The 57671-nt window shown below is 51.4% G+C and carries 48 protein-coding genes (2 of these 48 only partly in view); 11 read left to right on the plus strand and 37 right to left on the minus strand.

The window, feature by feature from the left end; genetic code table 11:
* The 8 genes from EV294_RS11705 to EV294_RS11740 all read right to left on the minus strand — a co-directional run.
* Positions 1 to 1357, minus strand: partial view of a discoidin domain-containing protein gene (locus EV294_RS11705; protein ID WP_132306922.1) — the 5' portion only. The gene continues 629 nt to the left of window position 1, outside the view; only the first 1357 of its 1986 coding nucleotides appear in the window; its start codon is at positions 1355 to 1357; its stop codon lies beyond the left edge, outside the window.
* Positions 1358 to 1507: 150 nt separating this feature from the next.
* The gene (locus EV294_RS11710; protein WP_132306924.1) at positions 1508 to 2275 is read right to left on the minus strand and encodes a sugar phosphate isomerase/epimerase family protein; all 768 of its coding nucleotides are present in this window, start codon (positions 2273 to 2275) and stop codon (positions 1508 to 1510) included.
* Between the two features lie 35 nt (positions 2276 to 2310).
* Positions 2311 to 3966 carry an extracellular solute-binding protein gene (locus EV294_RS11715; RefSeq protein WP_132306926.1) on the minus strand — a complete coding sequence of 552 codons (1656 nt, stop codon included), beginning with the start codon at positions 3964 to 3966 and terminating at the stop codon, positions 2311 to 2313.
* A gap of 124 nt (positions 3967 to 4090) precedes the next feature.
* Positions 4091 to 4987 carry a carbohydrate ABC transporter permease gene (locus EV294_RS11720; protein ID WP_132306928.1) on the minus strand — a complete coding sequence of 299 codons (897 nt, stop codon included), beginning with the start codon at positions 4985 to 4987 and terminating at the stop codon, positions 4091 to 4093.
* 13 nt (positions 4988 to 5000) lie between these two features.
* Entirely contained in the window at positions 5001 to 5915 is a 915-nt protein-coding gene (locus EV294_RS11725) for an ABC transporter permease (RefSeq protein WP_132306930.1), read from the minus strand.
* A gap of 455 nt (positions 5916 to 6370) precedes the next feature.
* Positions 6371 to 7033 carry an SGNH/GDSL hydrolase family protein gene (locus EV294_RS11730; protein WP_132306932.1) on the minus strand — a complete coding sequence of 221 codons (663 nt, stop codon included), beginning with the start codon at positions 7031 to 7033 and terminating at the stop codon, positions 6371 to 6373.
* A 7-nt stretch (positions 7034 to 7040) separates the two neighbouring features.
* Positions 7041 to 10088 (minus strand): alpha-mannosidase, encoded by a 3048-nt coding sequence (locus EV294_RS11735; RefSeq protein WP_132306934.1) that lies wholly within the window; start codon positions 10086 to 10088, stop codon positions 7041 to 7043.
* Positions 10089 to 10203: 115 nt separating this feature from the next.
* The gene (locus tag EV294_RS11740; protein WP_132306936.1) at positions 10204 to 11121 is read right to left on the minus strand and encodes a glycoside hydrolase family 43 protein; all 918 of its coding nucleotides are present in this window, start codon (positions 11119 to 11121) and stop codon (positions 10204 to 10206) included.
* Positions 11122 to 11555: 434 nt separating this feature from the next.
* On the opposite strand from EV294_RS11740, the gene EV294_RS11745 reads away from it, so the two are divergent.
* Positions 11556 to 12632, plus strand: a complete 1077-nt coding sequence (locus EV294_RS11745; RefSeq protein WP_132306938.1) for a GntR family transcriptional regulator — start codon at positions 11556 to 11558, stop codon at positions 12630 to 12632.
* Positions 12633 to 12773: 141 nt separating this feature from the next.
* A complete protein-coding gene (locus EV294_RS11750; RefSeq protein WP_132306940.1) occupies positions 12774 to 13307 on the plus strand; it encodes a hypothetical protein in 534 nt (177 codons plus the stop codon).
* On the opposite strand, the gene EV294_RS11755 is transcribed toward EV294_RS11750, so the two are convergent.
* The 6 genes from EV294_RS11755 to EV294_RS11780 form a co-directional block, all read right to left on the minus strand.
* On the minus strand, positions 13294 to 14478 hold the full coding sequence (locus EV294_RS11755) for a Ger(x)C family spore germination protein (protein WP_132306942.1): 1185 nt from the start codon (positions 14476 to 14478) through the stop codon (positions 13294 to 13296). The genes EV294_RS11750 and EV294_RS11755 overlap by 14 nt on opposite strands.
* Positions 14465 to 15589, minus strand: a complete 1125-nt coding sequence (locus tag EV294_RS11760; RefSeq protein WP_132306945.1) for a GerAB/ArcD/ProY family transporter — start codon at positions 15587 to 15589, stop codon at positions 14465 to 14467. The genes EV294_RS11755 and EV294_RS11760 overlap by 14 nt, the downstream gene beginning before the upstream one ends.
* A gap of 15 nt (positions 15590 to 15604) precedes the next feature.
* Positions 15605 to 17221, minus strand: a complete 1617-nt coding sequence (locus EV294_RS11765; RefSeq protein ID WP_132306947.1) for a spore germination protein — start codon at positions 17219 to 17221, stop codon at positions 15605 to 15607.
* Positions 17222 to 17423: 202 nt separating this feature from the next.
* Positions 17424 to 18116, minus strand: a complete 693-nt coding sequence (araD, locus tag EV294_RS11770; RefSeq protein WP_132307175.1) for an L-ribulose-5-phosphate 4-epimerase — start codon at positions 18114 to 18116, stop codon at positions 17424 to 17426.
* A gap of 98 nt (positions 18117 to 18214) precedes the next feature.
* Positions 18215 to 19312, minus strand: a complete 1098-nt coding sequence (locus EV294_RS11775; RefSeq protein WP_132306949.1) for a GntR family transcriptional regulator — start codon at positions 19310 to 19312, stop codon at positions 18215 to 18217.
* Between the two features lie 128 nt (positions 19313 to 19440).
* Positions 19441 to 21039: a xylulokinase gene (locus EV294_RS11780; RefSeq protein ID WP_132306951.1), complete on the minus strand. Its 1599-nt coding sequence runs from the start codon at positions 21037 to 21039 to the stop codon at positions 19441 to 19443.
* Positions 21040 to 21272: 233 nt separating this feature from the next.
* Between EV294_RS11780 and EV294_RS11785 the strand changes: the two genes are divergently transcribed.
* Both EV294_RS11785 and EV294_RS11790 read left to right on the plus strand, forming a co-directional pair.
* Positions 21273 to 22205, plus strand: a complete 933-nt coding sequence (locus EV294_RS11785; protein ID WP_132306953.1) for a cation diffusion facilitator family transporter — start codon at positions 21273 to 21275, stop codon at positions 22203 to 22205.
* Positions 22206 to 22313: 108 nt separating this feature from the next.
* Complete coding sequence (locus tag EV294_RS11790) at positions 22314 to 23030, plus strand: DUF421 domain-containing protein (protein ID WP_132306955.1); 717 nt, start codon at positions 22314 to 22316, stop codon at positions 23028 to 23030.
* 66 nt (positions 23031 to 23096) lie between these two features.
* On the opposite strand, the gene EV294_RS11795 is transcribed toward EV294_RS11790, so the two are convergent.
* From EV294_RS11795 to EV294_RS11830, 8 genes are all read right to left on the minus strand, one after another.
* Positions 23097 to 23696 (minus strand): hypothetical protein, encoded by a 600-nt coding sequence (locus EV294_RS11795; RefSeq protein ID WP_132306957.1) that lies wholly within the window; start codon positions 23694 to 23696, stop codon positions 23097 to 23099.
* 152 nt (positions 23697 to 23848) lie between these two features.
* Positions 23849 to 24418: an SF0329 family protein gene (locus EV294_RS11800; RefSeq protein WP_132306959.1), complete on the minus strand. Its 570-nt coding sequence runs from the start codon at positions 24416 to 24418 to the stop codon at positions 23849 to 23851.
* A gap of 140 nt (positions 24419 to 24558) precedes the next feature.
* Positions 24559 to 25881 carry an ABC transporter substrate-binding protein gene (locus EV294_RS11805; RefSeq protein WP_132306961.1) on the minus strand — a complete coding sequence of 441 codons (1323 nt, stop codon included), beginning with the start codon at positions 25879 to 25881 and terminating at the stop codon, positions 24559 to 24561.
* Between the two features lie 48 nt (positions 25882 to 25929).
* Positions 25930 to 26763 carry a carbohydrate ABC transporter permease gene (locus EV294_RS11810; RefSeq protein WP_481856070.1) on the minus strand — a complete coding sequence of 278 codons (834 nt, stop codon included), beginning with the start codon at positions 26761 to 26763 and terminating at the stop codon, positions 25930 to 25932.
* Positions 26763 to 27719, minus strand: coding sequence for a carbohydrate ABC transporter permease (locus EV294_RS11815; protein WP_132306965.1), 957 nt, complete (start codon positions 27717 to 27719; stop codon positions 26763 to 26765). The genes EV294_RS11810 and EV294_RS11815 overlap by 1 nt, the downstream gene beginning before the upstream one ends.
* Positions 27720 to 27907: 188 nt before the next feature.
* Entirely contained in the window at positions 27908 to 28900 is a 993-nt protein-coding gene (locus EV294_RS11820) for a mannonate dehydratase (RefSeq protein WP_132306967.1), read from the minus strand.
* Positions 28901 to 28955: 55 nt separating this feature from the next.
* Complete coding sequence (locus tag EV294_RS11825) at positions 28956 to 30104, minus strand: helix-turn-helix domain-containing protein (protein WP_132306969.1); 1149 nt, start codon at positions 30102 to 30104, stop codon at positions 28956 to 28958.
* Positions 30105 to 30161: 57 nt separating this feature from the next.
* Positions 30162 to 30815: a GntR family transcriptional regulator gene (locus EV294_RS11830; protein WP_132306971.1), complete on the minus strand. Its 654-nt coding sequence runs from the start codon at positions 30813 to 30815 to the stop codon at positions 30162 to 30164.
* A 251-nt stretch (positions 30816 to 31066) separates the two neighbouring features.
* Between EV294_RS11830 and EV294_RS11835 the strand changes: the two genes are divergently transcribed.
* From EV294_RS11835 to EV294_RS11855, 5 genes are all read left to right on the plus strand, one after another.
* Positions 31067 to 31864, plus strand: a complete 798-nt coding sequence (locus EV294_RS11835; RefSeq protein WP_132306973.1) for an SDR family NAD(P)-dependent oxidoreductase — start codon at positions 31067 to 31069, stop codon at positions 31862 to 31864.
* Positions 31861 to 32604 carry an SDR family NAD(P)-dependent oxidoreductase gene (locus tag EV294_RS11840; protein ID WP_132306975.1) on the plus strand — a complete coding sequence of 248 codons (744 nt, stop codon included), beginning with the start codon at positions 31861 to 31863 and terminating at the stop codon, positions 32602 to 32604. Before EV294_RS11835 ends, EV294_RS11840 begins: the two co-directional genes overlap by 4 nt.
* Positions 32605 to 32644: 40 nt before the next feature.
* Positions 32645 to 34030, plus strand: a complete 1386-nt coding sequence (locus EV294_RS11845) for a mandelate racemase/muconate lactonizing enzyme family protein (RefSeq protein ID WP_207918129.1) — start codon at positions 32645 to 32647, stop codon at positions 34028 to 34030.
* Between the two features lie 38 nt (positions 34031 to 34068).
* Positions 34069 to 34974, plus strand: a complete 906-nt coding sequence (locus EV294_RS11850) for an RraA family protein (RefSeq protein WP_132306979.1) — start codon at positions 34069 to 34071, stop codon at positions 34972 to 34974.
* Positions 34975 to 35066: 92 nt separating this feature from the next.
* A complete protein-coding gene (locus EV294_RS11855; protein ID WP_132306981.1) occupies positions 35067 to 35975 on the plus strand; it encodes an aldo/keto reductase in 909 nt (302 codons plus the stop codon).
* Positions 35976 to 36033: 58 nt separating this feature from the next.
* Here the strand turns inward: EV294_RS11855 and EV294_RS11860 are convergent, their stop codons facing one another.
* The 3 genes from EV294_RS11860 to EV294_RS11870 form a co-directional block, all read right to left on the minus strand.
* On the minus strand, positions 36034 to 36852 hold the full coding sequence (locus tag EV294_RS11860) for a carbohydrate ABC transporter permease (protein WP_132306983.1): 819 nt from the start codon (positions 36850 to 36852) through the stop codon (positions 36034 to 36036).
* On the minus strand, positions 36853 to 37755 hold the full coding sequence (locus EV294_RS11865) for a carbohydrate ABC transporter permease (RefSeq protein ID WP_243711628.1): 903 nt from the start codon (positions 37753 to 37755) through the stop codon (positions 36853 to 36855).
* Between the two features lie 99 nt (positions 37756 to 37854).
* Positions 37855 to 39210 carry an ABC transporter substrate-binding protein gene (locus EV294_RS11870; RefSeq protein WP_132306987.1) on the minus strand — a complete coding sequence of 452 codons (1356 nt, stop codon included), beginning with the start codon at positions 39208 to 39210 and terminating at the stop codon, positions 37855 to 37857.
* Between the two features lie 172 nt (positions 39211 to 39382).
* Here EV294_RS11870 and EV294_RS11875 point away from each other — a divergent pair, with 172 nt between their 5' ends.
* Together EV294_RS11875 and EV294_RS11880 are read left to right on the plus strand one after the other, a co-directional pair.
* A complete protein-coding gene (locus EV294_RS11875) occupies positions 39383 to 40939 on the plus strand; it encodes a helix-turn-helix domain-containing protein (protein WP_165930656.1) in 1557 nt (518 codons plus the stop codon).
* Complete coding sequence (locus EV294_RS11880) at positions 40936 to 42693, plus strand: sensor histidine kinase (RefSeq protein ID WP_132306991.1); 1758 nt, start codon at positions 40936 to 40938, stop codon at positions 42691 to 42693. The genes EV294_RS11875 and EV294_RS11880 overlap by 4 nt, the downstream gene beginning before the upstream one ends.
* Positions 42694 to 42803: 110 nt before the next feature.
* Here the strand turns inward: EV294_RS11880 and EV294_RS11885 are convergent, their stop codons facing one another.
* From EV294_RS11885 to EV294_RS11940, 12 genes are all read right to left on the minus strand, one after another.
* The gene (locus tag EV294_RS11885) at positions 42804 to 43835 is read right to left on the minus strand and encodes a LacI family DNA-binding transcriptional regulator (RefSeq protein ID WP_132306993.1); all 1032 of its coding nucleotides are present in this window, start codon (positions 43833 to 43835) and stop codon (positions 42804 to 42806) included.
* Positions 43836 to 43853: 18 nt separating this feature from the next.
* The gene (locus tag EV294_RS11890; protein WP_132306995.1) at positions 43854 to 44429 is read right to left on the minus strand and encodes an HAD family hydrolase; all 576 of its coding nucleotides are present in this window, start codon (positions 44427 to 44429) and stop codon (positions 43854 to 43856) included.
* A complete protein-coding gene (locus tag EV294_RS11895) occupies positions 44426 to 45457 on the minus strand; it encodes an ABC transporter ATP-binding protein (protein WP_132306997.1) in 1032 nt (343 codons plus the stop codon). Before EV294_RS11895 ends, EV294_RS11890 begins: the two co-directional genes overlap by 4 nt.
* A 2-nt stretch (positions 45458 to 45459) precedes the next feature.
* Positions 45460 to 46503 carry an ABC transporter ATP-binding protein gene (locus EV294_RS11900; RefSeq protein ID WP_132306999.1) on the minus strand — a complete coding sequence of 348 codons (1044 nt, stop codon included), beginning with the start codon at positions 46501 to 46503 and terminating at the stop codon, positions 45460 to 45462.
* A 33-nt stretch (positions 46504 to 46536) separates the two neighbouring features.
* Complete coding sequence (locus tag EV294_RS11905) at positions 46537 to 47673, minus strand: ABC transporter permease (protein ID WP_132307001.1); 1137 nt, start codon at positions 47671 to 47673, stop codon at positions 46537 to 46539.
* A 3-nt stretch (positions 47674 to 47676) separates the two neighbouring features.
* Positions 47677 to 48675, minus strand: coding sequence for an ABC transporter permease (locus tag EV294_RS11910; RefSeq protein ID WP_132307003.1), 999 nt, complete (start codon positions 48673 to 48675; stop codon positions 47677 to 47679).
* Positions 48676 to 48788: 113 nt separating this feature from the next.
* Positions 48789 to 50786 (minus strand): ABC transporter substrate-binding protein, encoded by a 1998-nt coding sequence (locus EV294_RS11915; protein WP_132307005.1) that lies wholly within the window; start codon positions 50784 to 50786, stop codon positions 48789 to 48791.
* A 341-nt stretch (positions 50787 to 51127) separates the two neighbouring features.
* A complete protein-coding gene (locus EV294_RS11920; RefSeq protein ID WP_132307006.1) occupies positions 51128 to 52351 on the minus strand; it encodes an SGNH/GDSL hydrolase family protein in 1224 nt (407 codons plus the stop codon).
* Positions 52352 to 52426: 75 nt separating this feature from the next.
* Positions 52427 to 53695 carry an endo-1,4-beta-xylanase gene (locus tag EV294_RS11925; RefSeq protein ID WP_207918130.1) on the minus strand — a complete coding sequence of 423 codons (1269 nt, stop codon included), beginning with the start codon at positions 53693 to 53695 and terminating at the stop codon, positions 52427 to 52429.
* A 146-nt stretch (positions 53696 to 53841) separates the two neighbouring features.
* On the minus strand, positions 53842 to 54786 hold the full coding sequence (locus EV294_RS11930; RefSeq protein ID WP_132307008.1) for a carbohydrate ABC transporter permease: 945 nt from the start codon (positions 54784 to 54786) through the stop codon (positions 53842 to 53844).
* Between the two features lie 16 nt (positions 54787 to 54802).
* The gene (locus EV294_RS11935; protein ID WP_132307010.1) at positions 54803 to 55717 is read right to left on the minus strand and encodes a carbohydrate ABC transporter permease; all 915 of its coding nucleotides are present in this window, start codon (positions 55715 to 55717) and stop codon (positions 54803 to 54805) included.
* Positions 55714 to 57671: the 3' portion of a DUF5696 domain-containing protein gene (locus EV294_RS11940; protein WP_132307012.1), read on the minus strand. It continues 592 nt past the right edge of the window; the window shows 1958 of its 2550 coding nt (coding positions 593–2550); its start codon lies beyond the right edge, outside the window; the stop codon is at positions 55714 to 55716. The genes EV294_RS11935 and EV294_RS11940 overlap by 4 nt, the downstream gene beginning before the upstream one ends.

Here is a 57671-nt window from a genome sequence, read left to right on the forward strand (position 1 = left end):
GCGCCTCCGCATACCACATCTCGCCAAGCCCCGATGTTGTTCCGCCCATTTGCTGGCCAAACAGAACATACTTCTGGCGGTAATCATTCCATTCAACGGAGCTGCCGGCAATCGTGACGTCGGCGCCGGTATCCACATCCTTGAGCTGGTAATAACGGGTATCCGTATCTTTTATTACTCCGAGTTTAGTAAGTTCTTTCTCCTCATCCTGCTTCAGCGGCGGCGTATTTTGCTTCCATCCCCAGACAAGCTTGCCCGAAGCGTCCCGTTCTAGCTGCGTATTGGCACCGCTGTACGTTGTCCCCGGCTTCAGAGGCGTAAAAGCTTCGTATTTCGTGTAGTCCTGAATCGCTTCATAAGTCGCCGGTACGCGAAGATTCGGCATCCGGTGCTCGGTGAACACCCAATATCCTTTTCCGTTTTCTTTGTAGTAGCTTGCTTGACCTCCCGGATGGCGCCAATCATTCTTGTCCGGGAACTGGACCAGCTGTTCGAATTGCTGCGTCTGATCATTAAACTGAAGAATGCCAAAGGCCGATAAATCCGGATTATGCGTGCTGTAACCGGCCAGCAGCCGCTCGCGTCCGCTTGAATCCTTGGCGGTCATCAATCCGAATACCCACGCAATGTTGGCGCCGTCCGGAAGAGGCGGCACCAGGCTTTTTACGAAGCCGTCGTCCTGCTTGAAATAGGTCAGATCAACGCCTACATCCGGGTCGAGTCCACCTTGTCCCGGAAGCATCGAGGTTGCGCCCGTTACCCGGAAGTTGCCCAGCGGGTAACGGGCGCGGTCCGTGTCGCCCCAGAACCAGTACAATTTATTGTTGTATTTAATGGTCTGGACGGAATCCTGGCCCATTACCTTCCCGTTCAGCACCGGTTCATGAATCGGCAGCGTCTTGCCGAGCAATAAGCTGTCCCGGTAAATGCCCTCGCCCGTCAGACGGTACAGCCGCTCCGCAATATTCACTCTGTCCATCGTCAGCGTAACGCTTCCTCCGGGCGTTACTTCAACAGCCTGTCCGCGATACCCGAACATATCCGCAGGAATCGTGTAGCCGTCGCTGGATAAATGAAAGAATACGGTCTCGTTCATAAGCCCTGCTTCTTTAAAGGCGACATAACCGGCACTGTCCGTATAGAAGGTCATGTTGTTTGTCGTCCTTAGTTCAACGGCCGGAATCCCCCGTCCGGTCTTGGAGTCGACAACCCGGATGCCAAAAGGCTGCTGGCTTTGGATTGGACTGGTCCCGCTGTTGCTTGCGGCGTTATCCGCCAGCATCGTCCCCGGGAATAAAGCCAGACTAAGCAGGATAGAGACTGCTATTCCGGTCGTTCTACGCAGCTTTGCATGCATACATGATCATCCTCCGATTGATTTCATTTGTTTGCGCAGCATGTTGATTCCGACTGCAAACTACGTCATCGCATCACCTCCCGAAAATAAAAGGAGCAGCATGCTGACCGCAGACTGCTCCTATTCGTTCTAAGATGAAATGACGTAAGTTTAAAGGCCGTTCTTTCGGAAAAATTCAAGACTGATTCCCGCGCTCTCCAGCGAAGAGGAAGAGAATGCTTCCTGCTCCACGAAGATGTACCGGATCCCGGCTTCCTCGGCAATTGGCAATACGCTCTCCAGATCAACGGAGCCTTTGCCTACCTCGGTATCCGTATGCCCCTCCACGAAATCCTTGAAGTGAACGAGGGGCACGCGTCCGCTGTACCTCTGCACGTAATCAACGGGCTTGCAGCCTGCCACATGAACCCAGCCTAGATCAAATTCCGCTATGAGATACTGCGCCGGAACAAGCTCCAGCAAATGATCCATGACCGGTTTGCCATTGACTAATTGAAACTCGAAGGCATGATTATGGTAACCGAAAGTCATTCCCGCCCCGGTTACTTTTCTTCCCGCTTCTTCGAGAATGCCGGCCAGCTTCAGCACATCTTTCCATTCCGGCTGCTCGGGCAGAGGAGCCCATGGCGCAACCATGTATTGCAGGCCGATCTCTTGCGCGTATTCGATCTGCTTATCGAGCTCAGCCGACCGGATAGCGGCATCCTCGGAAAAATTCAACCCGATATGAGCCGATGGCGCCTCCAAATCAAGCTCGGCAAGAAGCGCTTTAACCTCTTTGGCCGGCGTGTTGAAAAATCCCGCAAACTCTACCGCTTTATAGCCTAGCTGCGCAGCTTTGCGGATGGTGCCAAGAAAATCCCCCTCCGTTAAATCGCGCAGGGTATATAATTGAAGCCCCACAATCGGTTTTGCCACACTCGATCACTCCCGTCATTGCTAAATGGCATTCCTTATTTCGTCGCGCGTTGTGCGGCATCGTTATAAATTTGCAGCACTTTATCGATATCGCCCATTTTCTTCAGTTTATCGATGAATTTGGACCAATCGTCAAAGCTGTTTTTCCCGGAAACAAATTTCGCTTGTTCTTCGGTAACAAAGGTTTTAACGGGGTTCATGATTTCGGAAATCTTTTGGCTTTCTTCTTGCGTGAATTGAATGCTAGGCTCGCTGTACCAGGATGGAACATAATCATTCTGCGGCATTGGCAGACTTCTTAAGTACGGCGATTTCTCAATCGGGACCTCTTCGTATTTGCCGTCGAAGTAGGTGTAATCTGTAGCCGCAAAGTCAACGAATGCTTTGGAATCGTTAACCATTTGCAGGCCGGGATTATAGTTTTTGCTTGCCCGAATTCCGTACTTGTCGCCGACCAGCCATGGATCCGGCGCTTTTTTAAATTCGTCCGTAAAGGTTTGCGCGCCGTCCGCCCCAACCGTATACGTCGTTCCTTCGATTCCCCAGGTAATCAAGTTCATCATTTTGTCCGTATATTGATAGTCAATGAATTTGATCAGATCCTCCGCCACTTTTGTTTTGGCGTTAATACAGAACTGAGCCCAGCCCAAATCAGGCGTATTGCCGTTTGCAACCTCCTGCCAAGCTGTTCCGTAATCCGGATTATTCGGGTAAAGAGTAACCGCGAATACTTTCCCGTCATTAAGCGTTCTCGTATATTCGGCCGGAGTCGTGAACCATTGCGTCAGCCATATGAAGTTATCGCCATTTAGCGCTTTGCGTTTCAGCGTATCGTCCGTATCGATGGTATACTCCGGATCCAGCAGCTTCTCGGCGTACAACTTGTTGGCGAACTGGAGCGCATCCCTGTATCCGTCTTGAAGAACGCCGTATACGTATTTGCTGCCATCCCAATAAATATCATCCTTCACATGGTCTGCGGCGAACAAGGAACGCAAGCTGTTCCATCTTGTTGCAATCGGATATTTATCCGGGTACAGCTCCTTCAGCTTCTTGGCTGCCTGATACACGTCATCCCAGGTCTCGGGAATCTTGATATTGTTTTGCTGGAAAATATCATATCGGTACGAGGACGTATTCTGGATCAGCATGCCTTTATCGGCAGGAAACCTTGGCGTTGACGTTTCTTTGAAGGTATACATCTTGCCTTCGGCGTTAGTTACCCGGGTCAAACCGTTCTTGACCTTGCTCAAATAATTCATATAGTTAGGCATCAGGTCTTTATATTGGCTCAGCTCCAGGATCTGGCCCTGCTCCGCCATTTCGGTCGTATCATAGAACAATGGAGTAACGAAGAAGTCCGGCAAATCATTGCTCGCAATCATTAGTTTCAGCTTCTCGTCATACTCGGAAGAAGGAATATAGTTGAAATCAATGTTGACCTTTCTGCCCATATAGGCTTCCATTTCCTTCTGCCATTCTTTCCCCATCATGCTATTCTCGTTGTCAACGCCATTGGACGGCAGCGCTACCGAGAAGCTCAAAGGCTTGCTGTCCGTCTTGCCCGCCCCCGTATTCGTGCCGGAAGTCTCGTTAGGCGCATTGTTAGTATTGTTGTTTGTACAGCCCGTTACTGCCAGTGCCAACGCGGAAGCCAAAAGCAAAGACATCGTTTTTGTCTTTCTTTTCATACAAACCCCTCCTGATAAATAATTGGTGTACAGCATGTCGTAAGGCTTACGGATTGCTTGCCGTCCTTTCACCTCCACAGCAGGATTCCTGCATTCCCTTCCCTGCACGGTTTGTCTTCGTTCCCTACCCTTTAATCGAGCCTACCAGTACCCCTTTTGTGAAATGCTTTTGGAAGAAAGGATATATGCACATAATCGGGAACATCGTGATAATAATGACGCTCATTCGTACGGCCTGCGGGTCGAGCGAGTCCCCCGATTGATTAATCGCGACATTGCCGGCGCCGACCCTTCCCGCAATCGCATTGGTATCCAGGGTAAACAAATAGTTTCTCAGTACCATCTGGAGCGGATATTTATCCTGATCCTGCAGATAGACTAAGGCTTCAAACCAGCTGTTCCAGCTTCCCACAAGCCCAAACAAAGCGAAGGTTGCAAGCAAGGCCTTGGATAAAGGCAGAACAATCTTGAACAAGACGATAAGATCGTTGGCGCCGTCCATCAAGGCAGACTCTTTTAGCTCGGCAGGTATATTATGAAAGAAGGTTCGGAACAAAAAGACGTTATACGCCCCGATAGCCCCGGGAAGAATCATGACCCACATCGTATCCAGCATGTGCATGCTGCGCATCAGCAAATAGGTAGGAATCAAGCCTCCGCCAAAAAACATCGTAATCATTAGAAAGATGGTAAGAAACTTCTTCCCGACAAAGGTCTGGACGGTAAGGGGGTAGGCCATCAACGAGGTAAACAGCAGCATCAGCCCCGTTGACCCAACCGCGTATATAATCGAGTTTAGATAACCCTTGAAGATAAAAGGATCCTTAAATACGGTCGTATAAGCTTCCACATTGAAGCCCTTCGGCCAGACCGACACGCTTCCCGACGAGATATAACGGGTACTGCTCACGGAAGTCGCGATAATGTTCAGAATCGGATACAGGATAGCGACCATAATCAACAGCATTACAAAGATGTTTACCGCATCAAACGTTCTGGAACCCAAGCTCACCTTTTTCATTGCTTACCCTCTCCTAGAACAAACTTGTATCCGAAACCTTGCGGCTGATCCAATTGGTCAGATACAGAATAACGAAGGATATGACGGACATGAACAAGCCGATTGCCGTTGTATACTCGTATTGCGCTCCCAAAATCCCTTGACGGTACACGTAGGAGCCGATAACGTCCGCTACGCTGTAGGTTTCAGGCGAATAGAGCAATATAATCTTCTGGAAGTCCGAGCCTAGTATTCCGCCAACGGCGAATATGAGCAATATAACGGTTGTGGATCTTAATGACGGCCAAGTAATATGTACGATTTTTTTCCAACGGTTGGCGCCGTCCACTTCCGCTACGTCATACAGGGTAGGATCTATGCCGCTTAATGCAGCCAGATAGATGATGGTTCCAAAGCCCACACCCTGCCAGATCCCCGAAGAGATAAAGATGGTTCTGAAATAACCCGGCTCCAAGAGAAACATCACCGGCGATCCGCCGAAGAAGGAAATGATATCGTTAAAGAGTCCGTCCCTAGCCGTAAATTCCTTGATCATGCCGGCGACAATAACAACGGAGATGAAATGGGGAAAATACGAAACGGTTTGCACAATCTTTTTAAACCTTTTGTTCCGAAGCTCGTTAAACAGCAAAGCGAGAATGATAGGTGCCGGAAATGACCAAAGCAACGTATATAGGCCAAGCAGCAACGTATTTTTTAATACCCTGAACGCGAGCGGATCATGGAAGAAGGTATTGAAGTATTTAAACCCCACCCATGGGCTGTCCATAATGCCTTTGACTACGCTGTACTTTTTGAATGCAATCAGAATGCCGTACATCGGAAAGTAATTAAAAATCAGAACCGTTAGAAATCCCGGCAAAACCATCAAGTACAAATAACGATGTCTATTAATCCGCGACCATAAGCTTTTATTGGTTGTTTCCAAAAAAACACCCCTTCAATAGCCTTATCAAATTAGTATACCAACCAAAAATTTCTACAACCAAACAATTGGAAGAGACAGGGAAATACTCTAATTGGAAGCGTATTCATTTTTAAGCCTAATCAACAACGCTTCCTGTCCCATCCTATAAAGGTACCGAACTGACCGCAATGTTTTCCTAGAAGGGAGCAGTACCACAAAGAAAACGGATTGATAGGGAACGGCTTACCTCCCCTCTTTACCTTGTTATACTATGTTAAAATTAACACATACTTTTTTGGACGTCAATACAGTTTTTTTCCTGCATTTTTCTATTTTTTTAGGCGAACTTAACGTGAGTTAGTATGCAAAGCCCATTCGATAAGCTTAAAGCCTGATTTACTTAAGAGGGTTTAGCACGATTCCGAATCGGATAAGATAAGGCGCCTTGGGGAACTCTCCCCGAGGCGCCTTATTCGTCAGCCCTTCATCCGCTCCCATTCAAAGCCAAGCTCTTGAAGCAATGCCCTCGCAATGATCATGTGGCCGGACAAGCCCGGATGCACCCGGTCGGAAGCGATAGCCGTAGGATGCACGTATTCGAACTGCGGGGCAAACGCCGCTTGGATATCGATAAACCCGGCGCCCGTTCTGACCGCCACCCTTCTTGCAGCCAATCCGTATTCATCCATCCGTTTGCGCATCCGGTCCTCCGGATTAGGCTCCAGATAGAACGGCGTCATGATAACAAGCCCCTGCACGTCCGGCAGTGCAGACTTCACCAATTGCTCCAGCGTCCGCTCGTATTCCTCCAGCAGCACATGCGATTCGGGAATATTCGGCTGATCGAAATACCGCCATACGTCATTGATGCCGATCATAACCGTCAGCCAATCCGGCTTCAGATCAAGCACGTCCGTCTGCCATCTTGCCTTCAAATCCCTTACGGTATTGCCTCCGATGCCCATATTGGTTACACGGATCGACAGCTCGGGATAAGCGGTCTGCAGCAAGGCGTCCACAAGCGCGACATACCCTTTGCCAACGCCTTGGAACAAGCCTTCTCCTTGCGGGAATTTACGCTCGCAATCGGTAATCGAGTCGCCGATAACAACCAGTCTTTGCCCTTGCTTTAGCTTCATGAATACGCTACCTCCCTTGTTTTAGCGCAAAACGGATGGTCTTGACTTCAAATGGCCGGAAATGCAAGTTAATAAGCTCATTGGCAACCGGCAGCTCGGCTTGGTTAGCTTCCAGCATATCGGTCTCAAACGCGGCGGAGTAGGACAACCCGGCGCGGACGCCGCAAGACACGGAAGAACCCGTACTCTCGTACAAGCGTACGATCCAATCCCCGGAACCGTCCTCGGCCAGCTTAACCGTCTCCGCCAGAACACCGGACTGGTCGATTTGCAGAAGTGATTGCTGGTCCACGCGGCCTGCACCGCTTAAGGCGCTAACCGGATAATTAAGCTCGTAGGCTTCCCGGATCACCCGGCTGCCTTGGAAGGCTCCTTCCCAGAACAAGAAACCGTAAGTAAATTGATGCGTTCCTTGATCGGAGGTTTCGTCCGGATAAGACGGCGAGCGAAGAAGCGTCATGCTTAACGTATTGCCCTTGACGGCTATTCCGTACTTGCAGTCGTTCAGCAGCGCAAAGCCGCGTCCCGTCTCGGCAAGCGCCGTCCATTTATGCTGGCTTACCTCGAAACGGTCCGCATCGTGAGGCCTGGAGGCATGATTAGGCCTGCGCACGTAACCGAACTGGATTTCCTGCATCGATTCATTGGCATGCAGCCGGACCGGAAAATCAACGCGCAGCATTTTGTTCTTCTCCCGCCATTCAACCGTTGTCCGGAATTCAACCCTTCGGCTGCCGGCTTCCATTCGGATATCCTGTACAACCGTCGACTGGTTGAGCTTCCGCCGGACGCGAACGTTGGCAAAAAGCGGCCCATTGGCGGTAACCGTTATTTCCGCCTGTTCCTCCAGTTCAACCTTGGAAGCCCGGTAACGGCGGTCAATCTCCCACGCGTCAAAGGCAGACGGCTGATCCCGGTACATAGCAAGCGCATTGCAGGAATCGGCTGCCCATTCCACGCCCGTCTGCTTGTCTACGATACTGGTGATTTCACCTATGCCGTTTATCGCTATCGCCATGAATTCATTTTCCATGCGCGAAGTTGTGGCAGACACAGCTGACTGAGATACCATAAGCTCCGGCTGGCTATTACCGACGGCAGCATAAGCCGCCCATCCCATGGATGGAGTCTCTAACCGGGCATATCCAACCCCGTCATGCCATTGTACGGGTACCGGCTGACCGGAACGATCCGCAACCGCAGCAACCCCGACGGGCAACGCAACCAGCTCGGATCGATTCCAGGACAGGGAATTAAATACGGTAACCCCTTCCCGCTCAGGCTCTACAAGCGCAGCTTTAGCCTCATCGGCCATTTCGTAGATGATCTCATGCAGCTTGGTTAGTTCCGCTTGCGCTTCTTCATGAACCCGGTGAATCGAGGTTCCCGGCAGAATGTCGTGGAAGTGATGAAGCAGGAGCTGCTTCCACAAGCCATCCAGCTTCTCGTAGGGATACGGCTTCATCCGGAACAGCTGTGCGGCAGCAGCCCAAAGCTCGTATTCGCGGAATCCGATTTCCGTCTTCCGGTTCAACCGCTTCAGCTTCGCCTGCGTCGTATAGGTTCCCCGGTGCGCCGGATAATACAGCTCTCCTACGTATCTCGCATCCGGAAGCCCCCTTGCTTGCTGGTCCTCGAAATAATCGATCGGCGAGCTTTGTCTTGTCCGCGGAACGCCTTCCAGATTGTCGAGCCTGCGCAGAAACTCGAGATCATCCCGGTTCGCGCCGCCTCCGCCGTCTCCATGTCCGTACTGGACAAGCCGGGTCGCAATGCCATCCTTCTGCACGCGGTCGTTCCACTGACCAATCAGGAATGAAGGATTGACCCGGATCGGGAAATCGCCGTAGTCCAGCAGATGCGTCAGAATCTCCGACCCGTCGATCCCTTCCCACATAAACGTGTTGTAAGGGAACGGATCAACGACATTCTCATAAGTCTGGAACATTTTGACGGAAGCAAAATAACGGATCCCGCAGCCCTTCATAATTTGCGGCATATTGCCGGAATAACCAAAGACGTCGGGCAGCCACAGCATCTCGTTGTCCTTGCCGAACTCCTCCATGAAGAACCGCTTGCCATGAAGAAACTGGCGGATCAAGCTCTCCCCACCCGCCAGATTCGTATCCGACTCGACCCACATGCCGCCTTCCGGAATGATTCGCCCTTCCGCCACTCTCCGCTTGATGCGGGAGTAGAGCTCCGGATAAAGCTCTTTAACGATCCGGAATAGATACGGCTGGCTTTGGGTGTACGTATATTCCGGATATTCATCCATAAGCGCCAGCTGGTTGGACATCGTGCGGGCAATTTTCCGTTTCGTCTCTTCAATCGGCCAGAGCCAGGCAATATCAAGATGGGACTGGCCCATCAGATACAGCAGCGGTGAGGTGGATCCGTTCACGCAGGATAGGAGCGGCTCCATCAGCCTGCGGCAGCCGTTAACGTTCTCCGCCAGCTCCGGACCCTCAAGTCCAAGATCAAGCTTGGCAATGACATTCGTCAAGCAACGGTTAATGTCGGCAGCGCGCAGGGAGTTCGCATCCGTATGTTGAAGAACCTGCCACAAGCATTCCAGATCGATGAAGAATTGATAGACTTCCTCTTCGAACCGGCACAAATAGGATTCGCCAAATACCGGCTGCTCGCCGGAGTGGCCGGCATAAGCTTCGGCCGCAAGCTCGTAGCGCTCGCCTTCCCGCGCATGACGGGTTAAGGTCACGTCATGATGCTGCAGATCGAGCGCTCCGCTCACAACCCCGTTTACGTAAAGAGTGGCTTCCGAGCCAAAGTCCGCGAGCACGACCAGCCGTTTGCCTTCCGTCCCCTCGGGAACAACGAGGCTGCTGCGAAGCCAAGCGTACGTCCAGCTGCTTCCCCAGCGATCCCCGACGCTTATAGGCTCAAAAGATCGGGAATCGATATCGGAATAAGAAAGACGTTCTCCGGTAACAAAGCAAGTAAATTCAACGATGGATAATTTCTTGTAAATAAACTTCTGCTTTACCCTTAGCAGCTTCTCAACCTGATACTGAATTTCTTTTCTCGTATTCAATTCCAGTTTCACATCCTATGGTTTTCGTCTTTATTGTAACGACTATCGGAGATCGTCCTCGGTCAGCCACGGCTGGGGCGGCCAGCCCGTATCCTGAAGGAAGCCTGGCCACGGATTACAGTTTACGGGCCGCTACGCCTTCGAAGGTGATTTTCACGGGACGAATCGTATTATCTTCATTAAAGTAAAGCTTGTCGATGCACACCACCCGGTGGTTCGCAGCCGTTTCGGTCAACGGACGTCTATGGTAAACGATATAATATTCGTCGGTATCCGGGATTTGAAGATAGCCGTGATGTCCCGCCCCGGTCGCCACTTCAGGATCCTGCTGCAAGATCGTATCGATTCTCTCGAATGGACCCAGCGGCGATTCCGCAAGCGCGTAAGCAACCCGATAATGAGGACCGCCCCATCCGCCTTCCGCCCACATGAAGACATACTGGCCGTTCCGCTTGATCATGCACGGTCCTTCCACATAGTCCTTTGGCGTAACTTCGCGATAGACGGTTCCGTCCTCGAACGGAAGCAGGCTGATCATATCCTCGCCGAGACGGACCACGTTGCAATGTCCCCAGCCTCCGTAGTAGAGGTATACCTGACCGTCTTCATCCCGAAAAACATGCGGATCGATAGGCTGCGCGCCATGGTGGAACCGGTCGATGAGAGGTTTGCCTATTGCATCGCGGAACGGCCCCTCCGGACGGTCCGCAACCCCGACGCCAATGCCTCCAAGCTCGTCATTGCTTTGAATATCGTTCGCCGAGAAATAGATATAATATTTTCCGTTGCTCTCGATTGGCGAAGGCGCCCACACCGCTTTATGCGCCCACTCGAAATCCTTCTTGTCCAAAACCCGCTCTGCCTTGGTCCAGTTGACCAAATCGTCCGAATGGAAGGCATCCAGATACAGCTGCTCCTCGTACAGCGCCGAATAAGTCGGATAAATCCAATACCGTCCCTCAAAAATTCTTGCTTCCGGATCGGCATACCAGCCAGGAAATACGGGATTGCCGGATGTAAGCTTATTATTCATGAATAGTTCCTCCTAGTCGAAATCAATGTAGTAAGTAAGTATACGAAGAGCCATAGAAAACAGTAGAAGTGTCTTGTATTTCTACACTTCCTGTCGTGAATTTATAGTGCTTATATTCTTGAATCGATTAGTAAAGCGCTTACACAAGCCCGATATTTGCTTCTTTATCCTAACCTCCTTATGATTTTTGTCGTTTCCTCCAACAACTTATTATGCTAAGGACGACAAGTTCACACACTATCTTTGAACCTATAGTAATACGAACCCCTACATTTTTCAAACCTTTTTTGCGCAAATAGGAGCTTCCTCCTACCCGTCTAAGGAATTCCTAGCCCGTATGTTTATTGTTTTTTGCCTTCACCGGAAAGTTAGTATACCATTACAGACTAAGTTAAGTTATAATCAAAGAAATGTTGTTATGAGGTGACTCGAAAATGAGTGAAAAAGAGCCTGGACTACCTAAGTATCAAATTGTGAAGGATTATGTGCTCGCACAAATCGATAATCAGGAAATTTCCAAGGATGACCGCATTCCAAGCGAATCGGAATTTTCGAAAATGTTAAATGTAAGCTCCATTACGGTCCGAAAGGCGCTTTCCGAGCTAGTAAACGAAGGAGTTATATACCGCGTTCGGGGAAAAGGAAGCTTCGTGGCCGCCAGCCAAACCGCCGTAGCCGAAAAAGCTTCCAACCTGGTTGCTTTTGTGATCTCCGGCGTTGAAATGTACGACAGCTCCTATATGCAGATTATGAAAGGCATTCAGTCCTTCCTCGGCAAGCATGATTGCAAATTGATTATCGAATTCGTGGAGAACGATTTCGATCAGGAACGCGAGCTTATTTTACGGTTAATCCAATCCGATATCAGAGGCCTTCTTATTTACTCCTCGGATCCGGTCGCGGCAAAGAGCTACCTGAATGACATCCGGAAGAAATCGATTCCATTCGTCATGCTTGACCGCTCGCCTGCAGGATATCCTGTAAATGTCGTAACCTGCAACAATCACGACGGCGCCTATGAAGCCGTTGAGTATTTAATCCGGAACGGTCATAAGAGAATCGGCTTTGCCGCTTACGATTTCCATCTCAGCCCGGAGGTTGACCGGTTCAACGGCTATAACAACGCCATGATTAACGCTTCCCTGCCCGTGAACAAGAAGCTTCTCTATCTGGAGAAGGAATTGGATTACGATACGCTTGCCGGGCAAATTCAAGAGGGAGAAATTACGGCCCTCTTTTGCACGAATGACAAGCGCGCCCTTGAAGTACTCGAGCAGCTGACCAGCCGGGGAATTCGAATACCGGATCAAATCTCGCTTATGGGCTTCGATGATTTCGAGAGCTCCAAATTCGCCAAGGTTGCCCTTAGTACGGTGAAACAGTATTTTGACGTGCTCGGTTACGAAAGCGCCAAGCTGCTGCTTGAAATCAGCGAAGGAAATTCTTACGGGAACAAAAAGGTCATGCTCCCTACCAGCCTGATCATCCGGGATACGGTTAGACCGATCTAACAAGCAAAAAGACTGCTCTCCGACAGGGGTGCAGTCTTTTTTATCGGCCATGAAACAATGGCGATGAGGTTTAAAAGGTTGAAGATCGGTAAAAGCTGATCGAATACGTTTACCCGTACTACATTTATAGGAGAAGCACGGATGGATCTGAACAATAATCCGCTCGTTAAGAAAGCTTATGCGAGCCCTAAATTAAGACAATACCTCTTAAACAAAGGAACCATGTTCCTTTATTGCGATTACGCCGGCTTTGCTTTGCAGAACGCTTACGGCGCTGCTTGTTGCACCGTTTTTAACCGGACGATCCGTTTAACCGCCAAAAAATTGCCGATCAGCAAAGATTACGGCTCTAACTACGGCGAAGTATTGGCGATTATTTTCAGCTTGGACACCCTGGCTGCCGCGTATGCAGCGTTAGAGCATCCGCCTAAAATCGCCGTCGTTTACACCGACTGCATCCGTATATCGCATTTGCTTGCACAGCGGAATCACTCGCAAACCCGAAACGAACTCGCAAGAACCGAGCTGTCAGCCGCCTTGGCCACCTTCAACTCCAAATGCCCCGCGATCACTCTTCAGATCAAATACATAAGCAAGCACAAGAAAAACAACGACTTGCATCGGCTGGCGCATAACGCTGCCCGGGAGGCTGCGCGTTCGCTTATTTTGTCGTAGAGCCAAAATCCGTCACTTGCAGGTCGATATCCAAATTGATTTTCGAAGCGCTAAACGTGTCATCCCAATTGGACTTGACCGTTTTCCATAAGCCCGGCTTCTGAATCCTCACGGCTTTGCCGAATTTAGCGACATCCACCTTGTAGCGGGTCTGCATGACGTTCAGCAGATGCTCGAGCATGCTCGTCAGCTTGCTCTTGAATAGCTTCTCCGCCTCTTTCTGATAAGACCTCAAGGAAGGGTTCCCCTCCGCATCCCAATCCTCGCTAATTCTGCCCTTGGTTTCGACACGGACCCGGAAGGTAAGCTGATTGTCTTTATCCGTCTCTACCCGGATACGGGTTTTCATGGCTTTCATCTCGTAAGTGATTGGATTATGATGCTCGTCGTAGGTTTTGATCGCTCCGCTATCCCCTTGGTTTGTCAGCCAGTCGATGCACGCAACGTCCTCCTGCGTCAAATTCCCGATCCAGCGCCCGGTATCCCCTTTGATAATGCCGGCTCCCGAGAATTCGATTTGTTTTTTGGCCCGAATTATATTCTGAAGAATAAAGCTTTGTTTGGAATGCATCAAGGCGTCCAGATCCGTCAGCAGAACGGCGTCCATAATCTTGCTTGTCCGGAACTGGTTCTGCACCACATCGTTAATATAGAAGGAAGGCACCTCGTCGGGCGTCTTTATGGTTAAAGCTTGTTCCGCCTTGCCCGTGCTTAGAAAAATTTTCACGCTAGGCCGAATATCGTTATCGCGCAGCATAAAGTTCGTCACCTGCTTAATGTTTCTCTCTTGCAGCAGCTCCGAGGAGATCACGATAATTTTCAAATGATGGCCAATAATCGGCTTATTCAACCGAAGGGAAAACTGGCGGAAAATCTCAAGAACGGAGTCGCCCGTTGCGGTAATATTCATATAGGGGGAAGTCTTGCCCTTTACTTCATCCTTGGAGCCCGTCTTCAGCGGGACAATTTGAACGGTTGCCGTTATTTTATTTTTCTTGGAATAGCTTCCTCCCTCTTGCTCGAATTCCTTTTCCATCGGGCTCTCATTGCCCGTATCCAGCGCCATGCCCGCGTACACCGCGAGATCTTCAATCTCTTTGCTGCTCCAGCAGCCGGATTGCGTGAGCAGTACGGCTGCAAGCAGCAGTCCCGGAAGCTTACGTTTTCTCATGTTGAGGACCACCTTTGGATCTTATCGTCGCAATTAGCGAAAGACAGACGGGAAACAAAATAAACAGAAATATACTAAAATAGCCGATATCATCCCCAAGCTTGAATACCTCATTGATGTTCTTCGGGATCATGGCTGCAAGAAAGATGAAGGGTACAAGCGCAAAAATAACCGACTTGTAAGGAAGGTTAAACAATTGCGACAAACCTAGGGACGAATTATAAAAGAAGCTGCTGTAATTGCAGAACATCTGCATCAGCCAAATGACCATCAGCGGGAATTCAAAGCGTTCGAATAGAAATCCCGTAACCTCGAAGCTCCGTATCAGATCTATCGTTGGCCAGGTACTGGTTACGGCCGAATCTACGGACAAACCGCCGATGACCATTATGATGGTAAAAAAGTAAATCACGGCAGGAATAGAGATTCCAGCCAGCATAGCTTTCAGAGCTTGCTTTGGATGATCCAATTGCGCCACCAACGTCATTACAACCTCGCAACCCGAATAAACCAGAACGGTTGATTTGAGCCCCAGAATAACCGGAAGTATCCCGTCTCCCAGAACGGGCCTTAGATTATCGAGATGGAATAACCTCAAGCTCAGCAGATAGGAAACAATCAGAATAAACAAGCTGATGGGAAAAACGATCTGTCCCACCCGCGCGATTGCATTGATGCCTCCTCGGATCAAATAGGCGCCCAGCCAAATAAAAGGAATCGTGATCGCCCATATCGGCGTGCCTTCCAGCAAGTAAAACATCGTTACCTCGGACATCACGCGGATCTCGAAGCCTGCGATTGCGATGTAATACAGGACTAATAACAAGCACCATAAAATGCCGGGATACCGGCCAATTACGCTTTGCGTATATTGAAATACGGTTTTGCCCGGGAAGCGCAGGCTTAATTTGACCATCAAGACAACTACCAGCATAACGACCAATCCGCCCAAAAGCACGGAAATCCAGCTGTCCGGCGTTTTCACCGTCTCGCTTACGCTTCTTGGCAGGGTCAAGATGCCAGCCCCCAGCATCGTATTATTTAAAACCAGCGCCGCTTGCGAGGATGTGATTTTGTCGTCCGGCGCAAGAAAGGATTTTGAAGCGGACATCGTTTTCCCTCGATTCTATCTGCGTTTGTTTTGCATCGTTTTCATCAGCTTTGGTCTCCTCTTCATCATGAAGATCGGCACGCGAATAAAGAAATCCTTCCAGTCGCTCCAGCGGAATGGCGTAAGCGGGGTGAGATAAGGAACACCAAAGCTTTTTAATTTGGCTAGATGACAGCAGATCAGCAAGAAGAACAAGATGGTCCCGAACATGCCCAAAATGGAGGCAAACAGCATAGCCACGAACCGGAGAAGCCGAAGCGTAATCCCGGCGCTGTACATCGGAATCGAAAAGGATGAAATCGCCGTGACCGCAACTACGATGACCAGAAAAGGACTTACGATTCCCGCTTGAACGGCCGCCTCTCCAATAACAAGACCGCCAACGATGCCCATTGCGGGTCCAATCGGCTTGGGCAGCCGAATTCCCGCCTCTCTCAATATCTCGATGGAAATTTCCAGTATGAGAACCTCAATTAAAGAGGGAAACGGAACGCCCTGCCGGGTCTCAATAATCGTTAGAGCAAGCTCCGTAGGGATTAGCCCCGGATGAAACGAAATAAAAGAAATATACAAGGATGGAGCCATTAGAGCGATGAAGGCCGCCAGAAAACGGAGAATGCGCAATAAGGAACCGGGCATCCAGCGTTCGAAATAGTCCTCCGGCGATTGCAGAAGCATGCTGAAGGTAACGGGCACAATCAGCGCGAACGGCGTTCCGTCCAGCAAAATCGCGATTCTGCCTTCCAGCAGCGCCGCCATAACCCGGTCAGGACGCTCCGTGTTTTGGGTTTGCTGGAACGGACTTAGATAGTTATCCTCAATCAATTGCTCGATATAACCGGACTCCGCGGCATAATCAAGCCTGATTCCTTCTATCCGGTCGGTAACCTCCCGAAGCAAGTCCGGATTGACGATCTGATCCAGGTATACGACAGCCAATTCCTTCTGGATAGTGTGACCAATCAAATAGCTTCGGATTTGAAGATTTTCCGTGACTCCCTGCTTTCTCAGGATAGCCGTATTTATATTAATATCTTCCGTAAAGCCAATCCGGGAGCCTCGCAGCAAGGTTTCGGACACCGGCTCCGTAATATCGCGGGCAGGACCGCTTGGCGGATTGATTAAAAGAACTTCATTTCGACCATCAATAACCAGGGCCAAATAGCCAAATAAAATGGCCTTTGTCAGCTCCTCCATCGAGGAAATCGCATGTACCGAGTTCGTTGGTAAACGTTCAATGAGCGGGAGAGGCAGCTCCGTATCCCGCAGCATCTGCATAATCTCCATTTTTAGCAATTGATCTTCCTGCATGCCCTTAACAAAAATGAGAGCAGCACGAATCTTGGCATCCCCCATGGTCAGTTCGCGGATGACAACGTCGCTGTTTAACCCGATCGTGTTCCTGATTTTATCGATATTGGTATCGTAATTTGCGGAAATGGGATGAATGGGCGGCTCTTCGTTATCCGAAGCGTTCATGCTGCTCGCCCCGCCTGAAGAGACCAGCTTGTCATCCGCTAAAGAGGCAAGTGCTTTATAAATCCGGTAGATCAACAGGGGAACAACAAGAGTAATAAAGGCCTGGAATAACACGCTCCATCCCGGAATATGGGATTTAATCGAAGATAACATTCATAATCCTTCCTTTAATTACTCTCGTTCAGATCGAATGCAGATTGGGGAAATGGCAATGTAAGAATAATATTCCTAATTTGGCTTCAAATATACAAAGTTAGGCTTTTGCTGGCCTATTGAACGACTGGCATCCCTATATTTTTTAAAAAAAAGACAATTCCCTTCTGTAATCAGAAGAAAATTGTCCTTGATCGTTTCGTTATTTGATTTGGCCGTAATAGGCATTAGCGCCATGCTTCCGGAGAAAATGCTTGTCGAGCAAAGCCTGATCCATCGGCTGAATGTCCGGATTAAGATTATAAGCATGAAGGGCCATCTTTGCAACTTCCTCCACGACTACCGCATTATGAACGGCCTCATGCGGATCTTTGCCCCAGTTGAATGGCGCATGGCTGTTCACAAGCACGCTTGGTATCATCATTGGGTCTTTATCCTTAAACGTTTCGACAATGACGTTGCCGGTCTCGAGCTCATAAGCGCTTTCGATCTCCTCGCGCGTCATTGCGCGGGTAACCGGGATTTCGCCGTAGAAGTAATCGGCATGAGTGGTCCCCAGAGCAGGAATCCCCCGGCCGGCTTGCGCCCAGCTTGTTGCCCACGGAGAATGCGTATGCACGATTCCGCCAATCTGCGGAAAGGCTTTATATAAGACAAGATGCGTTGGCGTATCCGAGGATGGTTTGAGCTCGCCCTCTACCTTATTCCCCTCAAGATCCACAACAACAAGATCCTCCAGCTTAAGCTGATCGTAAGGCACGCCGCTAGGCTTGATGACCACAAGGCCGCTTTCCCGATCGATACCGCTCACATTTCCCCAGGTAAACGTAACAAGACCATACTTAGGCAAATCCAAGTTGGCTTCCAATACCTCTTGCTTTAACCGCTCCAGCATGTTGCTCATCCTTTCGTCGATCCTCATTTTCCAATGTCATTATACACTTGTACGTACATGTTTTCTACATTTATTTTGTCACGACCCGCGACTTGTCATTACATCTTGCGGGTCGATTCTCTAATAATCAAGCTAGGCTTGTAAGTTTTGGATTCCGGCATCAAGGTGCCGCCGCTCTCGATCAGCTCGAACAACAGGCTTGCGGCGTCCTCTCCCATTTCCGCCTTCGGATGAACAAGCGTTGTCAGCTTCACTTCGGATGCCGTTGCGAGCGGCGAGTCGTCGAATCCAACCACGGATATATCCTGCGGTACGGATAGCCCGGCTTGGCGGATAACTTCGAGCAGATGCAGAGCCAGCTCGTCGTTGTAGCAGACAAATGCCGTTGGCCGTTCCTCTTCCGGAAGCTCCAGGAGCCTTGCCGCTTCTTCAATCGGCTTCTTCGCTTTCTCCTCCGTCCGGTAAGCCACAACAAACTCCGGCTGAAGGAGACAGCCTTCCTGCTGATGCGCGCGCATAAAGCCTTTCAAGCGCAGCACGCCCTGCTGGTCATCCGTCTTGAAAAACCCGACAATCCGGCGATGTCCCAGCTCGAGCAAATGCTGAGCCGCCGTACGGCCTCCATCTTCATCGTCGATGACAAGAGAAGGACAGCTGATTTCCGGGTATCGGGCGTTTATCATGACATAAGGAATTCGCCGGTTGTTAAGCGCGAGAAAATAAGCCAGATTCGGATTTCCTTCGGCGCTTTTGGTCGGTTCGATAATCAAACCGCTCAGCGGCTGGCTGGTTAACATGGACAGGCTTTCCCGTTCCCTGCCCTTATCGTTGTCCGTGCTGGAGAGCAGCAGCCGATAGCCTTTGGCCCGAATCGCCGCTTCCGTCCCGCGTACGATATGCGGAAAAATATAATCCGAAATATAAGTCGTTATGAGGCCTATCGTCTGGGTTTCCGCACGGCTCTCGCTTTCCCGCGCATCCGCTACGAAGGTCCCTTTTCCTTGCAGACGGTACAGCCTGCCTTCCTTCTCCAGCTCTCCTAGCGTTTGGCGGACGGTTTGCCGGCTTAGCCCGAACTGCTCGGATATTTCGTTCTCTGACGGCATCTGCTCATTGGGCTGAAGCTTTCCCGTCTCCAGCCATGCCAATATTTCTTTCTTGAGCTGAATGTATTTCGGCAATGATTTTTCTTTCATGAACCTGCCCCTTTTCTAGCTTGTCTGTACGATTCTGCGATATGAGTATAGATTAACAAATCGGAGCCAGGAAATACTACTCCCGGCTCCAATCGTTCCTTCTATCTATCTGCATGCGATTTAACGGTTTATTTCAAGTATTCAACCGCGGCTCTTTCAATGGAAAGTCCCGTCTTATACCGTTTCATAAAGACCTCGAAGCCTTCCACATCCTTCGGATCAGGGGAAACCTGCGAGCCGGCTTTGCCTGCGAATACGTTCTCGTTCAGGAAGTCTTCCAGCGTCTCGTTCTCCGCTTTGTTCACCATGTAGGAAGCAAGCAGGGCAATCCCCCACGCTCCGCCTTCACCGGCGGTCTCCATGACGGAGACCGGAACGTTCAGAGCGCCAGCCATGATTTTTTGTCCTACGCCTTCGGTCTTGAACAAGCCGCCATGACCAAGGATCTGGTCCAGCTTCACTTCCTCTTGCTTAAGAAGAATATCCATGCCAATCTTAAGCGCGCCAAGCGCGGTAAACAGATGAACGCGCATGAAATTCGCCAGATTGAAGCGGCTCTCCGAGGAACGCACGAACAATGGGCGTCCTTCTTCGAAATGCGTCATGTGCTCGCCCGACAAATAGCCGTAAGCCAGCAGTCCGCCGCCATCCGGATCGCCTTGCAGCGCCAGGTTGTACAGAGTGCCGTAAAGCTTGTTAGCGTCAACATGAAGACCCATTGCCTGGGCAAACTCGTCAAACAAGCCAACCCATGCATTCAGATCGGACGAACAGTTATTGGAGTGAGCCATAGCGACCAGGTTGCCGGTCGGCGTCGTAACGAGGTCGATCTCATCATAGGCCTTGGACAGCTCCTTCTCCAGAACAACCATCGCGAATACCGAGGTTCCCGCCGATACGTTGCCCGTGCGCTTCGCAATACTGTTCGTCGCAACCATGCCTGTTCCGGCGTCCCCTTCGGCCGGACAGAACGGAATTCCCGCCTGCAGCTCTCCGGTCACGTCCAGAAGCTTCGCTCCTTCTTCGGTCAGTACCCCTGCACGCTCGCCCGCAACCAATACTTGAGGCAAAATATCCTCAAGCTTCCATGGAAGCTCTTTTGCCGCAATCCGCTCATTAAACTGATTAATCATAACCTCGTTAAAGCTTCCCGTATGGATATCAATCGGAAACACGCCGGATGCTTCGCCTACGCCAAGATTTTTCTGACCGGTCAATTTCCAATGAATGTACCCCGCCAGAGTCGTCAGGAAATGAATGTCGGCAATATGCGCTTCCCGATTCAGAATCGCTTGATACAGATGGGCAATGCTCCAGCGCTGAGGAATATGGAAATTGAACAATTCGCTCAGCTCCGCCGAAGCCTGCTCCGTTATATTGTTTCTCCATGTGCGGAAAGGAACAAGCTGATTGCCAGCCTGATCAAACACCATGTAGCCATGCATCATTCCGCTAAAACCAATGGCGCCAATAGTCTGCAATGCCGCGCCATACCGCTCCTTCACATCGGCCGCCATCTTCCGATAGCTGTCTTGAATGCCCTTCCAAATATCCTCCAGGCTATACGTCCAAATATTATTGAGGTAGCTGTTCTCCCAGTCATGACTGCCCGATGCGATTGGCGTATTGTCTTCCCCGATGAGAACTGCCTTAATCCGGGTTGAGCCCAGCTCGATTCCAAGCACTGTTTTGCCGTTCTTAATAGCCTCTTTCATATCAAGACTCATGTTTGTTCCTCCGTTATGGTTAATGAATTGAAATGAAGTTCAGTTTAGCTAACTTGTCTGTAGACAGTATACCATCATTGAAACTTGTATGTACATGTGAAAATAGAGTGAGAATGAGAATTCCTTCTGTTATCCATACAATGTTCATTTGAACGTTTGGCCATGGAGGGCATATACTTAAGCTACATTAGTTATTTATAATGATTCTAATCTAGAAAAAAGGAGTGAGTGTCATGAACAAAGGGGACTATCATCATCTCCCGCATGTGAAAGAGCAGTCCGCATCCAAAAAAACGCTGTGGCTCACCTTAACGTTAACCTCAATCTTTACGGCTATTGAAATCATCGGCGGCTTATTGTCCGGCTCGCTTGCTTTGCTCTCCGATTCGGCCCATATGGTATCCGACGTATTGGCTCTTGGTTTAAGCATGTTCGCCATCTATATGGCATCGCGGCAGCCTACCAGCCAATATACCTTCGGATTCGTGCGTTTCGAGATCATGGCTTCATTCTTGAATGGCCTTGCGCTGGTGGCTATCGCGGGATTCATCTGGTACGAGGGCGTTCAGCGGCAGATCCATCCCGAGCCGGTAGACATGGGCCTCATGCTTGGCATTGCCGTAATCGGTTTGATCGTGAATGTCGTACTTACCCTGCTGCTGCACCGCAGCGCGAAAGAAGAAGAGAACCTGAATGTCAAAAGCGCGTTATGGCACTTCATTGGCGACACGCTCAGCTCGGCAGGGGTAATCGTGTCGGCCATTCTGATGAAAGCGACGGGCATTCTTCTCTTCGACCCGATTATTAGCATGGTAATCGGCGGCATAATCGCGATCGGCGGCGTAAAAATTATCCGCGAATCTTACGTTATTCTCATGGAGGCGGTGCCGGAGCAATTTAACCTGGAGTCGATACGCCAGGATTTGAGCGGAGTGACAGGCGTATTGGACGTTCACGACATGCATTTATGGGCCGTGTCCACCGATCATTATTCCTTAACCGCCCACGTTCTTGCGGATTCCCATACCCAGCCGTATTGCATTACGCTTGCCTTGACCGAACTATTGAAAGAGAAATACGGCATCGTGCATTCGACCATCCAGATTGAGCATGCCGCTATTCATCATCACGGGGAATACGGCCGTCAGTTTTTAACTTTAACCTAACGGAACGACAAACCTAGAGATCAGCATTAGGCTGGTCTTTTTTTGTATCTGAATAATAAAAAGCGCTTAAAGAAAAATTAATTTAAATACAATTTTTGGAGGAGCCAAATGTCTGAATACTATGTCATTTTTATAAGGAGTATTTCTTCCTTTATCCTCCTTTTAATCATCACAAGATTGATTGGCAAACAAACATTATCCAATATGAATAGCCATGATTTCGTAACCGCGATTATCCTAGGCGCCATCGCGGCGAACATTGCGTTTAACGAGAAGATCGTTCTATCCCATCTAATAATTTCGCTAGGTGTATTTACTGTCACTTCGTGGCTGCTTAGTCTTTTATCTTTAAAAGGAAGAATTGCGGAGAGATGGTTATTCGGAAAGCCATCAGTCGTCGTGGATGGAGGTGTACTCCTTCAGGAGAACATGAAGAAAAACAAATTAACACTGGATTCCTTTAACGAGATGCTTCGGGAGAAGGAGATTTTTGATATTTCCGAAGTAGAGTATGCCCTGCTTGAAAACAGCGGCAAACTCTCCGTTCTGAGAAAGAAAGAATATCGGCATCTCAATTTGCATTTGCTAAATTCAGAAAAAAAATATCCGCCAAAACCAATAAACTTTCCTGTAGAACTCATAAAAGAAGGCAAGTTTATTTACGAACACCTGCATGAGGCGAATATTAAGACGGAAATGATCGAAAAGGCTGTGCAGAAGAAAGGACACGCTCTTACCGACGTGTTTTATGCCGTAAGAGGTACCGATGGAAAGCTGTATTTTGATTTTTATCAAGACCAATTAGAGCATCCAACAGATATGTAGGTTCTGTCCAGAGGGTAATTACTGAACTCACAGCGCGCTTCTGCCCGCCATGAGTTTATTGAAAGGTTATGCGGCTCTATTCTCCGTCGACTGAGCCACCCGTCGTTCAATCAACCAAACCAATCCCCAGAACACGATTGTGCTGAGTATCGCGATAATCGCCGAACCTCCTGCATGAATAACCGCCACAACGGCAAACACGGTTGCCAGCAAAAAATGAATTTTGCGCAAATGCTTGTTCTTTACGCGGCGGATTAAAAAACCGTACACCCCTAACGATAGCAGCAGCGCAAATCCTGCAATACCTGTATAGGTGTCGTCCTTGATTCTCGCTTGAGTCAGAAAATAGAGGCCGTGAACAGCGATCAGGACGATTGCTGCATAACCAGCAAGTCGATGCGCTTTGTCAAAAAGCTTGACCAGCTTCTTCACGAGAGGAGATGGCGATTTACGCTTTCGCTTCACGCGAAGCCACGCGTAACTAAGGGCGGTACTCCACACAGCAATCGTTCCCAATGTCTTGAATAGTTCTTCGTTCCCTCTATCCCCGGGCTTTATTCCAGGAAGGCCTTGGCGGCTTACGCCAAACCATGCGTGGAAGATCAAGGCAAAACCAGCCATCGCCACAACAACGGCGGGTACAAAAACGCCTCGGCTATGTTTCATGCTTTCCCCTTCTCTCGTCAACGTTTGAACCAGTATATAAGGTAAGTATTAAATAGGTCTTAAGAATTTATTATTCCCTTATTATCTCTTCTTTCAATAAAAAGAGACAATCCCCAGATTGGATTGTCTCCGGCTGTTCTGCGCTGCCTCACTCACATCGTGCTAAGACGCAGCTCATAGAAATACTGAACGACGGGATGCTTGAGCTTGATCTTCCCGCTCATGTTTTGAATGCGTTTCTTCCCGACCCTTCTATCAATCAACGCCAGGATATTCAGTAAGATATCCTTGCTCTCTATGCTCTCCTCTATGGAGAGGGATAGAAACTTGTTCGCTACCGCAACAAAGTTAGATTTGCTTAAGGCGGTCTGTGCCGACAAGAGCTCTTTTGCAAGCTCGCCTATTTTTCGGCCTCTCGCAATCACCTTCAGACGCTCCTCGGGAACCAGCCCCTTCGTATCTGCTCTGACCGCATCAAGCTCTTCCTTGCTGATCGGAATTTGAAGCTGCGGATCATTCTTGATTTCCTGCTCCGTCTGATACCATCTGATCGATGTCGATGCATCGCTCATATTAAATACGTTCTTCTTGTCTACAGCTATATAACAAAGCCCTGCTTTATCGGGTAAATAACGGTAGCTGGTTGACCGGTATTCGACTCTCCCCGATAACGCCGGACTAAGAAAGCTCTCCAATTGCTGCTTCAGTTTGCTCCAGGACATGTAAGCCTCCAAATTTCATTACTTCTTGTCTATCATACAATAACGGGCACATCATTCCTATCTTAATCGTCGAATGCAAAGCTAACCAAAAGGCGGCAAACCCGAAAGGGATTGCCGCCTGGAGGAAAAACGTTTCCGGCTTATTTCGCGGCTTGCTTCTCCGCAATCGCGTTGCCTGCCTTCGAAATTTCGTTATAAGCATCTTCAATCGATTTCTGTCCGAACATAACGGAATCCATCGTTTTCTTGTAATTGTCTACCCATTCCGTCCACCCTGCCGCAGCCGGAGAGAACGGCATGGCTTTGTCGATCGACGTATCGTATAGCTTCTTGCCCAGCTTTTCCTTTGGCGCCAAGGTAGGCTCAAGCGCGGTATAGATCTCGTCGTAGATCGGAATGCCGAAATTCGTGCCGTACGTTTCGCCGGCTGCCTTATCCGTCACGAACCATTTGATGAAAGCCTTCGCCGCATCCTTGTGCTTGGAATCGGTGCTTACGCTCAGGAAGATGGTTGGCTGAGCCCATCCGCCTCCCTCTGGCCCCACCGGAAGGTTGACAACGTCTATTTTTCCGGGCATTAACTGCTCAAGCGCCCCTACCGAACCAACCGTAGCTCCCCGCGTCATGACTTTGCCGCTTGCCATCGGATCCGCTTGCGGATCGTTTTCCTTAAACGCGCTGACCATGTCCGCGGGAGGTACGATTTTCTTTTCGCGGAATTCCGAATGGATGCCGTAGAACTTCATGAACAAGTCTTTGTCCAGATTAAACTTCTTGCCATCCTCTTGAATAATCCGGCCTTTGCCGTAAGACATTTGATAATACTGGTAAAAATCCCACGTATCCGTGTCGCTGATCGGATAGACCCCTTCCGGGAGTTTGGCGCGGGCATTTCTCGCGAAATCGAAATATTCGTCCCAAGTCCAATCCTTCTTCGGCAGCTCTATGCCGGCAGCCTCCAGCGCTTCCTTGTTGAACGCCATGCCTTGCGCGTTGCGGCTGATCGGAATACCGTAAAGCTTGCCGCCGATTTTCAAGTTTTCCAGCGTCTTCTCGTCGATGACGCCGCTAAGATCGATATCCGACAAATCCTCCAGCGTACCTCTGGTCGCATATTCTTGAATGTATGCACCGTCCATATGAAGGACATCGGGCAGCGAATGGGAAGCGGCCAGCGTCGGCAGCTTCTTCCAATAATCGTCCCATGCCATGTATTCAGGCGAGAAGGTGACCGATGGATTTAACTTCGTATAGACCTCCTGCGTTTTCAGCATTGCCTGATGCCTGATATCCGCTCCTTGCCACATGATCTTGAGCTTCACCGGAGCATTGGGATCGCCATTCCCGCCGGCGTTCGAAGCGTTCGCCTCTCCGTTGTTCGCACCGCCGTTGCCGCAAGCCGACAATGCCAGTGTGGCGGCCAGCATCAATAACGTGAATCCTTTGCATACACTTCGCTTCATCTTCTTTTCCCCTTTACCTTATATTTTGAAGCCGGGTCCGCCATGCCGTTATCCCTTTAAGCCCGTCGTTGCAATCCCCTCGACAAATTGCTTCTGCGCGAAGAAGAACAAAATGACGGACGGCAGAACCGATAGCAGCGACATCGCGAGCAGCCTGCCCCATTGGATCTCAAATTGATCCACGTACATGCGCAGCGCCAGACCCACCGTAAATTTGCCAACCGAATTCAAGTACAGCATTTGCGCGAAGAAATCGTCCCAGCTCCATATGAACGTAAAAATCGCGACGGTTACTAATGCGGGCTTGATCAGCGGTAAAACAATCCGATAGAAAATACCGTAAACGGAAGCGCCGTCGATCTTGGCTGCCTCATCCAGCTCCCGCGGGATGCCTCTAATGAATTGCACGAGCAAAAAGATAAAAAACGCGCCGCCGCCAAAGAAATGCGGCAGAACTAACGGGATGTAGCTGTCCATCAGCTGCAGCTTATTGTAGAGAATGTACTGGGGAACAATCGTCACTTGCCCCGGCAGCATCATCGTAAGCAGCAGGATCGAGAATAAAGCGCCGCGGAATTTGAAGTTTATGCGGGCAAAGCCGTAAGCGACAATCGCGCTTGTGAGAACGCCTCCCATCACGTTCCAGAACTCCATGAGAAGCGTATTTCCGAAGAAGCGTCCAAACGTAAATTCGGGAGAGAATTGCCAGCCCTTGGTGTAATTTTCCCAAATCGGCGCTCTGGGCCAGATGGAAGGCGAGCTCATCTCGGCCGTCGTTTTGAGCGAAGCGCCCACCCACCATATAACCGGATATAACATCAGGAGAGAGAACGCAATCAGCAGCAGATGGCCGGTTACCTTTTGATTCTTTAGCGTTTTGATCACTTCTGCTTCCCTCCGTCCGTCTCGTAAAATACCCAATAACGCGATACCAGAAAGTTGATGGCGGTCATCAGCGCTACGATAACGAGCAGAATCCAGGCCAGCGCGGAAGCGTATCCCATTTGATAATGCTTAAACGCCTTCTCGTAAAGGAACAGCGCGTACATATACGTCGAATTGATCGGGCCGCCCTGCGTAACGATAAACGCGGAGGTGAACATTTGGAAGGAGCCGATAATGCCAAGCACCAGGTTGAAAAACATGACCGGCGACAGCATCGGAAGCGTAATGTGAAAAAACTTCCGCAGCCTCGTAGCGCCATCCACCGACGCCGACTCATAAAGCTCGCCCGGAATCTGCTTCAGCCCGGCCAGAAATATAACCATCGTAGAGCCGAATTGCCATGTATTCAGCAAAATCAGCGTTCCGAGCGCGGTATGCGGATTCGTTATCCATCCGACGCCCTGAATGCCGAACCAGGAAAGCACATGATTGAAATAACCGTTCAGATTAAACATGTTGCGCCAAAGTGCCGCGACGGCAATGCTCCCGCCGATTAAAGAGGGAAAATAGATCGCCGTCCGGTACAGATTCATGCCCCTCACATTTTTGTTCAGCATCATCGCGACCATTAAGGAAAAGAAAAGCTTAAGCGGGACGGAAAACAACACGAAGATGAAGGTGACCCTCAGCGATGTCTTGAAATCGTTATCGTTTGTGAAAATGTTGGCGTAGTTATCCGTTCCGGTCCAGGTCGGAGCCTCAAGCAGCGAGTACTCCGTAAACGACAAATAAAACGACTGGATGATCGGCCATGCGGTAAGCAGCAAAAAACCTATTAACCAAGGTGAAATGAAAATGTAGCCTGCCAGATTGTTATCGTTTGTTCCTTTGAGCTTCTTCGTCAAGCGCAGCTTGGCCGCCGCCGCCGGCTTATTCATAGCTTCCGCCTTCATTTCATGTTCATCCCCCCTCACAGCATCTATAAGGCTCATTCTATTGAAATCGCTTACACGTGTACATGCGATAGAATTATGAATTGGTTTGTTTTTTTACACTTTTGAGAGACCTTATAGATCCTTCCGAACGCAAAAAAAGCTATGCAGCCGGAGCATGCATAGCTTGTTTCCTCTATTAATCCCGCTTATCCGTTTATGCTTCCGGCAACCGGCCTTCGTTCCGCCATGGCCGCTTCCATCAAGCCTTTGATATACCCTACGCCATACAGTCGTCCAAGCGTTTCGTAACCGGGGTTCGCATTGTCCTCCCCTTCCATGGTCGGGACATGGTCGGGCCTCGACGGTCCGTCGAACCCAACCTCGTAATATACCTTCATCGCCTCGTACATATCGGTCTTGCCGTCATCGTGGAACGTCTCCTGGAATTTATCGGGCGTACCCGCGACGTCACGGAAATGCACGAAAAACAATTTGTTCTGGTTCGCGAAGCGGCGAATGACATCAGGGATATGCTCGCCCGCGGTTGCCAGCGTGCCTTGGCATAGCGTAATTCCGCTGTATTCGCTTGGCACGAGGTCAATTGCCCGCTGCAGCGCCTCGCTATTTCGAAGAATGCGCGCTATGCCGCGAATCGGACTTATAGGCGGATCGTCGGGGTGCAAAGCAAGCTTGACCTTGGCCTTCTCGGCAATCGGCACGATTCTCTCCAAATAATAACGCAGATTGTCCCACAATTGCTCCTCCGTTACGATCCCCGCCTCCGTTAGCGGCGCGTTTTGCATTAAGGCATGATCATAGCTCGACACAAGCGCCCCGCCGCGGGTACGCGTCGTCGTCGATGTGCGGAACCAATTGAATTGCGCCATGAAATTGTAGCATAAGACGGGAATGCCAAGAGCGCCCATATTCGATATGAGCTGGCCCATCCATTCAATCTCTTCGTCGCGGCCCGGCAGGCCAAGCTTGATCTTATTCGTCGGCGGAGCAGATTCGATGACAAGCAGCTGAATCCCGTGATTCTCGTAGCGCTGCTTCATATGAAGCAGATTCATATAATCCCACGGCTTTAAGCCGTTATCTTCCTTAGGCAGCGGACCAACGGCGTAATCGACCCCCATCTGCTTCGCCAAATGCCATAACCGGTTCGGATGGGAAGTGAAAAATTCGGCTAATTTCATAACCGTACACGCTCCTCTTATTCTCGTTAATAACCTCCATTGGATTGATAGCAGTTTAATTGGCATCCCGGAATTCGCTTGGCGACAAACCTACCTTCTTTTTGAATATTTGACTGAAATAACGAGAGTCCTGGTAGCCTACTCGTTCGGCGACCTCATAGTTTCTAAGATGCGTCTGCTTGAGCAGTTTTTTGGCATGGGCTATTCGGATGCGGGTCAGATGCTCGATAAACGTAACGCCCATTTTCGATTTGAATAAAGAGCTTAAATAGGCGGGAGTAATGAATACTTTATCGGCTACGTAATGCAGGGATGCCTTATCGTATTCCTCCTCCATTAAAGTAACCGCTCTCTTAACTAGATTGCGATTCAGATTGTCGGATACGCCTGACGTCCCTCCCATTCCTTGAATGGCTTGGCATACGGCATCCGTCATTTCTTCCAGCGTGTTCAGCTGCATGAGAGCCGTCATATCGGGCGTACTGCATAAATGGGACTGGCCAAGCTCGTATTTGACCCGAAGCTGCAAGCTGACCAGAAGCTGAAGCGTCGCGTCGACGACTTTGTTGACCGGCAGCGGGCCGCTGCTGGTAAGCTTCCCGTAGAAGGCTTCCACCGCTTGGCGGGTTGCCGCATATTCGGTGACGGAGTCGCTAGTCAGGAGATGCAGAAGCTCGTCTTCCCTTTCCAAGGGGTATTCGGCGTCCGTTGCATACTCGGGAATACTGCTGAAGTAAATGGGCTGTGCGTATTTCTGGTAGAATTGGTGCTTCAATGCGAAGAGGGCTTGCTCGTATCCATGATGCAGACATGATAATTGCGAAGAAGGATTGCTGATGCCCAGCGAAATCGTTTGAGGGTTAATGCTATGCTCTTGGCTGCAAATGCTGCCGTACAAATCCATGACGGAATCGCGGTCGTCCCAGGAGAATAGGACCCCGACGTTTCCCTTGTCATCCGGAAGGATAGCCATATTATCCGGCCCATGCCGCTTGATGACCGTATACAATTCATCCGCCGCGTACCTCCGGGACCAGATATTCGAATCTGCGCAGCTAATGCTAAACAAGGCTAGAGCCGGATAAGAGTAATAAGCATGAAGCCCGCTCATCTCCAGCCTCCTCTTCATTTCTCCGGCTTCGAAGCCACTGCCGGCGAGCAGGTCGTTCAGCGTGTGGACCCGAACCATTACCCCTTGCTTCATAATCGGTACTCCTCTCTTAAGAAAGGATGATTAAAAGAATGCGGCGCGGCTGACGAGCTACTCGCCGGTATAGTTTTTATAGAAATCGAGTCCCCTTACCAGCTTCGTTTCCGTCTGCCCGACGTCGCCCGATTTGATGAGATCCAAGATCTCGGTATGGGAATCAAATAGCGTATAGCCCGGATGATCTTGGTTCGTTATCGTAATAAAACGCATCACTTTCGTTTTGATGCTGTTCCAAATGTCGTATAAAAGCGCATTCCCGCTTCTCAAATAAAAGTAGCCGTGAAAGAGCATATCCAGTTCGACCAGCCTGTACGAATCGTCCTTGTCAATGGCTTCCCGCATGCCCTGAATGATGCCTTCCAGGTAAGCGATATCCTTATCCTCCAGCACCTTCATCGCCCTGCGGAGCGCCTCGCCCTCGACCATTTGCCGGAGCTCGTAAATGTCTCGTATTTCCTTGGCTGTAATCTCGGAAACGGCCGAGCCCTTATTCATTTTTCCGACAATAAGACCTTCCTGCTTCAACCTCTCGAGCGCTTCCCTGACGGGTGCTTGACTGACATTGAATTGTTTGGCGATATCCAGAACGATCATGCGGTGTCCGGGCAGCAGTTCACCCTTCATAATTTTTTTCTTTAAGGCGATATAGACATGCTCGCTTAGAGAGATAGGACTTTGCTCTGAACTGGCTGTCTCGATGGACACGGGCTCTCACCACCTTGAAATTTGGAAATTCTTTGGATTATCGATAATCGATAATTCGATGCTATTCGCTTCGGACGGGAATGTCAAGATAAAATTTAAACGCTTTCATACCGGATCATCAACCGTAAAAAAACAAACAAAATCATAATTTTGCGGCATGGCTTTTCGCTTGAAACGATCGGTAAGATGGTCATGTAAAGCGAATCGCCTGCCGAAGGGAGTCCGAGATTCATGGAGGAGGTGTACATGGCTTGAAGAGGAAAGTCGTTTTTATCGCGGATGCCGGCAGCTGGTCCGCCGATTCTCTTATCGAGCGGTTTAGTCAAGCTGGCGCGAATCTGATTTTGAACGGTTCTCAAGGGGATAAGCAATGGGACGATGTGCTCGCTGCCTGCGCAGCCGCAGGCTCCGACGTGCTCGTTACCCATGCCGACCTATGCAGCAGCCGCGACTTATCGACTACGCTGGATCATGCCGAGCAGCTGCTTGGCCCCGTCGATGTCATGATTCACAATTGCTGCGAAATAAGGCCTGTCTCTGTCGAAAGCTGCAACGAAGCGGAGTTTGTCGAAACCATGCGTATAAATGCCAAATCGGCCTTCATCTGTACCCAGACGTTAGGCAAACGAATGGCGGCTAGAGGCAGCGGAAGCATCATCTTCGTCAGCTCCATTCATAACGAGAAGCCGACCGGCTCATCCTTTGCCTACAGCGTATCGCAAGGTGCGGTAAAGATGCTGGCTCATGAAGCAGCGTTGTTTCTAGGCCGGTTCGGCGTCAATGTTAATGTGATTGAGATGGGTCCTACGGAAGGGGCGGACATGACGTTTCAAAGCGCCGTTTCCGGACTTTACGACGATTACCGTTACAAGGTGCCTGGCACCAAGCTCGGGACGGCTGACGATTTGGCCGGGCTTGCCTTCTTCCTTGCGGGAGAGGAGGCCGGCTATTTGAACGGAGCCGATATCCGGCTGGACGGCGGTTTTCTCCTGCATTATATGGATCATCGCATGAACAAGCCTGCCGAGGAGGAGTCGCAAACGTCATGAGCCACAGCTTGATAGGAAGATCGGCACTTGTCACCGGAGCGGGAACGGGCATCGGCAAAGGCATTGCCCTAGAACTGGCGAAGCGCGGCGCAAGGGTTGCTATTCACTACAATTCCAGCGGGGCCGGGGCCACAGACACGCAGCAGCAAATCGAGGAGCTTGGCGGCAAATGCATGACCGTGCAAGCCGACGTCGCCGACCGGGAGCAGATCGTCCGCATGGTCGATACGGCAGCGGCGGAGCTTGGCGGCATCGACATTCTGGTCAACAATGCCGCTCTTCAGCTTAACCTTAACTGGTTCGACTATACGGAAGAGCTATACGACCGCGTCATGAACATCAACCTTAAGGGTTACTGGCAATGCATGCAGGCGGTTATCCCTTATATGAAGAAGCAGCAATTCGGCCGCATAATCAACATTTCCTCCGTGCATGGCAAAAGACCTACCGACTTCGACGTCGTCTACTGCATGTCGAAAGGCGGCATCAAAATGCTCGGGAGGGAAAGCGCGATAGAGCTGGCCCGATACGGCATTACGGTCAATACGATCGCGCCCGGCGCGGTCGACGTCGGCAAATTCAAGGCCTCGCATAAGGAACCAAACCGCAAGAAATTCCCGCTTGGACGCGTCGGACTGCCTGCGGACATCGCTTCGCTCGCCTGCTACTTGGCCTCGGACGAAGCTTCGTTTATGACCGGCTCCACCATCCGCATGGACGGTGCAGGCATGTTAATGTAATCCATTGTTTATGCCAAATTCCCTTAAAGGAGCCATGCCCGTGACTCAACAGGAAACCTATGAAAGCACGTTAGCCCACGTCAACACTAACTCCAAGCCTTCGGAGCTTCGCATTACCGACATTCGATTTGCCGATATCGCAGGCGCTCCCATGCACTGCAGTCTGATCAAGGTATTCACGAACCAAGGCATCGTTGGTTTCGGCGAAGTGCGCGACGGCGCCGACAAGCAGTTTGCCCTTCAGCTTAAAAGCAGGCTTCTGGGCGAAAATCCGTGCAATATCGACAAGCTGTTCCGCAGAATCAAGCAATTCGGCGGACATTCCCGGCAAGGCGGCGGCGTGAGCGGCATCGAGATCGCGCTCTGGGACATTGCGGGCAAAGCTTACGGCATGCCCGTCTATCAAATGCTGGGCGGCAAATTCCGCGACCGGATCCGCATGTATTGCGACACCGACGTTGACGGCAAGGATACGGGGAAGGCCATGGGCTTGGCGCTGCAAAAAAGAATGGAACAAGGCTACACCTTCCTTAAGATGGATCTGGGCATCAATCAAATTATTAACGAGCCCGGAACGTTAAGCGCTCCCCTAGGCTTCCTGGAGGAGATGAAGGCGCTGTCCAAATCCTGGTATTCCCGCAAGCATTCGAACCTCTCAGAGCATCAGCTGCGCGAAATACGCAGCCGCCACTACGATATTTATAACATCGCGCATCCGTTTACGGGCATTCATGTGACCGAGAAGGGTCTCGACATGCTGGAGCAATACGTTGCCGACGTTCGCATGGTCGTCGGCTACGAGGTCCCTCTTGCCGTAGACCATTTCGGGCACATTGGCTTGCAGGACTGCATCAAGCTGGGCCGCCGCATCGAGAAATACAATCTCGCTTGGATGGAAGACATGATTCCGTGGCAGTACACGAATCAATATGCCCAGCTCGCCAGAATGGTGACGACACCGATCTGCACCGGAGAGGACATCTATCTCAAGGAGAACTTCAAGCCGCTTCTGGAATCCGGCGGCGTATCCGTCATTCATCCCGACGTGCTTACGACGGGCGGTATTCTCGAAACGAAAAAAATCGGCGACATGGCCCAGGAATACGGCGTCGCGATGGCCATCCATATGGCAGAAAGCCCTATCGCCTGCCTCGCAGCCGTACACGCCGCGGCCGCCACGGAAAACTTCCTGGCGCTCGAATACCATTCCGTCGATGTCGATTGGTGGGACGATCTGATCGTCAGCAAGCTGCCGAAGCCGCTTGTCCAGAATGGTTTCATTCATGTGCCTGATGCGCCGGGCCTTGGCATTGAAGCGCTTAACGACGAGGTTATCGCTCAGCATCTTCACCCCGAAATTCCAGGATTGTGGCTTCCTACCGACGAATGGAACGGCTATTGGTCCAATGACCGGCTGTGGAGCTGAACATGTTAGTCGAATAAAAATAAAGCGAGGTGTCCCTTATGAGGTTTAATAATGCCGAAGATACAATTCAATTATCGCCGTTATGGGAAGGCGAGCGCTTTCCGGACGGCCGTCCCAAGGTGCCGTCCAGCGTGCTTGGCCGCTTGAGCAGGATCACGCTTGAGGAAGCTTGGGGGCCACTCTGGTCAAGAGGCTATCATTATCAATTCGAGGGTGATTTCAAGATCATTCACCCGAACAAGGTGATGGTCGGACGCGCGGTAACGGCCGTTATGGTGCCAAAACGTCCGGATTTGCATGACACGCTGCTAAACTACGGCCATGAACAAGAAAATCGCAGAGGGTTTTTCAACCAATGGGTGATCGATTCGCTGGAGGAAGAGGATGTTGCCGTTATCGATATGTTCGATAAAATCTATCAAGGCACCTACGTAGGGGGCAACCTGTCCACGGCGATATCCACCCGCACGAAAACCGGAGGTGCCGTGATTTGGGGCGGCATACGGGACAATCAGCAGGTTCAGCAAATCGAAAACATTAATGTTTTCTATCGCGGCAGCGACCCGACCGCGATCGCGGACGTCACGATGGTCGGCATGAACGTTCCCGCCCGCATCGGCCGGGCCGTCTGCCTCCCTGGCGATGTTGTGCTAGGCACGCCGGCCGGCGTCATCTTCATTCCGGCCCACTTGGCCGAATTGACGGCAACCCATGCGGAGAAATCGCAGGTCCGCGACGTGTTTGGCTTTGCGCGTCTGAACAGCAGAACCTATACGACGGCGCAAATCGACGCAGCCTGGACGACGGCGATGTGGCAGGACTTTATCCAATGGTTTGATACCGATAAAGCTGCCTTGCCTTACCGGCATTTAACCTGGGAGCAGGAGCTGGAAGAAGCGCGCCGGAACGAACATAACGGTCCTTCGAGCGATGTCCGGTTATAAGAGAAGGGCTGCATACGGTTGCCAATCTATTATTTCAAATGATATAAAGAGCATAGAAGTTAATAACTGGCAATAAAAAGGGAGCTAGGACGATGGACAAAGCGATTTTAGGCCGCACCGGACTGGAAGTCACAAAATTGAGCTACGGCGCCATGGAAATTCGCGGACCTCGCGTATGGAGCGGAAGACCGGTCAAGGATGCCGATGCCGGCCTTATCCTGAATACCGTGCTCGACGCCGGCATCAACCTGATCGACACCTCTTACGATTACGGCCTCAGCGAAGAATTAATCGGCCGCTTCATCAGCCACCGCCGGGCCGAGTTCATTCTGGCGACCAAATGCGGCTGTTGCGTAACCGACCGCGGCGATCATGACGAGACGTCCCATATTTGGACGCGCGAAAATTTGCTTCATAATATCGATACAAGCTTAAAACGCATGAAAACCGATTATGTCGACGTCTTGCAGCTGCATGGACCAACCGTGCGGCAAGCCGAGGAAGGCGCGCTTGTCGACGCGCTGAAGGAAATTCAAGCGAGCGGCAAGGCCCGTTACATCGGCGTCTCCTCTTACCTTCCGAACCTTCCTCCCTTCGTGGAATGGGGAACGTTCGATACGTTCCAGCTGCCTTATTCCGCTCTGGAACGCGAGCACGAGGATTGGATATCGAAAGCCGCGGGCACCGGAGCCGGCATCATCGTACGCGGCGGCGTTGGGCAAGGCGAACCGGGCATCGGCCGCGGCTCGGAAGATCGCTGGAGCGCATGGGAGCAAGCGAAGCTGGACGACTTGCTTGAGCATGGCGAGCAGCGGACAGGGTTTCTGCTGCGGTTCACCCTCTCCCACCCTTCCATGACGACAACGATCGTGGGCACCAAGAATCCGTCCCACTTGGCGGAAAATCTCCGTTACGCCATGCTTGGCCCGCTTCCAAGCGACGTCTACGAGGAAGCAAAGAAACGACTGGACGCCGTCGGGCGAACGGCAATCGCGAATTGAAAAAACGAGCCAATGGAATCACGCTTCCATTGGCTCGTTTTATTTCGATATACAACGTCTACCCCTTTACCGATCCGGCCGTCAGCCCCCGAATGAAGCTTTTCGAGCCGATGGCGAACAGAACGAGCACCGGCAGCGTTCCGATCGACAGTCCCAGAATTTGCGCCGCAAGATCGGTTCTGTACGCGGATCCCAGCGTCGTGATGCCAAGCGGGATGGTGTACATTTCCGGCTTGTTGATGACGATTAACGGCAGCAGGTAGTTATTCCACGACCAGAGGAAGACAAGCAAAGACAGCGTTGTTAATGCCGGATAGATAAAGGGCAGCACGATCCGGAAGAAAATCCCGAGATCCGAACAGCCGTCGATGCGCGCGCTCTCGATCACCTCGACCGGTACCGCGCCGCGGATGAACTGCGTCATCCAGTACACGCCAAATGCATTCGCCACCCAAGGCAGGATGAGCGGCATCAGCGTATCCGATAAATTCAAGTATCGCATCTCGATGACGTACGCGACCAGGCCAAGCTGGCCCGGAATCATCATCGTCAGCAGAACGGCTCCGAATATTTTCGATTTAAACTTAAAATCGTATTTCGCGAACGCAAACCCGGCAAGCGCGCTCACGAATACCGACAGCAGCGTGCTTGCAGCCGAGACGACAAAACTGTTCCAGTAGGCCAGATCAAACCGGCTCGCCGCAACCGTCTTGAAGTTTTCCGCAAGGTAGTTGCCCGGATAAAGTACGATCTTCGTAAAAAGGTCTTCGTTCTTGTAAGTCCCCATAACAACCATAATGTAAAACGGCAGCAGGGCGACGATCGACAGCAGCGCGATACCGACCGTCGCTGTAATCGTACGCGATCGTGTACTCATCTAGGATTCCTCCCTGTAGAACTTGGTGCCTACAAACGAGAACACGGCAATAATGACGCAAAGTCCGTAAGCAATCGCCGCGCCTAGCCCATAACGGGTCGTGCTGCCAAAGGCCGTGTCATACATATTCCAGACGGTCGTCAGGCAGCAGCGCTCCGGTCCGCCGATGACGGCAGACGCCGATCCCATTCCGGCGCCGCCAAGCAGCAGCATCGGCTCCTCGAGCAATTGGAAGCCGCCGATGATTCCGGTAATGGCAACAAAGGTTGTGACCGGGCGAAGCAGCGGCAGCGTTATGGTCCAGAACGCTTTCATGCCGGTCGCCCCGTCGACGGCAGCCGCCTCATGCAAATCCTTCGATATGTTAGCAAGTCCTGCCAGATAAAAAATCATCGTGTAGCCAAAGCCCTTCCAGAACAGCATCAGGATGATGACGATACGGGCATACATTGGCTCGCCAAGCCAATAGATCCCTTCGTCGATAAGACCGAATTCAAGCAATAGCTTGTTGACGAAGCCGGCCTGCCAGTCGAACAGCAGGTTGAACATGAGGCCAACCGCAACCGGCGTGACGATGTACGGCAGGAAGTTGACGAGCTGGAAAAAGGCCTTCCACTTTACGAATTTGCTGTAGAGCAGCGAAGCGATCGCAAGGCCGAAGGCCATCTGAAGCGGCAGCGATACGGCTACGAACAACAGCGTGTTCCCCACTGACGTGAAGAAGTAAGAGTCGGGGTTAAACAGAAATGCATAGTTGTCCAGCCCAACGAACGTTTTTTTGCCGATCCCGTTCCAACTCGTCAAACTTACATAAAACGAGAACAGGATTGGAATCAGGCCAAAGGCTGCATAGAACAGCATATACGGTGACAGAAACAGATACGGCACCCATTTCCGCTTCATGACATCCATCATTCTCACTCCGATCGTTATAGTGTCGCGGAAAGCGCAAAGAGCGGCCGCCCGGCCGCTCCCAGCGTCTCTACAGCATCAGAAGCTCCATTAACCGAATGTAATGTCCGGCACTTTCGCCTTCAGCTCTTTTTGGATCCGGTCCATCGCCTGCTCCACGCCAAAGCTTTTATCCTTCGCGAGGGTTTGCAGCACAATGCTCATGGCTTCGTCCAGCACCTGGTCGTTCACGTTCTCGGCAACATCCGTCGTCACCCCGGAGATGTCTACGAAGAACTTCTCCCCGATATCCTGGCTGCCGAAATTCTCCCAAGTCCAATTCGAGAACTCCTTATTCTGATATGCTTCCTTGTAATGGGTAAATACGCCGTCTTTCTTCTGCGCTTCCGCGCCTGCCTGCGACATCGAGGTGAACTCGATCCATTTCCATGCGAGCTCGGCGTTTTTCGCGCCTTTCGGAATGCCATGCGACGAACCGCCGCGGATATAACCGCCATCCGGAGCTACCATCAGCGCCCAGCGGTCCGGCTTCTTGTCATTTGGTCCGATGACATATTGCGGCATCCAGACCGGGCTTGGCGTAAACATATATTTATCGCCGCCAAACGAGGCGTTCCAAGCCGGGGTCCATTGGTCAAGCTTGTCTACAATGCCCGCATCGCGGAACTGGACAAGCCGCGTTACCACGCTTTGCAGCAGCTGAACGTTTAATTTGTTATCCTCGAAGTACGGCTGATCCCGCTGACCCTTCAAGATATCGTACACGCCGCCAAGACTCGGGAACATCATGACTTTACCGCCGCTCTTATCCAAGACTTCCACGCCTTTGGCGATGAATGCGTCCCAGTCCGGCAGCATGGCTTCCAGCTCTTCGGGATTGTCCGTACCCAGATATTCCTTGGCAAGCGACTTGATGTAAGCAACCCCGGCAACGCTCATATCGTCCGGAATAGCAACCAGATGGTCATTCATGGAGAATGCCGGAGCGTCATACTCGAATAACACGTTGCGATCCGCGTTATAGGGGTCGGCTTCTAGATCTTGCAGAATATCCATGCTGAAAATCTTGGCCTTCTGCCCGCGCTCGATCCGAATCACGTCCGGCAGCTCGCCGCCAGAGGCGATCGTCGTCTGCAGCTTCTTCGGGACATCCGCCGCTTCCACCTGTACCCGCTTGATTTTGATCCCCGGATATTTCTCGTTAAAAGCCGCAATCGCCGTCGGATGCTCCGGTTCCCAGGTCCAGAGCACGAACTCCCCGGAAAGCTCCTTATTGCCTCCGTCCTCTACAACGCCGTTATTCTCTGTTTCTGCCGCCGGTGTGCTCGTATTGACGTTCCCGCCGCTGTTGCCTCCGCTGCCGCCTGAACATGCAGCAAGCAAGCTAATAAGAGTCACGGCAGTCATTGCCTGCGCGATTCCTCTTCCCCATCTCGAACGACGCATCCCAAATCCTCCCTTAGGTTGTTGTTGGCTACGCTTTCATCATATACAAGTCCCCATGAAAGCGTAAACATAACAAAACTGCACTTTTGGTCGGGATTCTGCACTTTGCTTCACCGCCCTTAATGCGTAGAGTATAATGAATTCAAAATATGGACATGGGAGGCTCCCTTCGATGAAGATCATATTGGTGGATGATGAACGCATTGCCCTGGAGCATATACGAACGCTAATACCCTGGGAAGAAAACGGCTATGAAATCGCAGCGGCGGCAACAAACGGCCGAAGCGCGCTGAAGCTCTGCGAAGAGCATCGTCCCCAAATCATGATCGTGGATATCCGCATGCCGGTCATGGATGGGCTTGAGCTCATCCGGGCGGTAGCCGAACGCGGCTGGGGCGTCAGCTTCATCGTAATGAGCGCATACGAGGATTTTAATTATGCCCGTCAGGCGATCTCGCTCGGCTGCGTGTCAAGCTACCTTGTTAAGCACGAGGTTAATCGCGACAAGCTTATGCGGGAACTTGCGAAAGCGAAGCTCGCTTGGGAAATAAGCGAGCGGCAGCGCAAGCTCTCTCGCTCCGAGCAGCTGAAGGAAGCGTTTTTCGCCGGCGGCAAGCCCGCCAGGCAAGGCGTGCCTATCGCGAGGCCGCCCCTTTGCGCGCTGCTCTTGCAGGCAGATGCTCCGTTCACGACAATCCCGGCCGTCTCCGTACAACCCGATACCGGCGGGATCGCGGGATGGGCGGAAGGCATTATACCGGCGGATAAACCGGGCAGCTGGGAAATGATCGGGGAATTCCCCCATGGAGCAGGCCGGCTGGTTGCGTTGTTCGAGCAGCGGGATAAAAGCGCTGCCCTGCAGCGTGATGCCTTGTACAGGCATGCGTCGGCTATACAGCGCGTACTCGAAGACCGGCTTGGCCATACCGTCTCGCTCTATCTCGCGTTCGAATACGCCGATACCCCGAATCTGCCCGGCTTGCTGCGCAAGCTGGAAGAAGCCGCTCGGCACACCGTATTCTCCGGCAGAAGCGCTCTCGCATGCGTGGATGATCTTCCTTTGCCGGTCCGTACGGCGGCGGGTAACGCGGACGCCAGCCGCCAATGGCTTGACGCGTTGGCCAACTGTTTAATGCAAGAAGATTACGGCAGTTTTGAAAGCGTTGTCAAAGAGAGGTTCGATAGTCTTTCAAAACCGGAATGGAATTGGAACGGTTTGTACGAAGCCATCCGTGCGATGACCGCCCTGTATCGCGAACGGCTTGCCGCCGCGGGACTTCCCGAAACGGATCCGTTAGATTCAAGAACGGCAGGTCCCCTCTATCATGTAACCGATATACGCGACAGGTTCATATTTGCTTTTCGCGAGCTTGGCGAGCAGGGATCGGCTGCTCTCAAACAGCTGTCGCCGAAGCTGCTGCAGGCGCTGCGCTACCTCCACGCCCATTTCCAAGACGAGATTGGAGTCGAGGATGCCGCCATCGCAACCGGCATTAGCGCAAGATATTTGCACGAACTATTTAAACGGGAGCTCAACCGTACCTTTCTTGACTACTTGACCGAATACCGCATTAAACAAGCTAAAATAATCCTTATGCGCGAGGATGCCAAAATGACGGAGGTCTCCGCTCGCGTCGGCTACCGTTCGCCCCAGCATTTCAGTCAGGTATTCAAGCGGCTGACCGGCGTTCTCCCCCATCAATTCCGCGCCAAGGAGCAGGCCCGATGACCAAGCTTCGCACCGTCATTTTTTGGAGAATCGTTATCGTCGCCGCCGTCAGTTTTCTGCTGTCCGTCGCCTTTACCTATTACTACTATAATCATATCCTGATCGGCCAAATGATGGAGGAGGACAAAGCGAAGCTGAGCCAGACGGTTCGCCAGCTCGACTATATGTCCGATGACATTTCCAAATTCACGTTAACGCTTATCATTGCGGAGCAGCTGCAGAGATTCTACAAAACCTATGATCAGCTTGACACGTTTGATCAGTTCAAGGCTTTGCAGAGCACGTTCAAGTTCGTCGACGGCTACAAGGGGCTTCGCAAGGAGGTGACGAGCTATGCGATTGTTCTTCCGGACGGGCGCGTGTTCTGGAACGCCGCAGGCAACGACAGCTATTTCAGCGAGCGTCTGAAGGAGCCATGGTATTTGAATTTCCTCCAGTCCGGGACCGAATACGGCTTCACCGAGCCACACCTTATGCTTGCCGACCAGAAACCGTCTTCCGAGACCGCAATCATTAGCTATGTCGTGACGGTGCGGGATATCGAGAAGCCGGGACAGACAATCGGTAAATTCATCGTCAATCTCGACTACAGCCATTTTCAGTCCTTGCTCGACTTCAGTCCTTTCGTTAACATTACCTGGCTTAATGATTCCGGAAACGTTCTTTACGTGAAGCCAAGCGGCGGCGAGCAGGTCGTAGCCCGGCTCGTTCACGAGCTTGATGACGGCACGAACAAGGAAGGAGCATTCCGCGCAAACAACGGCTACCTGCTTGTCGACCGGTTCGAAACATCCGGCTGGCGGCTAGCCACCTTCGTCTCGCAAGCATCGTTGTTCGACCGGGCCAAGATTGTCTTATACCTGCTTGGCTTCTTCACGTTGGTCAGTACCACGCTTATCCTTGCCCTCATGATTCCGGCCATCCTGCGCATTACTCGTCCGGTCATGCGGCTGTATAGTGCGATGAATGCGGTATCGAGCGGTAATTTGCAGGTATCGGTGCAGATCCATACCGGAGACGAGATGGAGAAGCTGGGGAACGGCTTCAACCGGATGACAAGCCAGCTGAAGACTCACATCGAGGAATCCATCCAGCACGAGAAAGACAAACGCGAGCTCCAGATGGAGCTGCTGATGTCCCAGCTGAATCCGCATTTCGTTTACAACACGCTGAATGCCGTCATTTACATGGCCCAAAAACAAGGGAATGAGGACATCGTCCGCATGGTCTCCGCTTTTATCCGCGTGCTTCAGGACGCGGTGAAGACGGGCGGCGATGATTTGCTTGTCCCGCTCCGGGACGATGTCGCCCTGTTAAGGGATTACATTGACATTCAATCGTACCGGTACGTCGATATGTTCAAGGTGGAATGGGAGCTGGAAGAACAATCGCTTCCTTATCTGGTGCCGCGCATACTGATTCAGCCGTTTGTCGAGAACGCCATTTTTCACGGTATATGCCCAAAGGACGAGCCCGGCACCATCCGTATTTCCGCTTATGAATCCGAAAGCCAGCTCTTGATCACCATCGAGGATGATGGGATCGGCATCGAGCCGGAGATGCTGCGGAGGATTTGGGAGTCGCATGAGAAAAAGAGCAGCCCCGGGCTAAGGCACATCGGCCTTAGCAATACGAAGAGACGGCTGGAGCATTTGTTCGGCAGCCTTGCGTCCGTGCAGATTGAAAGCGAGGCCGGTCAAGGCACTCGCGTCTCGATCCGGCTTCCTAAATTAATCAGGAATAAGGCGCGGTGAGCTTGTCCAAATAAAAATACCGCCCACCGTCAGAGACGGTGGGCGGTTACTCCGCATGGCCCGGTTACGGGCTGGGATGCTGAGCAGGTCCTTGCCTGCCGCCGGTTCCCCTACTTATTTTCCCTAATCGAAGAACACGATGCTCCCTCTACGAGTTTACTAGCGATAATGATATGGTCCTGGCCATCGCCTTGGTTGCTGCCAAGCTTATTCATAAGCAGCTTGACGGACTGCGCTCCCAGCTCGGAGGGCTGCAGGTCCATGCCGGTCAACGGCGGCATGGTCTGATGCATCATGGAAAGGTCGCCGCATATGACAAACAGGGAAATATCCTCCGGAATGCGAAGGCCCAGATCCTTAATCGCATTCATCGCATTAAAGGCCGAACGGTCGTCGTCCGCAATAATCGCCGTCACCTTGTTCTCACCGATAACACGCACCGTCTCCGTATACCCGTAGAGCAAATAATGTTCGGATTGAATTCGCGGCTTGTAATGGTGCATCGAATCGCGCACGGCAATCCGATGCTTGGCAAGCGCTTCGACGAAGGCCGTTCTTCTCTCCATGGAGACGGTCGTCCCTTCCGTCGCGTTTAGAAACATGAGATCCCTATGTCCTTTGGCGATCAGATAATCGCAGATGTCATGCAATATTTTCGCGTTATCGTTGTTTACGGTAGGCGCGTCCTTTACCTGCGAATTGGAAATTTTCCCGACCGTTACGAAAGGAATGCCGGTGAGATGGAGCAATCGAATCCGTTCATCCTCTTCCGTTGGGCCAAGCACGATCGCACCGTCAATGGGGTAGCTGGCCAAGGAAGGCGTCTTCACCTCCAGTACCGGAAGCATATCAAGCAGTACTCTGTAGCCGAACCTGGAAGCCTCCAGCACGACGCCGTTAATGAATTGGTTATGAAAGGCGCTGAAGAAAAAGTTGCCGTGCGGGATGGTAAGCCCGATCGCCATCGTCTTTTTCGTCACTAGGCTTCTCGCGATGTGATTGGGAACGTAATTCAGCTCTTTCGACGCCTTGAGCACCCTTTCCGTCACTTCCCTGCTTGTCGGCCTCTTCTGGCTGAACACGTTGGAGACGGTTCCTTTGGATACCCCGGCGAGACGGGCCACATCATCGATTTTCGCCATGGATGGTTGCTGCTCCCTTTAGGCCTGAACCCGCTTCTTCAAGACAAGCTCTTCATTCAAAAGATCCGCAAGCTCCACAAGCGCAAGCGGCTCTTCAATCGTGTAATCCGGCCGTTCCGCCGGATCAGGCGAGGACTTCGGATAACGCGAGGTCCAGTTCAGATGCACGCTCGTAATGCCTGCCGCATTAGCTCCCCGGACGTCGCGAGAGAGGTTGTTGCCGACCATGACGATTCTTTCCCGGTCCCGCTCGTCGAGCAGCATGGCGCCCATCGCTGCCCTGAACATGCGCGGATCCGGCTTCTCGGCCTTCATCTGCTCGGAGTAGATTAATACTTCGAAATAATCGTAAAGCCCGTTTATCGAAAGCAAATTTTTAAACGATTGAGCCAGGCCGTCGGCTACGATGGCCAGCCTGTACCCTCGCTCCGCAAGCGTTCTGACCATTTCATCGGCTCCGGGAATGACCTTCCCCTCAATAACGACGCCGTGCTCGTCGCGCACCTCCGTGCCTTCGTCGATAATCGTATCTCCGCAATCAAGAAAAATGATAAGTTCTTTGGCTTCATTGCTGTTCGCTTGTTCCCCGTTCATGCCTTGCCCCCCTTAATAGCAATTGTTCCGCGTAATGGCAATTGTTCCGCGTAATGGCAAGCCGCCATATGGTTATCTCCGATTTCCCGCAAGGCGGGCATTTCCTTCACGCATCTCTCCGTCCTGTAAGCACAGCGAGGATGAAAATGACAGCCGCTTGGCGGATTCGCCGGATTCGGCACCTCGCCCTCGAGGACAATCCTCTCCTTCTTCAGATCAGGATCCGGCTGCGGCACGGCGGAGAGAAGCGCCTCGGTGTACGGATGCCTGGGCTGGCTGAAGATGGAGTCGACGCCAGCCATCTCCACCACCTTGCCCAGATGCATGACCGCCACGCGGTCAGAAATGTTCTCTACGATCGACAGATCGTGCGAGATAAATATATAAGTGATTTTATATTGCTCCTGCAGATCCTTCAACAGATTAATGATTTGGGCTTGAATCGACACGTCCAGCGCGGATACCGCTTCGTCGCAAACGATCAGCCTCGGCTGGGTGATTAGCGCCCGCGCAATCGCGATTCGCTGCCGCTGCCCTCCGGAGAAGGCATGCGGATACCGTTTTAAGTAGCTGACGTTTAATCCCGTTTTCTCGGCGATGGCCGACACCCTCCGCTCCACCTCCGATTTGGGCAGCTTGAAGTTGGCGATGAGAGGCTCCGATATAATATCGAATACGCTCATCCGCGGACTTAACGAAGAATACGGGTCCTGGAAAATCATCTGAATGTCTTTTCTTAATTTTTTCGATTCGGCACCTTTCAGCTTCAGAAAATCAACGGCCTCTCCGCTTGCCGTTCGGTAGACGACTTCGCCGGAAGAAGCATTCATCCCCCTCACGATGCACCTTCCCAGCGTCGTCTTGCCGCAGCCCGATTCTCCGACGATGCTCAGCGTTTCCCCCTCTTGCAGCTGAAAGGAAACGTCCTGAAGCACGCGCACGGATGCCGGCTTCGCAAACAATGCCTTCTTTGACTTTACTTTGAAATCCTTGTTGAGATTTTTAATTTCGAGTATGGGCCTCGCCATCGTTATTGCCCTCCCCGCGGGTCCGAGTACAAGAAACACCTGACCGTATGACCGCCCGAAATTTGCGTCGCGGGCACGGACTGCTTATTGCATACGCCCTCGATCCTGTCCTTGCAGCGGTCGTAAAAGCCGCACATCGGCGGCATATTGACCGGCACCGGCACCGAGCCTTCGATCGATTCGAGCCGTTTCGTTTTATTGCCGCCAAGCCTCGGCATCGAGCGCAAGAGACCTTTCGTATACGGATGCTTCGGATTGCGGAAAATCTCCTTCATCGGCGCCTGCTCAACGATTTTGCCGAGATACATGACGGCCACTTCGTCGCACATTTCCGCGATTATGCCCAAATCATGCGTCACCAGCAGAATCGCCATGCCGAATTCCTGCTGCAGCCGCTTCATCAGCTCCAGTACCTGGGCTTGAATCGTCACATCGAGCGCTGTGGTCGGCTCGTCGGCAATCAACAGCTCGGGGTTGCACGACAGCGCCATCGAGATCATGGCCCTCTGCCGCATGCCGCCGGAGAACTCATGCGGGTACTGATCAAACCGCTTCTCCTGATCGGATATGCCAACCTTGCCGAGCATCTCGAGCGCGATTCTTTTCGCTTCCTTCTTGCTTCTGGTCCGGTGAATCAGAATGGCTTCCATGATCTGATTGCCTATCGTATACATCGGCGAGAAAGCCGTCATCGGCTCTTGAAAGATCATCGCGATTTTTCGCCCGCGTATGGAACGGATTTTCCGGCCGTTCGGGTCCAAAGCGAGCAGATTGAGAGGCTCCTCCTTCGCCTCGGGCTCCTGCGACGACCGGTACGCGATCGTCCCCGAGGTTTCGCATTCCTTCGGGTTAATGCCGATAAGCGCCCTGCTCGTCAAGCTTTTGCCGCAGCCCGACTCCCCTACAAGGCCTAACGTTCGGCCTCTTCGGATTTCGAAGTCGACCCCGTCCACGGCGTTCATTACGCCGTTGTCCATCCGAATCCGAATCTTCAGGTCCTGGACCCGGAGAAGCGGCTGCTGCGGTTGAGCGGCGTCTGCTGTCATAGGTATCCCCTCGCTATAACCTTAAATTTTGACCTACCTTTTGTACGGATCCGCCGCGTCGCGCAAGCCGTCTCCCAAAAAGTTGAACGTCAAGACGGTGAGAATGACTGTGCCAAGCGGAATGATTTTCCATGGATACAGAGCAATATTGTCGATTTTCTGCGCTTCCTGCAGCAGCACGCCCCAGCTGGTGGCGGGGGACCGAATGCCAAGGCCAAGGAAGCTCATGGCCGTCTCGGCCAAAATCATGCCGGGAATCGCCAGCGTCGTTGCAACGACCAGATAGCTGATGAAGCCGGGCAGCAAATGCTTGACCATGATTTTCGAGTCGCTGACGCCTGCGATTTTGGCCGCAACGACGTAATCCTCATTTTTTAGGGATATAAACTTGCCCCGCACAACCCTCGCAAGCCCCGTCCACTCGATGAACGCAAAGATAATAACAATGTAGAAATACATTCGGACGACCGGAATGCGCGGAGGAATCGCAGCGGACAACGCCATCCATAACGGCAGGGTCGGGAAGGAACGTATGATTTCGATAACCCTTTGAATGACGGCGTCAACCCAGCCTCCGAAATAGCCTGACGCGCCGCCGATAATCAATCCTAATACGAAGCTGATGCCAACCCCTACCAGAGGAATGCTTAACGAAACCTGACTTCCAAGCAAAATGCGGGAAAACAAATCCCGTCCGAGCGAATCCGTGCCGAGTAGGAAGAGCCGGCCGGGCTCCTTGACGCCAATCAAATGCGTGGAAGAAGGGATGAGGCCAAGAAACTTATACTTTTCCCCTTTAACGAAAAATTGCAGCCGATATTTCTTCTCCGTGTCGGCGGTGAACGTTTTGCGCATCGTCTCCGGATCGCGCCCCGACTTTAGCCCGTATACGAAAGGCCGGATATGAAACTTCCCTTCCGCATCGACAAATCGAAGCTTCATGGGTGCCGCGTTCACATACTTGCTATCGTAGTTCTCCAGCCCGTAAGGAGCCAGGAACTGCGCGAACAGCGCACCTGCGTAGAGAAAGGCCAATATAACGAGGCTGACCCGGGCCAGCTTATGCTTCTTGAATCTTACATACATGAGACGCCATTGCGAGCTGTAGTTTAAGTCTTTATCAATGGCCGGCTCCGTGGCAGCGGCTTGTCGTCTTCCGAATCGTCTCATCGTTTAGGTACCCCTGAATTCCGTGCGAATTTTCGGATCCAGCCACGCGAGCAGAATATCCGAAATCAACGTTCCGAGCACGGTGAGCAGCGCCATGAACAGCAGCCAAGTCCCTGCCAGATACATGTCCTGTCCCAGCAAGGCATTAAACATGACCGGTCCTTGAATCGGCAAATTAAGAACAATTGCCGTGATGGTGGAGCCGGTGAAGATCGACGTAAGCGACCATCCGAACGTACTGACAATAGGATTCAGCGCCGCCCGCGTCGGGTATTTGAACAAAATCTTCCTCTCCGATAAGCCTTTCGCTCTTGCCGTAACGACGTTTGGCTTATTCAGCTCATCCAGCATCTGGCCGCGCATAACGCGGATTAAATCCGCCGTCCCGGACAACCCGATAACGATGACGGGAATGACCATATGCTTAGCCAAATCGATCGCCTTGTCCATCGACCACGGCGCATTCACGTATTCCGCGGAGAACAGGCCAAGCAGCGGATCGCCAAACCACGTGTAGGAGAGGAACATCAGAATGACGGCCATCAGAAAATGCGGCGTCGCCATCCCGAGAAAGCTCAGTCCCGAGAAAAAATAGTCGCCAATCGAATATTGCTTGACCGCGCAATAAATACCGATCGGAATCGCCACGAGATATTGGAATGCCATTGTGACCAGGGAAACGGTCAGCGTAAGACCCATATATTGCTCAATGACGGCCAGCACAGGCTTGTTATAGTTAAAGGAGAAGCCAAAGTCACCATGCCATACAATGTCCTTGACCCAAATGAAATACTGCTCGTAAACGGGACGGTCAAGCCCGAGATCCGCCCGCATCGCATCCATATCCTCCTGCGTGAATACCTCCCCGGCAACCGATGCTTCAGCCGCGTAATTGGATACGTAATCGCCGGGTGGCAGCTGTATAATGTAGAACACGATGACGGATATGAAAAACACGACTGGGACGGCCAGCAAAATACGCTTCAACGTGTATTGCAGCACCTTGTTATTTCTCCTCCCCTTGACATTCGGCCTTGCGCGAATGTCATCAGAATGACCCGTTGCGAAGGGAAGAGCTCCCGCTCTCCCCTTGCCGCACGCGTGCAAAACAAAGGTTACTTCTTCAAATAAAACTGCGCGGGATGAGCGGCTCCAAGCGAACGGAACTCGTCGGCCCAGATCAAATCTTCCGGAATGTTACCCATCTTGTTGGATGCCGTGATAAGGGTTGGCGTTGGGCCTGCGTATCCGATTACCCATTGATTTTTCATATGCAGCTTAACGATCTCATCGCCGAGCCGGTTAATCTCATCGGTTGTTGAGGCAGCCTTAATCTGATCCCAGTACTCCAGAATCTTAGCGACGTCTCCCTCCGGCTTTACGCCCTCCTTCCCTCCCGAAGAAACATACAAGCCGTATTGGCCGTACCACGGAGTCAGTACCCGAAGCGGCACAAGCGCATCGGGACGGTAAGCCACGTTCACGACGGAAATATTCTCGATGCTCACCGGCACCTGATTGGAATACTTCAGCTCTTGCAGCGTCGCTTGATCGACAAGCTTCACGTTTGTCTTAATGCCCATGTCCTCGTAAAATTTCTTGAGAAGCTCCGTGTAATTGGCGCTTGCCTCCGAGGAGTCCATAATCGTGAGGGTTACGTCCGAGCCGTCGGGGAACAGCCGGAAGTTATTTTTGTCGCGTTTCGTTAAACCAATCTCGTCGAGCAGCGCGTTCGCCCGTTCGGGATCGAAGCTGGCCCATTGATCCGCCCAGCCTTCCTGATAGCCCACAAGCCCTTCCTGAACGGAAGCCTGGATCGGATCCGCGATACCGTTCGTCACAATCTCCGTAATCTCCGTGCGGTTCACCCCAAGAGAGAGCGCTTCCCTGAATCGGATATCCTGGAATAGCTTGCGAAGGTTAGGATCGTCGACGGTTTGGTTGAGCTGGATGCCCGAGGTCATCCATGCCGGCTGCTGCCAAGCGATAACGCGGTAATCGCCCTTCTTCTCGTTTTCCTTCAGTACCGTGAAATCCTGCGCCCCGAACGTGGACAAGTTAAAGTCGCCCGCCAGCGTGCCGAGAACGCGTTGGCTCGGATCCTGGATCTTCGTTGCGACAATCCGGTCCATGTAAGGCAGCTGATTGCCTTCCGGGTCCGTTTTCCAATAATACGGATTCCGTTCCATGATGAACTGGTCGCTGTTCGGATCGTTCTTCGCCACCCATGGGCGGAGCGTCGGAATTTGCGGATAAAGCCAGTAATAATAACCGGTTTCCTTCAGGAACGCGGTCGTATCCTCGAAGCCCCACTGTTTGGCGATCTCCAGCGCTTTGTCCTCGCCGACCAGCTCGGGCAGGATCGTCTTGTGGAAATGCGCAGGCGCGAAAAACCATTTATTGTCGATCGCAACCCGTTCGAGAAATTGAACGCTTGGATATTTATGAACAACCTTGAACGTATAATCGTCCACCTTCGTGACCGTGGCCAGCGCCTTATCGCCGGTAACCGGGTCAACCGAGTAATAAGCATCGTAAATCGCCTTGCCGAAGGTTTCCTTCGTCAGCATGTGCTCCCAATAGAACAGCACGTCGTCCGCTGTAAACGGCTCGCCGTCGGACCATTTCATGCCTTCCCGGAGATGGATGATGAATTCGGTTGAATTTTCATTGACTTCATAGCTTTTGGCAACGTTCGGCTCGACGCCGCTGCCGTCCTTGTTGAAACGGAAAAGCGCCTCCTCCGTCGGCTGTCCGACGGCCCACTTGTCGCCCGGCCCCGTCCACGCCATTGTCCAGTCGCCGCCGTACTGTCCGATTTCGTCGACAACCGGCTCCACCATGACATCTGCTTGGACTGGCAGGCGCTCCGCCAACGGAGGAAGCGTGCCGTCTGCTACAAGCTTGGCAAGCATAGGTGCTTCCTTGGAGGCTGTGCCTTCACCACCCCCTCCGCCGCCCTTGTCTTCCTCCTTGTCCGTGCCTTTACTGTCGTTGCTCGGCTCCCCGGCCGCGTTTGACGGTGCCGGCGAATTATTGTTATTCGTACACCCTGCCGCAATAATGGTAAAGATGACAAACAGAATAACCAGCAGCTTCCTTTGTCTCCTCAAAATGAACCCCTCCATTCGTGATTTTGCTTGTTCTCGATACCTGCGCTCCCTTATTCCTTGACTTAAGCCGATTCTTGGCTGCCGTGAAGACCCGATCTTCACCTCCGCTGCTGTTAAACCGGTTTAATTTTTTGTAAATTGTATGCGCTTTATTTGAAAGAATGTCATCTTTTAAAGCGGTTTAAAATACGAATCCAAAAAATATAAAGCGCTTCACCAACTTATCCATATGCCTGACCGGCAGGAACCCTTTTGTATCGGCACAAGCAATAAAAAAAGACAATTTCCTCATCGTTACCGAAGAAATTGTCTTTGTTCCGTTCTAAATGCAGAGTGAAAAACTATTTTACAAAGCCGAAGCCCAGAATCGTAAATTTCCTGCTCTCATGCCCGGCAGCCATTCTGATTTCCACCGTATGCTCCCTAGAGACTTGTTCCCGATACAAGATAACGGCATGGCATCGTGTCCAGTTGACGGCATGAGACTCCGCTGCCTTCGCAAGCTTTCCGTCGACCCAAATATCGGCGTTTCCGAAATCGTCGCTGCCGGAATTTTTATAGATGAGAAGCAGGCTTTTGCTATGAAGCGTCATCTTAAAGCTATCGCTTCCGGATTCCGATGCATGCATCCAGTTGTAAGGGAACTGAGGCGTGCCGTATGGATGGTCGTCCATCTCCGCGAACTGCAGTTCGGAATCGGCCGCGGAGAAGCTGCCTTCCGTAATCTCTGCCACGCCAATGCCATTGTACCGATCCAGCAATTGAACATCCGCAAAGTCGCTGCCGTAGACCGGGGGTTGATCTAGGTTGATATCCTCTTGATGCGGTTCGCAGCGATCGGTTTCGGCGAAGAGCCAACACAAACAATCGGCCATAATGCGATGCCCGGCGTTGGTTGGATGATAGATATCGCTAAAAAATTGCTTCTTGGATATGACATGGCCTTCTTCTTTTGACTTGTAAAACTGCTCCGTTACCGCGTCCTTCACGCTTACCATGGGTAATCCGTAATGCCGGCCGATGGGAGCAAGCCGATCCTGCAAATTCCAATCGTTCTCGAACACGCTGAAGAGCAGAACGACGGCAGGAGCATTGTCGGCGGCCAATGCTTTCCTTACGAGACTTTCGTAGCAAATTCCTTTCGTCTCGTCGTCGGCGTCATTGACGGCAAATTCGACGATGACGATATCCGGCTCAACCGCTCCGTCTCTTCGAATATCCCGCTCGTAGCGAATCATGCCCAGCTCGGAGGACGTACCGCCAACGCCTGCCTTAATAAAGCGGATATGCGGGCCCCCTTCTCTTCCAAACCTTTCCTTGAAGCCGGCATACGTCCGGTAAGCGTAGCAGTCCAGATGAAGCGGATCCGCTCCCGCCCCATGAGTGACAGACCCGCCAATGAAAGCAATCGTAACGTCCTCGCCTCTCTTGGCTTTCTCTATGGCGGCTTTCAATCGCTTGTTGTTGCCTAACTCAAGCAAGGATTTAGCGATCATTTCGCGATAAGCCTCCGAGCGTATATCCACGTGCTCCTCTGAATCTCTTAAGAATTGCTCCTCCGTCATCGTTAATCTCCTTTCGTCGTACGATTTAATAGTATTACAGCTTCAATCGGTCTTCCAGCGCATCAACCTGTCCTTTTACCGATCGGCATTGCTTCCTCCCACGATCGCCCAGAAAGCGGGCTTTGCATGCAGCTGCTTGTCAAAGAGCAGCGGCGCTTCCGTCCGAGCGACAGGAAATGTGCTTAGCCAAGTATGATCGTCAGCGATCCCCCAGAACACAACAGCGCTGACCAATCCTGCATTCGACTTTAACGCTTCAAATAGCTCCTTGTAGCGCTGTGCCTGCTTTTGCAAAATATCTTCCGGCACGGCAGCTCCGTAATCGGTCCGGTCGTTCCAGTTATAGACGCTCATATCCAGCTCGGTAATCTGGTTATCGAGCCCCAGCTCCTTGAATTTTTTCATCGAATCCATAATGTTCATCACGGACGGGCTATAAATGCTGATGTGGGTCTGATGACCGACGCCGTCGATCGGAACGCCTTTATCGAGCATCTCCTTCACGAGATCGTACAATCGGTCCCGCTTCCTCGGATCATCCGTTCCGTAATCGTTAATGTACAGTTTAATCCCGGGGCCGCCAGCTTCTCTTGCGGCCCGGAAGGCAGTCGCAATGTAGTCGGTGCCCGTAATGTTGTACCAATTGCTGCTTCGCATGCCATCCGGATCCGCAGGCTCAATCACTTCGTTCACGACATCCCAATATTTAATGTCATCCTTGTAACGGCCAACAATAGCCCGGATATGAGCATCCAGCCGGTCCAGCAGCAGCTTCTTGTTGGCTTCCCGCTTCTTGGCATCGGTCTCATCCGCCATCGGTTTGCCGTCAGCGTCCCGGAAGAACCAGTCCGGCACCTGGCTGTGCCATACAAGCGTATGGAAACGTATAGCCATGTGATTCGCCTTGGCGAAGGCGACAATCCGATCCGCCTGATCCCAATTGAATTGCCCCTCTGCCGGCTGGATGGAAGCCGGCTTCATAGCATTTTCGGCTACGAGCATATTCACTTGCTTCTTCAAAAGTTCTGCCGATAATCCATTCGTCTGGTTGGGCTCAAGGGCAGCTCCGATGGCAAAATCATTCTCGAAGGTCTCCGCGAGCGACGGGATATCCAGCTGTACGGAGGGCGCGACGGCCTCCGCCGTCTGCTTCGGCGGCTCCGTGCTGTTCTCCGACGGCTCTTGCGGAGCAGCGGATACGGGCAGAGCCGTTGTTTGAACGTTGGCGGCAGTGGTCTGACCGGGTTCTCCGGACTTGTTCAGTATCAGCATCATGATGACGACAACGAGGAGTACCGCCGAGAGAATAATAGTGAAAAAGGCTTTATTGCGTATACGAAGCATAGGAAACCCGCTTTCTCGTGAAATAAAAAAACCTCTATCCCGGCCTCTCGAGGATGAGCGACCGCGATATAGAGGTTGGTTTTAGCGCCAGATCGAATGGGGGCACTCGACTGACACCGAAATATACATGTCATCATTTCATTGTTTTAACCGACAAGTCCTGTCCGCTCGATGCTCTCAACGAAGTAGCGCTGCACGAACAGATATAACACGATAAGAGGCAGAATCGCCAGCAGAATTCCCGTATCCTGCACCATGCTCAAGTAGAACGGATCCTTGGCGGAAGCGTCATTGCCAAGAATAATAGAAAGATTATAAGGCAAGGACGACAGCTGCGTTGACATCACGTTGCTCGAGGTGAGATAGGTTGTCGTAAAGAAGCTGTCGTTCCACTGCCAGACGAACGAGAAGAGCAGTACCGTAATAATGGAGGGAATCGCGTTAGGCAGCATAATACGCAGGAAGGTCTGACCAACGCCGGCCCCGTCCATGTAAGCAGCTTCTTCGACCTCCCGCGGAATTCCCCGGAAGAACTGCCGGAAGATAAAGATATATAATCCGGCTTTCAGGGAATTGGCCGTTATGGAGGTTAGGATAAACGGCCAATACGAATTCAGCAAATTGACGGTTTTTCCCGTAAGGAGAGGAATAAGCCCCATTAAGCTGAAATCCTTCAAATTCAAGTACATCGGAATAAGTATCGTTGTCGGCGGGACCATGATCGTCAGAATGACGCCCGCAAACAGCAGGTTGCTGCCCCTGAATTTCAATCTTGCGAAGGCATAGCCGGCCAGCGCGCACGATATAGCGGTCAGAATCGTGGTTGTTGCCGACAGCGAGAACGTATTCAGAAGCGTCTTCCAGTAATCCATGATGGAAATCGCATTCTTGAAGTTCTCGAGCGAATAATGCTCGGGAATCCATACCACAATGGGCGAATAGAGATCCGTTTTGGCTTTTACCGCGGTCGATATCTTCTGAATAATCGGATACAGAATAACGAATGAAAGTCCGGCAATCAGCACTAGTCTTACGAAGGACCAGATCCAGCGCTTCCAGCTTTCAAACGATAACAATCGGGCCATCATCAATGAGCTCACCCTCTTTCTATTCTTGGTAGAAGACCTTCTTCGAAACGATATAGGAGCTGATGAGCAGGATCAGCATAATGGACACGAAATACAGCCATGCCATTGCCGAGCTAAGACCGAAATCAAAGTTGGTAAAGCCCGTCTCCTTGATTAAATCCGTCATCCCGTTTCTTGAGAAGGAGTCAATAATGGTATATATCATATTCACGAGAATAAGCGGGCTGACCATCGGAAAAGTAATCTTCCAGAACGCCTCGTAGCCGGTTGCCCCTTCCATCTTGGAAGCCTCGTACAGCTGAGGGGAGATGGTCTGAATGCCGGCAAGGAAAATCAGAATCTGCACGCCGGATTGACTGACGATCTGGTAGATTCGCTCCACGGCGCCGGTCAAATAATTAACGACGCTTTCGCTGACGCCCGCATCCATCATAAGCCCTGCCAGCTCGTAGGCTCCTAAAGCGTGAATGGCGCCGCCCGAGCCCTGGTTCTGGTCATTAACGGCTTGCACGAGACTGGAGGTTTCCAGCGTCATGATCACCCCGGAGGCCAGAATGACCGGCAGGAAGAAGATCGAGCGGGCAATCGAGCGACCGATAAACTTCTGATTAAGGAGTACGGCCAGGAACAAGCTGAAAATGACGATCAGAGGCACGTTAACCACCATGTTGAGAATAGCCTCGGTCAAGGTCCGGTTAAAGCTGGTATTCACGGTTAAAGCGTTGATATAGTTCTCGAATCCAATATAGCTGATTTTAATTCCGGATGAATTGGCCTCGATCTTGCTGAGACTATAACGGAAAGAGTTGACCAGCGGAATGATAAAGAACAAGATAAACCCCAGCAGCCAAGGCAAAACAAATAGAAAGCCTAACAGCGCCTTTTGCTCCGCATAGGTTCGTTGCTTCATGCCGAGCTTTGCTATCCGTTTCAAGATTGGTCACCACCCGTTTTGTAGCTTTCGGCTTCAATGATCTGGCCGTCAACAGTCACCTGAGCAAGGTTATAATTGACGATGACATACATGCCGTTTCCGTATACGGTCTTGTACACGCCGTCCTGCAGCTTCTCGTGTCCGGTAATCGGCTGATTTCGAACATTTTTCAGTACCTTGTTTACTTCCTGGTACATGCCTGCGGCCTTATCCATCCACAGCTTATAGTTCACGGCGTATAGTTCGTTGTGATCCGTGTCCTTGACGGAATAGTTTGGTTCATAAATCCATTCGAAATAAACATTAGAGCCAAATTCCAAGCACTTCAGAATGTATTGCCTGTCATTCGTATAGTTGGAAAGATTATATGGCGCACCCGTGTATTCCACATTCCCGCGAATCACCATCTGATAGAACGGAATTTGCTCGTCCTCCAGCTTGAAGCCGCTATTGCCCATCGGAGCATTCGTAAGATCAGACAGGTACGGAAGCGCGTAGGCGTTGCCGCCATTGCCCATCACCTGCAGCTTCTCACCCTGCAGCTTCGCCATCGCTGCTTTGGAAATCTCCTCGGATTCCGTCCTGTCGATCTGGTTATGCTTCCTGTAATCACTGTTTAGCTGATCGGCAAGATCCCTGACCGAAATGCCCTTCGCTTGAAACGCGTTCATGCCCTTCAAGGTAGAATCCACAAAGCTCTCAACAAGCCGAGGCGAAACGATATAAGAGGGAGACTTGGAAATATCGCGCCGGTTCAAGGCCAAATCCGCCGGATACAGCGCTGCCGGATCCCCTCTCAGCGTTCGCGATGCGGATTTGGATTCATTGAAATCCGCGCCGGAATTCGCTGTTAAAAACGCCACGTCCGGAAAAAGCGTAACACCGCTGTCCGCTGCAAAAGTGGCCAAGTCCTTCAGCCCTTTGCTTCCGCCGATTTCCCCGTCTACCGAAATCGATTTGGGCACTTTATGATCAAGCCCTCCGTTAAACCATCCGGCATATTTCAATTTGATATTATGAATATCCAGCTGCTTCATTTCATTGATAATAGCCTTGGCTTCCTTGAAGGTTGTCAGTGTCTCCAGCGCGCGGTACGGAATGCCCATAAAATGCTTCTTATCCGAAATGCTTCCGTCCAGCTGGAGATAGAACGGGATATTATCCTCGTCCTCCGCTTTCTCCACAGGAAGAGCCTTGTTATTTACCAAGTACTCTTTGTAGTAGCTCGCCATGCCTTGATAGCTGGCATCCTTTCCGCTCAAGAAGGCATACCGGACAACAAAATCGGACTTCATCGGATTTTCCTGAAACTTCGGAAGGGAACGCTGCTGGCCGTTCGCATCCAGCGTTACCTGGCCTTTATTGATAACGTTAAAGCTAGGGTAAACATAGTTATAGCTGTTGAGCCTGCCGCTTATATCCGCGTTAATCGTTGCAACAGACTCCCCTTCCTCAATAATGCCGAGAAAAGCGCTGTTCTCGCGGATGATGCCGAAGACCGGAAGTCTCACCGCTTCTTCTCTTGCCGCGTCTTCCGTTCTGGCCATTGTGTTGTCTTGGCCATAAACGAGCTGCTGATACGATGGATAGCGGGTCTTGCCGCTGTTAAAGCGAATAAGCGCGCCCGATCCGTCCGGAACAAGCATCGTGCCCTTGTCCGCTGTTCCGCCCGCCCCAAAGAAATTGAGAAAGGAGACGCTGTTTACCGGATACTCTTCAGGGTAATGGATGCCCGCCACCGGAACAGCTGCAACAAGACTGTTGCCGTCCAAGGTGTACTGGATGGTCGCTTCGAATATTCTCGGGGCTATTTTCTCCTGGGAGAAATGCAGCTCCTCCATATCCTTCTTCAGATCTTCCTCCGTATAACCGGCGGTTTCAAGGGACTTCAGCGCCCGGTCCAGCTGCAGCCCGTTTAACGCGCTGTCGTTCCGCTCATAGGCCGTCTGTTCCT

The sequence above is a fragment of the Paenibacillus sp. BK033 genome (assembly GCF_004345425.1).
In the GTDB taxonomy this organism is placed as follows: Bacteria; Bacillota; Bacilli; order Paenibacillales; family Paenibacillaceae; genus Pristimantibacillus.

Excerpts from the sequence above, each read along its gene's own strand:
- EV294_RS11880 (WP_132306991.1), top strand. The coding sequence starts at position 40,936 with ATGACCAAGCTTCGCACCGTCATTTTTTGGAGAATCGTTATCGTCGCC.
- EV294_RS11900 (WP_132306999.1), bottom strand. The coding sequence starts at position 46,503 with ATGACAGCAGACGCCGCTCAACCGCAGCAGCCGCTTCTCCGGGTCCAG.
- EV294_RS11755 (WP_132306942.1), bottom strand. The coding sequence starts at position 14,478 with ATGAGAAAACGTAAGCTTCCGGGACTGCTGCTTGCAGCCGTACTGCTC.
- EV294_RS11885 (WP_132306993.1), bottom strand. The coding sequence starts at position 43,835 with ATGGCGAAAATCGATGATGTGGCCCGTCTCGCCGGGGTATCCAAAGGA.
- EV294_RS11815 (WP_132306965.1), bottom strand. The coding sequence starts at position 27,719 with ATGAAGGCGGAAGCTATGAATAAGCCGGCGGCGGCGGCCAAGCTGCGC.
- EV294_RS11790 (WP_132306955.1), top strand. The coding sequence starts at position 22,314 with ATGTCTGAATACTATGTCATTTTTATAAGGAGTATTTCTTCCTTTATC.
- EV294_RS11890 (WP_132306995.1), bottom strand. The coding sequence starts at position 44,429 with ATGAACGGGGAACAAGCGAACAGCAATGAAGCCAAAGAACTTATCATT.
- EV294_RS11765 (WP_132306947.1), bottom strand. The coding sequence starts at position 17,221 with ATGTTATCTTCGATTAAATCCCATATTCCGGGATGGAGCGTGTTATTC.
- EV294_RS11925 (WP_207918130.1), bottom strand. The coding sequence starts at position 53,695 with ATGCTTCGTATACGCAATAAAGCCTTTTTCACTATTATTCTCTCGGCG.
- EV294_RS11825 (WP_132306969.1), bottom strand. The coding sequence starts at position 30,104 with ATGAAGCAAGGGGTAATGGTTCGGGTCCACACGCTGAACGACCTGCTC.
- EV294_RS11720 (WP_132306928.1), bottom strand. The coding sequence starts at position 4,987 with ATGAAAAAGGTGAGCTTGGGTTCCAGAACGTTTGATGCGGTAAACATC.
- EV294_RS11800 (WP_132306959.1), bottom strand. The coding sequence starts at position 24,418 with ATGTCCTGGAGCAAACTGAAGCAGCAATTGGAGAGCTTTCTTAGTCCG.
- EV294_RS11740 (WP_132306936.1), bottom strand. The coding sequence starts at position 11,121 with ATGAATAATAAGCTTACATCCGGCAATCCCGTATTTCCTGGCTGGTAT.
- EV294_RS11750 (WP_132306940.1), top strand. The coding sequence starts at position 12,774 with ATGGATCTGAACAATAATCCGCTCGTTAAGAAAGCTTATGCGAGCCCT.
- EV294_RS11730 (WP_132306932.1), bottom strand. The coding sequence starts at position 7,033 with ATGAAGCTAAAGCAAGGGCAAAGACTGGTTGTTATCGGCGACTCGATT.
- EV294_RS11865 (WP_243711628.1), bottom strand. The coding sequence starts at position 37,755 with ATGAAGCGGAAATGGGTGCCGTATCTGTTTCTGTCACCGTATATGCTG.
- EV294_RS11760 (WP_132306945.1), bottom strand. The coding sequence starts at position 15,589 with ATGTCCGCTTCAAAATCCTTTCTTGCGCCGGACGACAAAATCACATCC.
- EV294_RS11785 (WP_132306953.1), top strand. The coding sequence starts at position 21,273 with ATGAACAAAGGGGACTATCATCATCTCCCGCATGTGAAAGAGCAGTCC.
- EV294_RS11775 (WP_132306949.1), bottom strand. The coding sequence starts at position 19,312 with ATGAAAGAAAAATCATTGCCGAAATACATTCAGCTCAAGAAAGAAATA.
- EV294_RS11715 (WP_132306926.1), bottom strand. The coding sequence starts at position 3,966 with ATGAAAAGAAAGACAAAAACGATGTCTTTGCTTTTGGCTTCCGCGTTG.
- EV294_RS11850 (WP_132306979.1), top strand. The coding sequence starts at position 34,069 with ATGAGGTTTAATAATGCCGAAGATACAATTCAATTATCGCCGTTATGG.
- EV294_RS11745 (WP_132306938.1), top strand. The coding sequence starts at position 11,556 with ATGAGTGAAAAAGAGCCTGGACTACCTAAGTATCAAATTGTGAAGGAT.
- EV294_RS11895 (WP_132306997.1), bottom strand. The coding sequence starts at position 45,457 with ATGGCGAGGCCCATACTCGAAATTAAAAATCTCAACAAGGATTTCAAA.
- EV294_RS11820 (WP_132306967.1), bottom strand. The coding sequence starts at position 28,900 with ATGAAATTAGCCGAATTTTTCACTTCCCATCCGAACCGGTTATGGCAT.
- EV294_RS11860 (WP_132306983.1), bottom strand. The coding sequence starts at position 36,852 with ATGAGTACACGATCGCGTACGATTACAGCGACGGTCGGTATCGCGCTG.
- EV294_RS11920 (WP_132307006.1), bottom strand. The coding sequence starts at position 52,351 with ATGACGGAGGAGCAATTCTTAAGAGATTCAGAGGAGCACGTGGATATA.
- EV294_RS11905 (WP_132307001.1), bottom strand. The coding sequence starts at position 47,673 with ATGAGACGATTCGGAAGACGACAAGCCGCTGCCACGGAGCCGGCCATT.
- EV294_RS11855 (WP_132306981.1), top strand. The coding sequence starts at position 35,067 with ATGGACAAAGCGATTTTAGGCCGCACCGGACTGGAAGTCACAAAATTG.
- araD (WP_132307175.1), bottom strand. The coding sequence starts at position 18,116 with ATGCTGGAGCGGTTAAAGCAAGAGGTATTGGAAGCCAACTTGGATTTG.
- EV294_RS11795 (WP_132306957.1), bottom strand. The coding sequence starts at position 23,696 with ATGAAACATAGCCGAGGCGTTTTTGTACCCGCCGTTGTTGTGGCGATG.
- EV294_RS11780 (WP_132306951.1), bottom strand. The coding sequence starts at position 21,039 with ATGAGTCTTGATATGAAAGAGGCTATTAAGAACGGCAAAACAGTGCTT.
- EV294_RS11875 (WP_165930656.1), top strand. The coding sequence starts at position 39,383 with ATGAAGATCATATTGGTGGATGATGAACGCATTGCCCTGGAGCATATA.
- EV294_RS11870 (WP_132306987.1), bottom strand. The coding sequence starts at position 39,210 with ATGCGTCGTTCGAGATGGGGAAGAGGAATCGCGCAGGCAATGACTGCC.
- EV294_RS11840 (WP_132306975.1), top strand. The coding sequence starts at position 31,861 with ATGAGCCACAGCTTGATAGGAAGATCGGCACTTGTCACCGGAGCGGGA.
- EV294_RS11805 (WP_132306961.1), bottom strand. The coding sequence starts at position 25,881 with ATGAAGCGAAGTGTATGCAAAGGATTCACGTTATTGATGCTGGCCGCC.